This window comes from Fibrobacter sp. UBA4297 (assembly GCF_002394865.1).
In the GTDB taxonomy this organism is placed as follows: Bacteria; Fibrobacterota; Fibrobacteria; order Fibrobacterales; family Fibrobacteraceae; genus Fibrobacter.
This window is the reverse complement of record NZ_DGUZ01000019.1, coordinates 57672-105987: the sequence shown is the minus strand read 5'-3', so window position 1 is coordinate 105987 and position 48316 is coordinate 57672. Positions and strand designations below refer to the sequence as shown.

The following is a 48316-nucleotide window of genomic DNA, read 5'->3' as shown; positions in this document are numbered from 1 at the left end:
TACGACTGGACTCCGCCCTTTGTCTACGAGATGGGCGCGAAGAAAATCCAGATTGACTTGCGCGGGACGGAATACCATGCGTACGCTCCCGTCTGGGACGATTCCATCTACATCTGGGCGGCGAAGGAATTCGCGAAGGCCCTGGCCGAAAAATACGATGGCGATCCGCGCATTGAATACATCGATGTCCGCACCTTTGGCGAATGGGGCGAATGGCACACCTCGCACATGTTGGGGAGCGTGATGCCCGCCGACTCGGTGCTGAAGGACATGCTGGACTATTATGCGTCCGTGTTCAAGAAGACCCAGCTGGTGCTGCCCTCCAACAGTTTTGGCGATGTCTATACGCATGCACTCGACCTCGGCATTACCAAGCGCGACGACGGGTTCATTGGCATTCCCGGCAGGCCCGATACCTTGCTGCGGGCGTACAATGCGAACCTCCCGACCATCGCCGAGAACATCGCCGGTTACAAGACGATGCTGGCCAATGACGACCTGATTCCCGGAGGCACCCAGAAGTGGACTGCGGAACGCTGGGTGGATGCGATTACCACGGCGCACTTGACCTACTACGTACTGGACCAGGATAACGACTGCGGTTACTATTTCTACAAGGATAACAAGGCGCTGGCCGATTCCATGAGCAAGGTCATCGGGTACAACTTTACCGTGACGCGCGCGGAGTTGCTGATTACCGCGGGGGGTGATAATGCAGCGTCAACCGCAGGAAAATCCGCCGGAACCGCTACGGGCAATGTTGCGACGAACACTTTGAATATCACCGTCAAGAACACCGGCGTGGCGCCCTGCTTCTTCGATGTGTATTTGGTGGCAGAATTCGTGGACAGTACGGGCAAGGCGCTTGCGCAGATTGGTGAGACCGTCCGCATTCCCAAGGGAACTTTCAAGGACGGCGCTTTGCAGGAATTTTCGTTCAGCGGTGTGGTTCCGGCGGGCGAGGCAAAACTCGCAACGCAGCCCGGTGTTTCAGTAGCCCTTTCCCTCTACGAAAGCGATGAAGCTTACAAGACCGGCAAGAATCCCACCGTCCGCTTCGACAACGACGGCCTCCAAGAAAATAATAAGCTACTGCTGCATAAATAGTTTTTTAAACGCATTACGGCGTGGAGTGATTTTTTTGTATTTTCTCGCTATGAATAATATTGCTAAATCTCATTTGTTCTTGCTTGCATTTGTTCTCCTGACGATGCTTTGGTCTGTTATCGGAGTCGAAGATACTTACCTCACGTGGATTCTTGAAGCGGCTCCTGCGATTGTCGGGCTGTTGGTTCTTGTGTTTACATACCGAAAATTTCAGTTGCCCACGTTCCTTTATGTGGTGATTGCGTTCCACATGGCGGTGCTTTTGCTGGGGGCGCATTATTCGTATGCGAAGGTTCCGCTTGGATTCTGGATGCAGGATTGGTTCGGTTTTACACGCAACAACTACGATAAAATTGGGCACTTGATGCAGGGCGTTACTCCTGCACTTGTGATGATTGATCTTTTGCGCCGCACGACTCCTATCAAGACGGCTGGCTGGACGGGATTTTTGTCGGTGTGTGTGGCAGAGGCTATTTCTGCGCTTTATGAAATTATTGAGTGGCTGGCATCGCTCAGCAACCCGACGGATACGGAAGCGTTTTTAGGAACGCAGGGCTACATTTGGGATACGCAGACGGATATGTTCATGTGCCTTATCGGGGCGACTATTTCTGTTTTAATTTGTTTGAATGTTAAAAAGTTCTACAAATCAGAAGTTTAAGAAACAGATTTAAATTATGGTTGGATTTTGGGTTAAAGCTTTAGGTAAAAAGATGGCGGCGTTTTGCGCGCTAGCCTTTGCGTTGCTTTTTGCCGCATGTGGCGACGACTACTTTGACACTACTTCGGTGAATCCTGTAGGTGGCGAAAGTTGCGCTGCCGTTGAAGAATCGAGTTCTTCGGATTATGCGTCGTCCTCGTCTGTTGTGATATCGAGTTCTTCTGCGGATGGATTAGTTTCGATTTCAACGACTGTTATGGAGGATACGCTTGAAATTTTTGCATTCGGGGGTGTGAATCTTAACGTTGTTGCGGATTCGTTCCTGACAAAGTTTGATTATGGCGATGTCGTGACGGTGATGATTGCGGGATACGATACGGTGGATGTTCCTGTAGTAGCTGGATACGGATATGTTTTCCCTGGTGAATTCTTTTTGTATGTCTCTGAGGGGTTGAACTATATCAAGCTTGAGGCTCGTTACGGCAAAATGGCTGAGGTCGTTGGTCTCGGGCGCGATTTGAAATTCCCGATAGATGTTGTTGTGCAGATGAAGGAAAAGGGTGGCTATGTGGACCATCTTGAAAATTTGAAGTCGCTTTCAATTGCGAATTATCCGGAGGCTTATCCTGATTTGTCTATTGAGGAGTTTGCGAATTTTAGAATGGTGCGTACAACCGGGATGGGCGAGGGAGTGCTTTATCGTTCTTCAAGCCCGATTGATCCTGCGATTTATCGCAATGCAATTGCGGATTCATTGGCGGCGGTGGCTGGCGTTAAGACTTTTGTGAACCTTGCAGATGAATTGCAATATGCCGAAGAATACAATGGCTATGTTGAATCTTATTATGCAAAGCAAAATGTGGTCTATCTTAATGTGGAACCTGCTTTTGCGAATTCGCCGTTCAAGGAAGGGCTTGTCAAAGGCTTGCGCTATATGATAGAGCATGAAGGCCCGTATCTAGTGCATTGCACGTATGGTATGGATCGAACCGGATTTACGATAGCGGTGCTCGAAGCGCTGATGGGGGCGACCGCTGATGAAATCAAGGCCGATTACGCCACGACTCACAAGAATTTTTACAACGTGGTCGATGGTAAACATGTTGATTTAACAACAAAGCAGGTTGAGCTGCTTCAGGCGATTATTGTAAGACTTATGCAGAATTCGTTCAAAACGGCTGTTGTTGATATCTCTGATTTCGAAAATGCAGATTTAGCGTCCGCAACAGAAAAGTATTTGTTTGCGCTTGGTATGGAAAAGAGCGAAATCGAAGCGCTGAAATCGCGACTGAAGTAGATAATTTTGTTATTTATAGTGTATGGCAAAAAACTTTAGCAAATTTCTTGGCAAAATCGCTTTGATGACCGCAGCTGCGTTGTGGGCTGGGTGCAGTGATTCTGATAAAAAGACTGATATCGTGCAGTTAGCGAAGAGTTCTCCTTCTGTGGATACTCTGTCGTCCGAAAATGAACTTGTAGAATCGTCTGCTTCGGATAGCGTTGCTGTGATAGAACCTGCCAAGGATTCCTTGTTGAAAAAGGTTGCTCGCGTTGCCAAGATGAAGCCTGAAATCGGTATGATTCGGGCTTTGTACGGTGTTATCGAAGAAGATATGGGAAGAGCTGTTGCCCTTTATGGAGTTCGGCCTCCACGTGAGATTATTTCTCCTGATGACCCTCATGAAGTTAGCCGGCCGTCTCGTTCTGTTCCTCGTTGCCTTGTCAAAGAATTGACGGATGAGAATGTTGTCGCAGGGAAGGAAAACGACCTTGATGTTAAATATTTTCTGAAAGTATTCCGTCAGCGTTCGCCGGGCATACGCCATATCTGCAATAAGAATCTTTATAAAAATGTAAAGTATCGCGCTAAACGTACTAAGGAATTTGAAGGAAAGACTGTTTTTGAAATGAAGATTTCTCCGAGTGGAAACGTTGAAAACGTCGAGATTAAATCAACAAATGATCAGTTTAGCGAAGAAATCAGAAAATCAATAGCTCGTTGGATTTTCCCGAAAACGCAAAGAGGCGGGACGTTTACATTCCCTGTTAATCTGTACGAAGTTATCCTTTCGGCTGCATCAAGTGCTTCTGAACAGCCTTTGTCGCCGACAGAATAATTTTGTATAATACAGAATATGTCTGGGTTCTTTAGAAAAAAAATTCATAAAATTACGCTGTTGCTCACAGCTGTATTTTGGGCTAATTGCGGTGCTGCTGAAAAAACGCAGGATACGTCCGCAGTTTTAGATTCAAGCAAGTTAGAAACGTCTGATTCCACAAAAAAAGAAAAAATTTTAGAGGTCTCGGATTGGCTTGATCATGCCCAAGAATTTTATTATGGTGTTAGTGCGGATAATTATGAACTAGGGGATCCGTGGGATGATTGCCTTGAATATGCGGCTCGAGAATTAATCCAAATTTTAGATGATAAACAAAGATTGAAAAAATAATGGAATTATTTAATTGATAAATTCCGCAAAATCCTTGATATGGCCTGCGGTGTAGCGGGGCTCCAGCGGGAGCAAGTTTTCGGTTTTGCCGAAGCCTTCGAAAAGCGTGATGCAGTCGATGCCTGCGTTCTTTGCTGCTAGAACGTCGGGAGTGTCGTCTCCAATCATGATTGCTTTTTCGGGAGCAATTCCAGTTTGGCGGAGAATCTCGTAAATGCCGGCGGGGCTTGGCTTGCGTTCGGGGGTGGTGTCACCGCAGAGGTAAGTGGCGAAAGAATTTTCGAGACCGAATTTTTTGAGAATCTTTTGTGCGGGGGCGACCGGCTTGTTTGTGAGCATTGCCGCGCATCTCGTCCCGGCGCTTGTTGCGAATCGTTGCAGTAGTTCTACAACTCCTTCGTACGGTTCCGTATTTTCTATGCAATGCTCCCAATAGAAATCTGAATAAACTTTATGGATTTTCTTGATTTTCTCTTCGCTGTAGTTCTCGCGGGCTAGCGTTTCTGCGACTTTTTCCATGTCGCGGGTGCTTGTGACGGGAATGAAATTTGCAGCGACAGCTCGGCGGATCAAGTTCATGGAACCGTTTCCGATGAATGTGCGCACGTCGTCGTTTGAATGCGTGTGCAGGCCGAATTGCGTCATCGCGTAGTTTACGGCTGGTGCCAAATCGCCAAGCGTATTGAATAGCGTGCCGTCCAAGTCAAAGATGAACAGTTCTTTTTGTGCGATGAGTGCCTTGATTTCGTCGATTGGTGTCATGGCGCCAAATTTAGAAATTTTATATATTCAAGCTATGCATTTCCATCGGTTTTGTATCTTGGCTGTACTTGCGTTTTTGTGCGCATTAATGTTGGCGTGTAGTTGTGCGTCTACAGATAATTGCGCCGAGGAATGGTACGGACCGACAGACCCTGACTCGATGAATCAGAAAAATGCAAAGTGTCTAGATCAAGAAAAATACGATTCTTGCCTCAGCAGGTATGTGAATGCGCTGAATCCCGATGTCGAAGCGCAATGCCATGAAGAAGCGTTGTATGTGTGCAAGGACCGTTTGAAACGCAAATGACTAATAACCAACAACTATTTACTATATTCATTTTATGATGTCTAGAATTTTTAAATCTGTTTTTGCGGCGGCTCTCGCTTTTTCGGCGACTGTCATGGCTGAAGATATTATCCGCTTTGTGCCGGACCCGTACCCGATTGGTTATGCAGACCAGGGCGATGTGCGCCATATTGTCATCAAGGGTGCAAATATTACAAATAAAGAAATTGTCCTTGAAACCGTGATGGGCCAGGGCATTGGCATGTCGAACTTCAAGTACCCGACGAAAATTGCGCCGAATGCTCCGGTGACGATTGAATTCGATATGGATTTTGCGGGCATGGACGGCCAAATCAACCCGGTCGTGGTGATGGTCGATAATCAGGGCAAGTCGTATGCAGCACAGCTCGACGGCTATGTGAAAAATCCGATTTTCTTTGGCGAAAAGCTCTTTGATACGGGCTATTATGCCGCAAACGAAAAGCGTGAATGGACGTTCTACGTTTGGGGTACGGACAAGAAGACGCGCCCGGACTTGGCGCTTGATGAAAATGCCCAGAAGGAATTTAAGCTCAAGACCAAGAACGTGATGCTCAATGTCGATGACATGGGCAAGATCAAGGAAGGTGGCAAGGTGCCTGGCATCAAGGTCACGCTTTCGACCGCTGGACTTACACGCACGGGCTGGGAACTCAAGCAAAAGAGCATCCGCAAGATTGTGGGCTTCAAGAGCAAAAAATTCCCGAAGGCAACGCCCGAAGTGCTGATTATTGGCTACTGGAAGGACTAGTGATATTTTAGAAAGGACTAGAACTGCCGGAATGGGCTAATTATTGCTTTTTTCGGCAGCTTGCCTTGAAAAAATACCGTGGTTTAACTAACTTTGGCATACTCTTGTAAGAGACCTCGGGATGTAGCTCAGCCTGGTAGAGCGCTTGAATGGGGTTCAAGAGGTCGCTGATTCGAATTCAGTCATCCCGATTAAAAAGACTCGTCATTGACGAGTCTTTTTTGCGTTATAGCTTGCGAGCTTTGAGCGCGCATCTTGTAAAATATGTGCCGTTTGGATTGCGGGCATTTAATGCGCGCGTTTTGTGAATTACAGCCCGTGTTCGAGTGAGTAATCCGAAATCTTGATGAGTGTGTCGAGCGTAGCGTGCATTTTTGCAGTGCGTTCGGCTTCTGTTTTGGCGAGGTCGTGTTCCTGTCGCATGTCGCTATCATTAAAGAGATAGACTTCGTCGTTACTTGCGGTCTTGGAAACAACGCGGTAGTTGTCGAGACCGAGCGCGGAGTAGCCCGAGTAAGCGCCTAGCGAGAGCCCTGCGCGTTCCTTTTTAACGCTCGTGCTGTCTGCATTGAGAATGGTTTTTGTGTCGCGCAGCAAGTTGTGTCCCATGAAAATGTTCGGGACGGCGTAGCCAGCGAGTTCAAGTACGGTGGGCGCGATGTCGATTTGTGCGGCTGTCGTCGTGTCTCGTGTCGCGTCGAGTCCTTTGCCGTGGATAATGAACGGAATCCAGCTGATGTTCGAGAATCCGCCGCCGTTCATGGTCGAAACGCCGTTTTCACCCAAAGGGAATCCATGGTCTGCCATGATGATGACGTAGGTGTTCTTGTACCATTCTTCGTTTTGGATGGCGCGGATGAATCGGGCGAGCTGCCTGTCGGCGTAATTCATCGTGACGTTGATGCGTTCTTGCAACGGGCGCGCTTTTTCTTCATCGGTCATGCCGGCGGCAAAATTGAACGGATAATGGTTCGAACGCGTCATAAGCGTGGCGAGGAACGGCTTACCAACTTTGGAAAGCGTGTCGCGTACAAATTCTGCAGCGTGGTCCATAAAGGTAGAATCGTCTTCTCGTTCGCGGTTGTAATGTTCGGCGGTGTACCATTTGGCCATCCAGACGCCGAGGTTATCCCAGGCGGGGTCTGCGGCAGACATGTAATGCGTGCTGTAGCCATTCTCGGTCAGCACAGAGACAAAACTTGGGAGTGTCACATGCGCAAGATCGGTGGCTTGGGCAAGTCTAGAGTGGTGTGGGATGCCGAGGTGCGTTGAAAGGACTCCTCCGGTGGTCGGAACGCCGCTGGTGTGCATGCGCATCCACACGTGTGAATTGGCGGCGAGCGAATCAAGGAACGGCGTGGGCGAGGGCTGAATCTGCGGATTCATGTAGCCTGTATTGAGCCCGCGATGCGATTCCATAAGCACGAGGATAAAGTTCGGCTTCATTTCGCGCTGGGCGGCGAGCTTTTCGTTGTTCTGGAGTTCTGCGGTTGGAACTCGGTAAAGCGGAAGACCATGGCCTTCTTTAGCGTCCGAGAATTTCCAGAGGCTATCGCCTTCAACGCGCTGCCACAAATTCTGGTAGGAGGTTCGGTAGGTGGCAAGCTCTTTTCCTGTAAGACCTGCAACTTTTTTAGTGACAAATAAATCGTTATAGACGAGTGATACAACAGGACGGAGCTTTGCCATGCGGGCGTTTCCAGTCCAGATAAAATAAACGAATAAGTACGAGGCAATGTAGAAAATGACCATTGCGATGACGGACTTTTTCATGCGCAGTCCGTCAGGCGTGCGGTAATGCTTGTACAGCAGTTTGTATAGACCGTAGGTGAGCGGGAGCATCAGCACGAGTACGACGAACTGCAAGTATGGAACGGACAAGTCGTTTGCCACGTAGTCATAGAACATGGCGATGGACGAAGTGTCTTTATACGTGTCCATAAGCCCAAAGCTTAAATGTCCGCCGAGGAAACGCATTACTTCGTTATCGAGGAGCGTAAAGAGCAAGATGACGCTATGGAAAACCGTGTATGCAATTGTCGTGACCTTTGCGACTTTTTGAATTGCGGATGTCGCGCTTCTCGAATTTACGCATCTCGAACTTGCGATTTTTGTTGCAATCCCGCCGAGCACCATAAATACCACGAGCGCATTGCAAATCCACATGAAGTCGATGCAAACCGCGTGGAAAATGAACCAGTCCGGCTTTGAAACAAACGGGAATCCGTAAGGGTTGCTGCGGAACAAGAGCATCACGCGCAACAGAATGTGCGTCACCCAGAATGCGAGCGAGATTAAAACCAAATTCTTGGACGGCTCTAAGAACTTGGCAATTTTCTGTATAAAATTTTTCATTTTTTATTTCCAAAAATTTCTTTGTACAACGCGAGTTGGCGCTTGAAGCAATCGTTCCAGCTGAATTTTTCAGCGTATTTACGAGCTTTAATCTTCTTGTCGGTGAGATCGGAATGGTAGAGCTCGACAATCGCATCTGCCAATGCTTCGGGCGTGCGTTCTTTGAGAATTGTGCCTGCACCCGATTCTGTGACGTGTTCGAATGCGGCTCCGGCGGCAGCTCCGACGAGAGCGTTTCCGCTTGCCATGCTTTCTAGAATTGAAAGTCCAAAAGTTTCCCAGCCAGAGAGTGCAAGTCCCATGTCGACACTTGCGTAATAGCGAGCCATCTCGTCGATGGAATTCACAAAGCCGATATAGCTGACGTGCTTGTATTTTGCGGCCGCTTCTTGCACGAGCGGGAGACTTGGACCTGTGCCTGCAAAGACGATGGCGGGCTCGTGTCCGAGTTTTTGCGTCAAAATGTCGTAAGCGCCAAGAACAAGGTCAATGCCTTTTTCGTTGCAATGCCTGTGCGGGAAGAATATCGTAAGGCGGTTCGGGTCGCCGTCCTTGAGTTCATTCACGAGCGCTTCGTCGCGGCGGCTTGGCGAGAAGGTGTCAATATCGCAACCGAGCGGAATCCAACGCGGGTCGGGGAGTCCATTCTTTTTGAGGCGTGCCATCGCTTCTTTCGATGACGCTTGTACGCAATCAAAGCCTTTAAATTCTTGTTTGGCGTACCAGAATGCGATTTTGCGGGAAAAAACGCCTACGCCCGCTCCAAATTTTTTGGCGATGGGGCGTCCCACGTAAGTCACGGGGAAGTCGGCGTGCCAAAAGCTGAACAGTGCCGCATTGGGAACAACTTTTTTTGCAATGCTGCGCACGGCGGATGGCAAAATGTAAGGCGAACCCACTTCAATTACGTCCGGCTTGTACTTCTCAAGAATCGGTCGAATTTGTTTGGACTTCCACATGAAGCGGTATTCCCAGTTGCCAGGGAATCGGAATGCTTCTACATGTTCGATAATCAAGCCATCGCTTCGTGTTTCGGTATAAGTGCTTGCCGAGGGCATCACGAAAACGGAAAGGACTTCGTTTTGGCGTTCGTAAAACGCCATTTTCTGCAAATGGTAACGGCGGACTCCGCCTCCTGACGGACTCCAGAAGTTATTGAAATCGACAATGGTAAACATTAAGCTTCTTGCATGCGGCTAGATTGTGGGTCAATCAAAATCTTGTCTTCGTACACGCGGCTCGTGCCCATGCGCTTGGAATCCACCGAGAGGTTCAGAGTACCGTCCTTTTCGGTTAGCCAGTAAATGGCATCGGAATCGCGGAGGTATGCGCGCGGGCCAAGGAGTCCCATGTTGGAATCAATGAGCTCGCCACCGAGGAATATCGGAATGTCGAGAGCCTTGTACAAGTCAAGCATAATCGACGAACGCTTCTCGTGAATGTCCGGGAGTTCCGGGCGGTCGGTAATCTTCATGTGGTCAATACCGTCAATCACGAGAATCAAGTCCGGATGGTCCTTGAGTTCCTGGCTAAGTGTCTTGAGCAAGTCATTAAAGTCAAGAGAAGGCATGTCGTCCCAGATTTCGAGACGGTTGTTGCGCACATAGTTCATTAAATCGCGTGTGGCATCTGTAATCTTTTGGTTTATTTCGTTGTCTGTATTCTGCTTGCGGACGTTCAGCACGGATTGCCCGGTGAGCATGGAAACGAAACGGTCAAAGATTTGGCGGCGCGGTGTTTCGTAAGCGACGTAAATGACCTTGAGGTTCGGGTTGCTTTCGATGAGGTCCAGCGTGAGACTCGAGAGCAGCAAAGTCTTTAGGCCGAACGGCTGTGATGAAACAAAGAAACATCCCGACTGTACACCGTCGATTTCCTTGGTGAGCAAGGGGAACGTGTTCAGCTTGTAGCCTACGCTCTGGTCGGGCGGGCATGCCATTGCGGTATCGAAATTTTCCTTGATGTCCTGCAGTAGCATGGAGCGGCGGTGCGAGTGTATTGTATCGACCTCGGTGTTTGCGATGAGGTCAAGCAACTGGTCGGCGCCGTTCTTGCGGACAAATGTGTCGACACTATCGCCTTTCGGGAGCACGATGGACTTGAGGCTCATGTGCATCTGTTCGGCAAGCTTCAGGTATTTCTGGATTTTGAGTTCCTGATTCCGGCGGTCTTCTTCACGGCGCAAAATGACCGTGAACGATTCGGCTCCGCATGCCTTGAGTTTGTACAGGTGGTTGATGTTCAGTTCCTGGAACATCGTGGAGACAACACCCGGGATGCCGGCGAGGTCCGCCGTGAGCGCATCAAAGAAACCTTGCACGATAATCGGGTTCTCGCTATCGGCCTGGATGTTGAACGGAATGACGGTCGGGCCGGAGGCGTACGTGATATAGGTATGGCTCTTTTCGTTGTCGTCGATGAGGCGACCGTAAACGGAATGGATATATCCCTTGGAATTGCGGGCCGGAATGGTAATTCGCGGTTCATGGTACGCTTCGAGGTTGTCGAGGTAAAAACTGATCTGGTGGCGTTCGATGCCGGAGAGCATGCAGTAGCTGATGAACGGTTCCGGGTCGCCGCTGTAGTAACCGAGACCGTAAAGTTGGGCTTGGCCAATGCTCCAGCCGCGGGCTTCGAGGAACTTTGCCGAAGACGGACTCTTGCAGGCGGCCCAGTGGCAGTAACGTACAAAGCATTCGAGCACCTTGGACTTTTCGCCGCCGACTTCCTTGACCCACGGGTGTTCGCTATCCTGATTGTTTGCGAGATCCTTGTCGAGTGCGCCGAGGAATTCAAAGGCTTCGGAACGGGCGGTCTGTTCGTCCATGCCGTTGAAACGGCTCTTCATCAAAAAATCGACCAAGTCGCCTTCGGCTCCGCATTGGAGACAGCGGTAGCGCCAGTAACCTAGCGCATCGTAGAAAAACAGCGATGTTTCTTCTGGAGCATGGAATGGACAGCAGGCGATAAGGTTACGCCCCCAACGGCTCAGGGGAATTCCCAACTGCCTCGGGTGAGCTTTAGTTCTCATATACTCTGCATGTTCTTGATCAATCAGCATTGCGGCCTCCTATAGAGAAATCTAATAAACTCCGCCCCCGTAGATGCGTTTTTTTTGAAAAAAAGGCAATTCTTTAGTCTTTCATGCATACTTAGTGATAAAAATCAGGTCTTATTTAGGAAGGATATTATTAAAGGTGTAAGTGTGATATTGAATTAAATAGGAAGAGTATACTTCGTTGAACGAATAAAAGCGTCGGCCAAGGATGGGGAGGGTGCAGGGAGGGGCCCGTGCGGCCTTCGCAACTCCGAGCTGGGGCCCCGCCCGCATGAAGTTCATTCTTGAATTTTTCATAAGCTTTTGGCGATAAGCCCATCTTTATCTATTTTTTGAAATATGGTTATTCTTGGTATTGACCCGGGATCGATTACGACCGGGTACGCATTTTTAAAAAAGACTGGCAACCAGATTCAGGTGCTGGAATATGGCACGTTTCATGCGAATGCCTCTAAAAACCTCGAGGACAGGCTTGTGCATATCGTAACGGAACTGGAAAAACGCCTGGACCATTACCACCCGGATGCGCTTGCGATGGAAGGCGTGTTCTTTGCCAAGAATGTGAAAAGTGCGCTCGTGCTCGGGCATATCCGTGGGGCGATTCTTGTGGCGTGCCACCGTCGCGGAATGACGTACGAGGAATACCCGCCAAAAGTCGTGAAGCAGGCCGTGACAGGCAATGGTGCGGCCTCGAAGGAACATGTGGCGAATATGATTTTTGCGCATTTGGGAATTGTAGGGGGTGACCTTCCGCTCGATGCTTCGGATGCGCTTGCGATTGCGTGGACTCATGCGAACCCGGCTCCGTTGGCGCAGTCGCTTTTGGGTAAAAAGTCGAAGCCCAAGAAGAAAACGACGGTGCAACAGTGGAAAGACTTGATTGAAAAAATGGGAGGGACGATTCAATGACGGACTTGTTGTCTCTGGATTTGTTGCCCTACGGTCTTGGAACGCCTGACTTGGTGGAATTCCAGCCGGGATACTTTGTAGACCGCGAAATTGTGGATGACTTGCGTGCTTTGTCAAACGAAGCCAAGGCGAACGGTTTTGAACTGCGCATTGAATCGGCGTACCGCTCGTTCGAAAAGCAACTTTCGATTTGGAACCGCAAGGCTCGTGGCGAACTCAAGCTCTTGAATGAAAAGGGCGAGCCGATGGAACGCCCGAAAGACGAAGAAGAGCTGATGTATGCGATTCTCACATGGTCGGCATTGCCGGGGGCGAGCCGTCACCATCTGGGGACGGACATCGACGTGGTCGATGGAGCGGCGTGCCCGGAGGGCTACGAGGTTCAGCTTACGCCTGCGGAGTGCAGTGGCATGTTTGCGAAGTTCCATGCGTTTTTGACTTCCCGTATGGAGGCTGGTTCTTCGTTTGGCTTTAGTCGTGTGTTCATTCCCGGACGCGGGAAAATCAAGCCTGAAGGCTGGCACATTGCGCACTTGCCGACATCGCGTAAGCACTTGGAACATTTCTCGCTGGATACGCTGCGGAGCATCTATGAGCGCTCGGACATGGAATGCAAACGCGCTGTACTAGCGAATCTCCCGCAGCTCGCGGAGGAATATATTTATCCTTACTTTATTTAGAACTTAGCTCGCTTCGCTCTTAGAACTTAGATCTTAGAACATAACTCTTCTCTCTAAGCTCTGCCAACTAAGTTCTGCCAACTATTTACTATGAACTATTCTCCAGATTCTCGTGGTATTATCCGGTTGCCTTCTCTTGAATATGGACGCTCTGTGCTGGGCGCTCCGCTGCTGTACTACCCGTGCAAGAACGAATGCAAGTTGCTTGTAATGGCGGGGATTCATGGCGAAGAATCAGAGACGACGTTCCTCCTGAGCCGTGTGCTCCGTGCTTTTGACGAGTCTTTTGATTCTGTTGCATTTATTTTGTGCGCCAATCCGGATGGTGTCGCTCTTGGAACGCGCGGGAACGCCAATGGCGTGGACTTGAACCGCAATTTCAAGACGCAGAACTTCTCGACAGAAAAGGTCGGTTCGCGCTCGATTCTCGAAGCACCTCGCGATACGCTTTTGTCGCCGGGCGCATTTGCAGAAAGCGAACCGGAAACGCAAACGCTTGTTGCGTTAATTGAAAAGCTGAAGCCTGCAAGCGTACTTGCGATGCATGCCCCAATGGGCTGCGTTGATGCCCCGCAAAAGACAACGCTTGTCGAAGGCGTGATGGAGGCATTTAACTTGCCTTGGTTGCCGGACATTGGGTACAAGACGCCGGGGAGCTTCGGGACGTGGTGCGGTGAACGCAACCTGGAATGCGTGACGCTTGAACTCCCGCGCATGTCGCTCGAACAGCTGTTTGACCGCTATGGTCGTTCGTTCGCAGAATTCTTGGAACGCTTTGTATCGCGTTAGAACGCAAAAAATGCCCGCTCGCGGCGGGCATGACTCTTTTCTAATAACCAATGACTAATGACTAACCACTAACCACTAACCACCGCTTACTGCTTACTCTTCATCGCTTCTTCAATAATCTGCTTGCGGTAGGCGAGGCCCACACCGAAACCGATCAGCATATAGCTTGCTCCGAGAATGAGCAGGTATTCAAGAATGAACGGAACCTTCGGGTTATAGAAGAGGAGGCCGGCAACGTAGGTGAGTAAAATCAAGACAATCTGGAAAATGTTGAATGCCTTGTTCTTGCGTGGCTGGAGCTTCGGGAGGAACAGCGGGCTTACCATCAAGAAACCCGTGGCGACAAACACGATGATCGGAAGCCAGAAGAGGAAGGTATTCGAGTCTGCAAAAACGCCCTTGGTCATGAGGAACACGATGAGAGTTGCGTTGACCATGCCGGCGAAAGTAGAGGGAAGGCCGGAGAAGTGATGATGATACGTGTCAGAATCGCAAGCATTATACTTGGCAAGGCGCATGGCGGCGCAGAGCACGTAAATGGCAAGTGCGATGGTCATCAGGAGACCGTGGTTCTGGAACCAGTCCGGTGCATAAATCTTGTAGGTGAAGAAAAAGCAGAATGCCGGTGCAAGGCCGAAAGCTACCAAGTCGGCGAGGCTGTCGAACTGGGCTCCGAATTCGGAACTGGCGTTCACGAGGCGTGCGGCAAAGCCGTCAAGCTTGTCGAAAAGAGCACTCAGCATGACAAAGTATGCACCCATGCGGATTTGGTCTGCCGTACTAAACGAACCAAAAGCTCCGGTTGTCCAGCAAATGGAAAATACACCGAGCAAAAAGTTCAGGCTTGTGAAAGTATTAGGCAAAACAAAACGTAATTTTCCCACGATATACTCCTTGAATTGGTCTGCTAAAGATAATTTTTTTACGGAGAAAAAGAAACTTCTTTATTGATTATCCTGCGGTTGGACAGGTTTAATTTCCCACAATGCGCTCACTCCTGCCGCAACAACGAGGTTGCCTGGTGGAGCGTACGGATTTTCGGCTGTCGGAAAATTCGTCCAGTGTTTGGTTGAAAACTGGTAGAAGGTCGCCGGTCTGTACATTACTGGGATTACAGGCATGGTTTGCATGAATCGTCTGTTCAGACCCCTGTAAGCGTCTACTAGAGAATCTTCGTCCGTTATGGTCGGGATGTCTAATAGAAGCTGGTTTATTTCGCTGTCCTGGAAGCGTCCCTGATTTGCAAATGCGTCTTCGCCAATGGGCTTGATAGTGGTGCTGCTTAGCATTTGGTAGAATCTGTTCCATGGGTTCGCGATGGAGTGTTCCGAGGGCGGCGTCTTCATGGATAGGTCAAATGTACCTCTGCGCATGTTTGAGTCCCAGGCCCCGTAGTCCACGATGCTTGGCGTTGCTGTAATGCCGATTTCTGCAAACGATTCCACGACAACATTGATGGCTTCTATCCAGTCGTTCCAGCCTTGCGGGCATTCGATGGTAATACTTCGGACTGGTTTCTTCTTCTTGTCGAGGAGCTTGCCTTCTTCGTTCCAGGAGTAGCCTGCTTCCGAGAGTATTTCGCGAGCTTTTTCTGTATTGTAGCTGTAGCCGAACTCGTCGGCGTCCTCTTTATTGAAGAATTTTTTCTCTATGCCAAACGGGAGGATAAATCCGGGCTGCATGGTCGGGGTGTAGTTCGAAACAGCGCGTGCCTTGATTTTCTCGAAGTCTATGGCGTGTGCGAGAGCGCGGCGGAAACTTACGTTGTTGAAAGGTTCTTTTTGTGTCGCGATTACGAGAACGGTAATTGTGGATGGAAGCTGGTAGGGCTCTTCGCGGCTCCAGGCGCGGATGCTGTCCTTTGTTTTTTCCCAAATTCTAGGCAAATAGATGGAGGACACGTCCAGGTTGCCTTTGACCATTGCATTGTTGAAGTTGTCGTTCCCGTTATAGATGGGGTGGATGATGTATTTTGGAGCGGGCTTTTTGCCATTGTATTTGCTTGTGCGCCAGTAGTTTTCGGTGCGTTCCAATACGATTTGGTCTGGTGCATAGTTCTTTAAAATATAAGGTCCTGAAGCTACTGGCTTGTTCTCGTTCTTGAATTCGAGAATCTTCTCCATGTTGTAGCTCTTGCCGGTTTTAGCGGACTTGAGCAATGGCTCGAATACGGACTTGGGGAGTATTGAGGTCTCGGCAATGGCGTTCAGGACCATGAGCGGATTCCTATTCGCGGCGAGATGGAACGTGATGTGGTTTTCGCTGTCGGCGGAAAGCGACTTGATGTGTTTCCAGTTGTTGCGGTGCGCCGTCGGGAGAATGGAGTCAATCTTGAATGTGTAAATGACGTCTTCTGGAGTAACGGGTTCTCCGTTGTTCCATTTAGCCTGTATGTCCAGATGTACGGTGATGGTCGAGTCTGTCTGGGTATATGAATCCGCAAGCATCGGGTCCAGTTTTCCTGTGAGCTGGTTGTATGCTAGCAGAGATTCGTACATCAGGCGGATATTGCCGTCAGAAGGAAAGTTTGGGTCCAGGTCAAGCGGATTAAATGTCGTGGGCGGTGCCCAGTCAAAACCGCCGATATAGAGAGTCTCGTTACGCGGGTAGTCAGATATCGAAGTTTTTGGCGTCTTGGAAACATCGTCTTTGCAACCTGATACCATAGACGCAACAGCCATGGTGAGGATGCTCAAAAGGGTGAGTTTCTTGAAATGGACGCTCATGATTTCTTTGCCAAAAAATGATTGGATAAATTTAGTGAGTTTTTCTAAAAATGACCACTAAAATTTAGTTTACCAATAGCAAAAGGGGGACTTTTATAGCGGAAAACTGTAGAGAACGCGTTTTGGGGAAGCGCTAAATAGGGTATGGTTTAAGATAAACGGGGTCCCTGCGCCACCGGGCGTGTTAAATGTTTTTACCACTTTGCCGGTCTTGATTGAAATGGCGATGAGTTCGTCACCTTGGTCTATCCAAGCCTTGCCATCGTAGATAAATGGTTTTGAGAATGTAGATTTTTTCCCTTGGAATTTCCAGAGCGGCGTGCCGATGTTTGAATAGAGTAGAATTGACTGGCCCGAAAGCGAAATGATTATTTTATTTTCGCCTTGATCTCTGAAAACTTGCATCGAGATGATTGGACTTTCCGTAAGCACTTGTATCGGGCTAAAGTCCTTGCGCTTTGTGTTCTGCAGGAATAGTTTGTTTGTGCTTGTGGCAAGTGCAAGTGTAGAGTCTATCCCGTCCATGGCGATGATGTTGTCTGGCACTTTGTTTGTCGTATAATCGATGGTTAGCCCGTTGTCGTCGTTGATGCGCATCAGTTCGCCATCGAGATTGCAAAGCTGTAGACTGCGCGTAAGCTTTACGATATGGAACGGCATGGAATACACTTTACGAGACCAGACGGTGGTATTGTTTGCGCGTGAAATCTTGAGCAAAAATCCATTCCATGTGGAAGCGTAAATGTAGTCGTTTGTTAAAGTGAAGTTGAACGCTTTTCCGGGGAGTAGCAAGGGTTTGTTGAATGAGTCCTTGTTCATGTCGTAGATGGTCATCTGGTAGCCGGTCGAGATGACAATTGAATTTTCATCGGACTGGATGACTGGGGCGTTTCCGATTTTTCCGATGTACTTGCTCCAGCGCTGCTTGCCGTTTTCGGTGTTGATGCAGATAAGCTGTTCTGTGGCGGGGTCCACCGTATACAGGTTCTTTTTGGAACCCAGGAGCTGCGGGTACATAGTCTTGGGCGATACGATAAGCTGGCTTGCAAAGTTTGCGCCAATGACCCTGCTATAATATTTCAAGACGATGCGCGCAATTTGCGGGCTACCTGTTGAAAGCCTTACCGCTTCGGCCCATGCCTTTTGGCGGTCCTTCTCTGAAACGTTTTGTTGTTCTAAGTTGAACGCCTTGAGAAAGTGCGCTTCGGCATTGCCCGGTTCATTCTTGATGATGGAATCGAGAATTGGGTTTATGTTGTCCCAAAGTTTACGCTTTGCCATGTGAACCGCTTGTGAGGCAAGCTTACTGGAGTATAGCGGGCGCTGACCGTAATAGTGGGCGTCAATGGCGTAAATTCTCTTGTTGTCAAAGGGAACGTAGATGAACCGTCTTTTGACAATCGGTCGCATCATGGGCGATTTCGCCAAGTTGAATCCCCAAAGCGGGCGGAGCAATGTATCGACGGTGATGACTGAACCTTCGTTCGAAAAAAGTCCGAGTGTGCCCTGGGCTAATGTGTAGATGTTTGACGCATTGGCGCGGACGCTCGCAAGAATTTTTCCGGTATCGTTTTCGTAAAGGCTTATTTTCCCGGACGCTTCGAGCGCGACGATGTTGTTGTCAAAGGCCTGGATGCTTTCTATGTTTCCGACTGCAGTCTTCCAGAGGGGCGTTTGGGGATTCTGCAATGTATAGCAGAAAAGCTCGTTTCCAGAGACAAGGAAGACTTTGTTCTTGAATATGAATATCTTTTGAATAGCATCGTATTGGGCGATAATCTGGCTTTCCGTAGCTGAGCTTGCCGATACGAAGTGAAGCGCATTGTCGGTGCAGTTGAAAATAAAGTTGTCGTTAATCATCTGGTCATTTTGCAACTGGCACGACGAGTAATCTGTGTCCCCCTTGCTGATGGATCCTTTGCGGTCTAGAATGTAGAAGTCCTTTTTGGAGACCGCTATTGCAATTCCGTTTATGGCAGTGAACTGCGAAACGTCCTTGATTTCAAAAGAGGTTACTTGATTGGGAGCGTTATGGGGCTTGTAAAAAACGGAATCGCGTGCGGAATTTTGGTACCACATCCCATCGGATCCGATGTGTAGCAGATGATCGCTTTCGTTTAATTTTGAGGCGATTTCTATAACCATCCCGCTTTCGATTTTGGCGATGTGCCCATTTTCGAAAAGGATATTGGCTGTTTTACCGTCAAAGAACTTGCGGATTGGGCTACGGAGTGGGATGACTTTTTGTAGAAGCCTTTCTGGTGCAAAGTTGGTGGCCGCGTCACGTTTGGCAAGCCAGTAGGCTTTGCTTGTCGTCTTGGTGAAAGCCTGGCTTCGGCTGTAGAAATGGTTCGCCTGAGCCTTGTTGCTTGCTAGTTCGTAGATTTTCCCGAGATAGAAAAACGCAGATTCCTTGTCATCGTCATCGCCATGACGCGAGATTTTTTCGAGCAGTCGAATGGATTCGTCAACTTCGCCCTTCATTTCGAAGAGGTAAATCGCTTCTTGGAGTTGCGAGGCCATCTTGCTTGCCAAAGCTTGGCTTGAAAACAGCGAACAGAGGGCGAGGATTGCAAGAACCCACGCCTTGAAAACGTTTTCTTTTCGCCAAAGGTTAAGCATCGAACTTGTAGCCTGCTCCACGGATTGAAAGGATGATTTTCGGATTCGCCTGGTCGTCCTCGAGTTTACGTCTCAGATTCACGATATGGTTGTCAATCGTTCGCGTGGAGGGCATGTTGTCGGGCGTGTATCCCCAAAGGTCTTGCAGCAAGTCTTCGCGCAAGACGACTTCGCCGCGGCGCTGCCAGAAGTACTTGAGAATCTGGAATTCTCTTGTGGAAAGTTCAAGCGGAACACCTGCCTTTGTGGCGACGAATTTTTTGAAGTCCAAATGAATGTCGGCAAAATCAATGGCATCGACGGAGGCAAGCTGCTTTGTCGGGCTTGCTTGCGACTGCAAGTCAATACGGCGGAGGAACGCTTTTACGCGTGCCAAAAGTTCCAGAATCGAGAACGGCTTTGTCACGTAGTCGTCGGCGCCCATGTCAAGTCCTGCGACTTTGCTCGTTTCTTCGGTTTTTGCCGTGAGCATGATGATGATGCATTCCGGGTGCTTCTTGCGAATGAGGCGGCAGACTTCAAAACCGCTCTTCTTCGGAAGCATCACGTCCAGCAAAATCAGGTGCGGTTGGAACGAGTCTGTCTTGGCGATTGCTTCTTCGCCGTCACAAGCCGTTTCGACTTCATAGTTTTCGAGCTCAAAGTTGTCCTGGAGCCCTAGCCGGATGATTTCTTCGTCTTCAACAATGAGAATTCTGTGTTGCTGCATAATCATTCTGCCTTTTTGAATCTTACGGTAAAGGTGGAGCCTTTGCCGGGTTTGCTGGTGAGAGAAATGGTCGCCTTGTGGGTCTCGGCTACGCGTTTTACAATGGCAAGACCTAGGCCGGAACCTTTTGTGCTGCGCGTCATCTCGTCACCGACTCTATAAAAATCATTAAATATATTTTTTTGCTCTGACGATGGAATGCCTATACCCGTATCTGCCACGGAGAAAACGATTCTATCTTCGTCTGGAGAAACGGTTATCGTGATGTCGCCTGGAGCGTTTGTGTATTTAATTGCGTTTTCGATAAGGTTTTGTACTAAGCTGTAAAGAGCGGTGTAATCGCCAATGACGAATAGGTTCGGCTCAATTTTTGTATGGAACATCAGGCCTTTTTCGACGCCAATGTCTTCTACGTTATCAAAGACCTTCTGCACGCAGGCCGAAAAGTCGAGCTTTTCCCAGTGGAAACCGCCCTTGCCGTGTTCCATGCGCGTGTAGTTCAAAATGGCGCCAATGAGGTTTTCAAGGCGGGTTGCTTCTTTGCCGATAAGTCCTGAATATTCCTGCACTTTTTCGACTTTCTGTACGCGTCCGCGGGCCATCATTTCGGCAAACATCTTGATGGAGGTGAGCGGTGTCTTGAGCTCATGCGAAACGCTCGAAAGGAAGTTTGCCTTCATGGCGAGTAGCTTGTGTTCTTGCGTAAGGAATCTAAACATCACGACGGAACCGAGCAGCACGGTAATGAGCGAGAAAGACAAAAGCCCGTACATGAGGAACATGCGCTTGCGTGTCTCGTTCTTGATTTCGCTTAAGCCCTTTTCGTACAAGGTTAAGTTCCAGGCGATAACTTTGTCCAAAGTCACTTGCGCGAGTACGGCGGAACTGTCTGAAACATGGCCTAGAATAAGTGCTTTGTCTGAACCTTCGGTGATGGAGTAAGGAATCCCCTTCCAGCCTTGAGCGGATGTTTTGAGCTTGGAGCGCATGCGCTCGCGGTATTCATCGATGTTTACCTTGGCAAGCACCACCTGGTCGCCCGAGAGAATCGGGTAGCTCATCTTGATGAACGTCGACTTGTTGTCGCTCATGATGTCGATGCCGCTCTTAGACGTTGTTTCCCTGTTCAATAGCGATTGGACGATATCCTTGTTGTTGAAGAATATGTCCATGTAGCCAAGTTGTCGGTTGAAGTTCTCGCGCAGGTTCCAGAACGCTTCGCGCTTTTCCTGGCTTAAGTTTTCAAAGGAGAGGATTTGTGTGAATGCCGTTTCGAAAAAGAACTTTGCCGAAGGGAGGTTCTCGATGTTTTCGCTTTGCAAAAACTGGTTTAAGACCGCAATTGTGTAGTCTTCGGCTTCTTTGTGCTTCTTTTGCGCTACAAGAATTTCAAAGTGCAAAAGGTTCACCGAACGCGTAAGGTCCGAGTGGAGGTAGCCCTGCTGGTGCGGGTGCTCTTCGAGAATGTTCAAAAGGCGAAGTGCTTCGTCGTAGTCCTTGGTCTTGTAGGCTATGCGTATGAGTCCAAGGATATTCTGGATCTGGTCGTCGATGGATTCAAACGAAAAACGCAGTTGGCGGGCCGACTTGGAGAGGCTTACCGGCTGCGGCATGGCGGATGTGACATCTTCGCGGAACAGCATCCTTTCGAACTGGCTTGCGATGCTGTTGGAATAGTCCGATGTTTTCGAGAAATGCTTTGACGAAATGTCGGGGTAGATGAGAGTCCCGTTGTTGTACAGGAACATTGCCTCGATGCCGTTCACCGTCTTGAACTGTGTAGCGTTTCCGAAGTCGAGCAGGCTGTGCGGTTGTTCGTAAAGGTACAGCGATGCTGACTTGACTTCCTGGAATATCTTGCTCTGTTCCTTGCTGATTGTCGATTCGCACTGTTCGCGGAATGTAGCAACGCTTTCGTTATAGTTCTTTTGCGCAAGGAACGCCTCGTTCTGGATGTTTCTCACACTCAAGAACGAAAGAATTGCCGTCGGTAAGACAATTCCTCCTGCGAAAAAGGAAAGAAAGAGTAAATTGCTACGAGATATCCTCATTGGCGTCCATCCTTAAAATGGAATATGCGCCGACAGTTCAGGAAAATTGAGTATCAGGACACTCCCAGCCATGAGTATGGCTAGAATTGAAATAGCGATGCCTATTATAATTAATAAGTTCTTTGTCACTGAGCCAAGTTTGCCTGATGAGTTATGGATACCTTGTTTCCAACTTCAATGCGACGGCTGTTCGAATAGACTTCGCGAACAAGAACCGTGGATTCGTTATCGGAAGCTCTGGAGATGATGCCGCGTCCAAGAAGTCTCGGAGGGAGGCCTGCATCGGACTTGTCTTCTTCCCAAATTGCGATGGCATCCCCGGTATTGTACCCTTGCTTTGCACCTTTGTCCACCATTATGTAGGCGTATGCGCCGATGATGAGCATCGGGTCCATCGTGTAGCGGATCATAGCCATTTCTTCAAGCTTTGCTTCAGGAACGGCTGTGTAGCCAGTTACGTTCAGAACATTGAGCGGTTGTTTTAGACGCGCCTTGGCATGGTCCATCTTGATTTCCCTAAAGCTTTGGACAATCTTCGCTCTAGAAAGCGTGTCGCCAATAGCGGTAATCTTTGCATATCCCGTGAGTCTTACCAATGCATAGTTGTCAAAGCTCTTGCCTTTTTGCGTTGGCACTTCAATTGCGCGTGCATCCAGAATTTCGACGAGGTCGCCTTTCTTGAGGCTTGCATCTGTCTTACGGCCAATGCCTACGATAACTTCGGATTCTGGGATATGGATAATCGGTTCTTTCTTTTCTCCGGAGCGGATGGAGAAGAAACGCTGGTCCTTCTTGATGGAATCGAGCGTGTAGATTTCGGGGGCAAGAATCTGGTAGTAGCCGTTGAAAATCTTCGGAGCTGGGCGCTTTTTATAAAGGTAGGTGTCCGCAGCCTTTTTCTTCTTGTGCTTCTTGTCCTTGTCGCGGAGGTTTCCGAGCATGTTCTCGAAATCGCCGTTGCGGGCGTCACGTTCGTCACAGCCGACGGAGGTGATGCCCTTGGGCAAGTTGGAATCGGCGACAGCCGCTTCGCACGGTCTCGTTTTCGGGAGGCGGTAACCTTCATTGACTCCATCGCCTAAATAGATGGAGTCTCCCGGGTAAATCCAGTGCGGGTCTTCGATGTGCCTGTTATTTTCCCACAGGTCCGGCCAAGCGAACGGATCGTTTAAAAATTCGGCACTCAAGTCCCAGAGGGTATCGCCTTTTTTTACCACATAGGCAGATGCAATCAGAGCCGAAAGACCAAGACAGATCGAAGCACATTTTAAAAATCGCATACTATTCCCTAAGCAAAAATTTTGGTATTTGTTAAATAATTTAATCTTTTCTTTGCTTAAAAGTGGGCGTTTTTTGCACAAAATGCGGAATATCCGACGAATTCGAGCGCATGGGGCGTTCTTTCGGACGCTGGATATTGCGGGAACGATGTGCAAGGGCGGGGTTTTGACCCAAAATGCCAACTCTATCCGGCACGAACAAGAAGAGAATTTCAAAAGTGCCGCGGCCCGGTTCCATGTAGAGCGGGATGTTCTTGCGGAGCATGTAGCCCTCGTTACGGAAAGCCTTGATGGCCTTGGAGGCTGTTTCGAGGTTCCCGGTCTGGAGGAGGATGCGTTCGGGGCGAGAACCGGCGAGCGTGAGAATCATTTCCGAGGTGAGATTGTCGTTTATGCCCAGGTTCAGGTAGAACGTCCAGCGGCCTTCGGCGTTATCGCTCTTCGAGAAGAATTTCGAGACGAAGTTGGCGTCCAGGTGGCTGCGGTGGAAGCGCATGTTCTGCGTAACAAGGTTACGGATGTTCAGCTTGGAAGACTGCATGGCCACTTCGCGGCAGTCGAGCGATTCGACTTGCTTGAAGAATGGGGCGAGCGATGCCGAAACGTAAGAGGATCCGGAGCAGAATTCAAAGAAACGGTCTTCGCGATTCGGGTGGATGGCGTCCTTGATGCGTACGGGGAGGTTTAACCATGCATCCTTGATGCGCGGCGTCCAGTCGAGAACGTGCATGCTAAAGCCGGTTGAGGCAATTGGCATAAAGCTGCTGCCGAAGGAGCATTTGGATTCGACCTTCATGCCCTGTGCATCGGCGGGGTCGAAGAGACGGTCCGGTAAGCACTGGATCTGGTGGCAACTGATAACTTCGGGGCAGTTGCGTTCGATAAAGTCGACGAATGTCTTGTAGCCGTGTGCCGAAATCTTGCCTTTGACATTCACTTGTACGAGAAGCGCAAAGCGGCCGTCGCCTGTGGCGCGGAACCAGATTTGGCGCAATGCCTTTTTGAAGATGCGCAAATGTTCCTTGTGGAGCTGCTCCAGGACGCGCTTCACGAGCTCAATCGGCTTCATGTCGCGGGACGGTGCGTCAATGACCAGGTTTTCCTGGGCGCCGTGGTATTCCTTGATAATTCTCCAGTCGGAATTCTCAGGAGTTGCATCAGCGGTGAACCAGGCTTGCAACTTTCCCGGAATGCGGTCGTTTTCCATCCATGCGGCAACTTGGGTCTTGATGTCGTCGAACGAAAGAATTTTACGGACAACTGGCTTTTCGGCCTTTGCCTTCTTTTCTTCGAGTTCATCGTCCTTGCGGACATCGGATTTTCTGGAAGCGTGGAACTTGCCTCCGGCGAGGGGTTTGCCGATTCTGTTGCCCATGGTGTTACGGGCAATGCTGCCTTCGGAGCGGCGTGGAAAGCGATTGTTCTGTTTGTACATCTTTATAATCGTGTTGAATGTTTAAACTACAAATCTAGGATAAATCCAGGAGCATTCGCGGGCGAGAGTCTTCGGGAATTCGCGGAACGAGCCCTTAATTTGGTACGTGTTTAGGCTACCTTCAACCGGCGTGAGTGAAATGACACTGTCGGCACGCGATTCAAGGTAGGGGTATTCGCCAATGTTTGTGGACGTGACAACGGCGCAACCCGTGAGAGCGATAATCGAATCGACCATCTGCATCAGAATCTGGTGCGGGGAACCGCTGAGTCTTGAAGATTTCGGGTTGTGCAAAACGGCTGAAATCGGGTCTATTACGACGACCTTGTAATCGTGATTTTCGAGCTTCTTGGCGCCTTGAATGCGCTTTGCAATGAGCTGTGCGATTTCAAGCGGAGTAAGCGCTGAGCCGCGGAGATTCAGGAAACCGAATTTGAGCGTGTTGGGTTCAAGGTTGCGTTTTTCGCCAAGCAAAAAGAGACGGTTCAAGAACACGGACTTGGTGAGTTCCAAGTTGATGTACAGAACGTCGTTTTCGTTTGTCGTGTTGCCGAGCCAGTCTTCGCCGTGGCAGATGGAAAGTGCCATGTCCATAAGTGCAAGAGACTTTCCGCTTTTCGGCGGAGCTGTGAACAAGAAAAATTCACCCGCGCGGAGTACGTTCTCGATAATGCAGGGGTCTTTTTTCGGGGCTTCTTCGCTATCGCTAGCAAGTTCTACAAGCGGCTTTCCGTCAAGTGAGTATTCCGCCCATTCGCGCCATTCCGTGAAGTTCTTGGCACCTTGTTCCAAAGCGATGAGGTACTGCTGCTTGCCGTTGCGGAGCACGCCTGGCATGCGGACCATCTGGTTTGGATTGCGGTTGCCGTCATCGACTTTGAAACCCTGCGATTCAAGCGTCTGGAAAAGGAAGTCAACACGTTCCTTGTATTCTTCCTGGTCGTGCGCTTCGATCTTGATCCAGGCCTGCACGGAGTTTGCGCCCGTGTTTACAAGGGCGGCGCAGGGGAGATTCAAGGCCTTGTAGTAAGCGAGCTGCTTCGCGAGCGTCATCTTTGGGTTGTCTACGACAACGTAACGGTAATGCCAGCTTTCGTCGGTAGCGTCGGCGCCGCCTTTCACTGCGTTAATCGTGAGGAGCGCTCCGTCCGGACCGTCGAGCTGCTTCATGATTTTCTTGAGCGCTTCGTCTTGCGCGATAATCTTCGAGACGATTTCGCGAGAACCCGATGGCGTGTTCGAAATCTTGAATTCAACAGTCTCGTCGGGTTTGAACGTAGCCGCCAAGAGCTTTGCAAAGTCTTTGCGCCAGTCTGGAGCGGGCCATGGAATCGAGAGCGCTTCAGGGTCAATCTTGAAGTTCTGCAACAGCTCAAGAGACTGGTTGTCGAGACCGAGTGCAATCATCTGTTGCATCATCGTTGCCGAAAGCGGTGAGATGACTGTTGGACCCATCGTAGCGTAGCCCGGAGCCATGCCCGGCTGTGCCTGGGCGGCTTGAGCCTGTGGAGCTTGTGCGGGTTGCGCTGCTGCTTGAGCAGCTGCCTTTTGTTCGGCTTCGCGTTCGGTACGGCGCTTTTCTTCGGAGAAGGCGTTGCGCAAAATCTTCTCGACATCATCTGCCGAGAGCCCCTCGTCGCGAGCTTTGCCACCGAGCTGGAATGTGGCGTCCATGAACGTCCAGCCTTCGTCAAGCGCTGCAACGCCTGCTTGGAACAAAGCCTTCTTCAGTTCATTCTGGTCGGCGAATTTGCTCTTTACGAAGTCGTTAAGAATTTTCTTTCCGTTTTCCATGGACTCCTCCAATTCTCTCGAGTGGTTTGGTGAGTTTCAGTTTACTTCAGCGGGTCGCTGTTTGGGTCGAGCTTGCCGGTCTTTACGTATTCCTGAATGTCTTTAGAAATGCGCATTGAGCAGAACTTCGGACCGCACATCGAGCAGAAGTGCGAGGACTTCGCGCCATTGCCCGGGAGCGTTTCGTCGTGGAATTCTACGGCGCGTTCCGGGTCGAGCGAAAGCGCGAACTGGTCGTTCCAGCGGAAGCTGAAACGGGCGCGCGAAAGCGCGTCATCGCGGAAGTGTGCTGCAAAGTGGCCCTTGGCAAGGTCAGCTGCATGGGCGGCGAGCTTGTACGTCACCACGCCTTCACGCACGTCATTCTTGTCTGGGAGGCCCAAGTGTTCCTTCGGCGTCACGTAGCAGAGCATGGCGGTACCGAACCAGCCTATCATTGCAGCACCGATAGCAGACGTGATGTGGTCGTAACCCGGAGCAATATCTGTGGTGAGAGGGCCAAGCGTGTAGAACGGTGCGTTGTGGCACATTTCAATCTGGCGGTCCATGTTTTCGCGAATCTTGTGCATCGGCACGTGACCCGGACCTTCAATGATGACCTGAACGCCCTTCTTCCATGCGATTTCGGTGAGTTCGCCGAGCGTATCGAGTTCGGAGAACTGTGCCATGTCGTTTGCATCTGCAATGGAACCCGGACGCAGCCCATCGCCCAAAGAAACGCAAACGTCGTACTTAGCGAGAATGTCGCAGATTTCGTCGAAGTGCGTGTAGAGGAAGTTCTCTTGCTTGTGGACCATGCACCAGCGGGCGATGATAGAACCGCCACGGCTCACGATGCCTGTCGTGCGTTCGAGTGCAAACGGAATGTACTTGAGTAAAAGTCCTGCGTGGATCGTAAAGTAGTCGACGCCCTGTTCGGCCTGTTCAATAAGCGTATCGCGGAACACTTCCCACGTGAGGTCGTCAGCGATGCCGTTCACCTTTTCGAGTGCCTGGTACATCGGCACCGTTCCTATAGGTACTGGGCTGTTGCGCAAAATCCATTCGCGCGTTTCGTGGATGTCCTTGCCGGTCGAGAGGTCCATCACCGTATCTGCACCCCAGCGCACGGACCAAACCATCTTTTCGACTTCCTGTTCAATAGAAGAAGCGACAGAAGAGTTTCCGATGTTGGAGTTGATTTTCGTGAGGAAGTTACGTCCGATAATCATCGGTTCGCATTCCGGGTGGTTCACGTTGGCAGGGATGATGGCGCGGCCTTCGGCGAGTTCCTTGCGCACGAATTCCGGCGTGATGGCATCACCGTTGCTGCCAAAAATTTCGTCCATCTTCTGGTTTTCGCGGATGGCAACGTATTCCATTTCGCGAGTGATGACGCCTTCGCGGGCGTACTGCATCTGAGTCTTGTGGGCGCCGTCTTTTTCCAAGCGTTCGCGGATCCACGGTTCACGAATGCGTTCAAGTCCTTTCTTTACATCAATTGTCTTGTCGGGGTCGCCATAAGCGCCACTCGTATCGTAAACAGGGAGCACTGGGCATTTCGGGTCGTCGAGCGAAATTTCGCGCATGGCGACTTTCAAATCCGGGAAAATCTTACCGGGGACATAAATCTTGCGAGACTGCGGAAAAGGCTTGAAAAAGCCGTTGGATTCAGACATATTCGTTCCTTTTGTTCAATTACGAACCAAGTTCAAGGGGTATAATCTCAGCCCGCGTATTGTGTGCAGGCACCCCGCTTATAATATAGATAATTAAGTAGGAAATAGGCGGTAGACAGTAGGAAGTAGACAGTAGGAAGTGGTTAGTGGCTAGTGGTTAGGGAGGAAAGCTGTCATCCTCCATTAGGAGGAGCCTTACAGGGTCTTGTTGTAGTTAGAGACTTTTTTTGACGAAAAATGCAATTTTATTTTCGTGCAATAATTAGATTTTTTAGGTATTTTTTTGAAAAATGCAAAGGAGAATTTTATGTCGGAAAAAAAAATGAATAACCAGAGGGCTATCTATGCACTTTCTGACTTGAGAATGTACGCGAGTTCGCATTCCTTGGATGCGATTGATTACGCTATTGAAGTTTTGCAAAAATTGGAAAATGCAGGAATTAAAAATCCGCTCAAATCCTTAAAACCAGAGGAAAAGTAATTTATGGAACAGGCCACAAATACAATAATGGCTTATGGAACTTTCTGGGCTCTCGTGCCGGCTCTTGTCGCGATTATTCTCGCCCTTGTCAGTAAAGAAGTTTACTCGTCGCTTTTTGTGGGCGTCATTGTCGGTGGACTTCTTCTTTGCCAAGGAACAGGCTCGGGATTCTTCGATGCCGTTTTCAAGAATGGCTTGATTGCGAAAGTTGCAGACCCTTATAACGTGGGCATTCTCATATTCCTTGTTATGTTGGGTGCAATGGTCGCTCTCATGAATAGGGCGGGTGGTTCAGCCGCATTTGGCAACTGGGCTAAAACGCATATCAAGTCAAAAGTCGGTGCGCAAATTGCGACGATTTGCTTTGGAATCCTGATTTTTATCGATGACTATTTCAACTGCCTTACTGTCGGTAGCGTGATGCGCCCGGTAACAGACCGCTTCAAGGTGAGCCATGAAAAACTCGCGTATTTGATTGACTCTACCGCGGCTCCGATTTGCATTATCGCACCCATCAGCTCCTGGGCTGCTGCAGTTTCGGGATTCGTGGAAGGCGAGGATGGCCTTACGCTTTTCATCAAGGCAATTCCGTTTAACTTTTATGCTCTTTTGACAATTCTTACGTTGTTCTTGGTTGTCATTTGGAACGTGAATATCGGTCCGATGAAAAAGCATGAAATGCATACAAACGCTGTTGGCGGGAATTTGGAAGACTTGAATTTTACATCAACGAAAGGCAGAGTTTTGGATCTTGTGATGCCGATTGCATCTTTGATTGTGTTCTGTGTGCTGGGCATGATTTATACGGGTGGCTATTTTGCGTCAGGCGATGCGGCTAAGGGCTTTGTCGATGCTTTTGCTTCTAGTGATGCGTCTGTCGGTCTTGCAATTGGCTCGTTTGGCGCGTTTGTCTTTACCGTTTGTTTCTATATGAGTCGTCGCGTATTGCGCTTCGGTCACTGCATGGCTTGCTTGCCGGATGGCTTTAAGGCGATGGTTCCTGCAATTTTGATTTTGGCTTTGGCTTGGACGCTTAAGGGCACGACGGATGCGCTTGGTGCAAAGGAATTTGTGGCAGGCCTAGTGAAGGGCAGTGCCGCAGGATTCATGAACTTTATGCCTGCGATTATCTTTGTGATTGCGGCATTCCTCGCTTTTGCAACGGGAACTTCTTGGGGCACGTTCGGTATCCTTATCCCGATTGTCGTGGCGGCTTTTGGCGGTGTGGATTACAGCCTTATGGTTATCTCGATTTCGGCTTGCATGGCGGGTGCCGTTTGCGGAGACCACAGCTCTCCGATTTCGGATACGACGATTATGGCAAGTGCGGGTGCAGAATGCAATCACGTGAATCACGTCAATACGCAAATCCCGTATGTGCTTATTGTGGCTGCGATTTCATTTGTCACCTACATTATCGCAGGCTTTACCCGTAGCGCAATACTTTCGCTATTGTTCGGTTTTGTGCTGACCTTCGGTACGCTCGTGATGATCAAAAAGCGTGCCAAGAAAGAAGACTAATGCCGTTTCCGCGTCATCCTGAACGCAGTGAAGACAACTCAGAAGGCGAGTGTTGCAAAAATGAGTATACTCATTTTTATAACCGAGCCGAAGAGTTGGGGCTTTGCCCCATCCAGTAAAGTCTTGTAAAAACGAATGGCTATCTGCGTTTTATATTGACTTGCGCAAGGATGACGGCAGTGAACATTAGCACGCATCCGATTGCTTCTTGAAGGGTGAATCGCTCACCGAGCATCACCCATCCAGAAATCACGGAAAATACAGATTCAAGGCTCATCAATAGCGATGCTATGGTGGGCCTTAATTTGTTTTGCGCGATAATTTGCAATGTGAACGCCACACCGCTCGAAAGGATGGCCGCGTACAAAAGCGGAATCCACGGCTTGAATTGCGAATAGACGTCTATCACCGAGCCAAACCCCGCAAAATTTCCTTTCAAGTCCACGAAAAACATCGGGAAAATGGAAAGCGACGCCACCACTAGAAACTGTATTGCCGAAAGTCTCACATTGTCCATGTAAGGGCCGTACTTTCCGACGACGAGAATGTGTGCCGCAAAGGCGAGCGCGCAAAGCAACAGAATAATATCGGATGGCTGGATGGTAAAATCTTCTTTGATGCAGAGCAGGTATAGCCCTACGACTGTAATGGCGACGCAGAGCCAAATCTTTGGGGAAATCTTCTTGCCAAAAAATGTGCTTAGAATCGGAACGAAAATAATGTAGCACGCGGTCAGGAACCCAGCCTTCCCGGCTGAACATCCGAGAAAAAGCCCTGTCTGTTGCAAGTTCATTGCAAAGAAAAGCGTAAGCCCGCAGAAAAGTCCTGCTTTCCAGAGAGCTCTGTTTTCTTCTTTAGTTTTCGGTTTTCTAGGACTTTTGTTGAATTTGTCCAATACCTTCGCCAGTCCGAAAAGGACTCCTGTGGCGATGAAATTTCGCATGCACACGAAAGCGAACGGGCCGACGTCGTTCCCTTCGATTTGAGCGACAAATGTGGAACCCCACAGAAATGCCGCCAGTACCATTAAAAAACTATATCCAATATTTGCCATTCTAGCGTAAAAATAGAAATGCTTGTCAAAGATTGTTCAGTCTAAGCCCTAAGTTCAATAACCTTATATTGCCACTATTTCCTCACGTCTCACGTCTCTCGTCTATTTTCTATTTTCTAAATTTCCCTCGTAAAATTTTAAAAGGACCCTGTTATGGAAATCCCCGAATCTTCGAATTTTATTCAGGACATTATCGTTAACGACCTCCAGACCGGCAAGCGCGATCACGTGTTGACGCGTTTCCCGCCCGAACCGAACGGCTACATTCACATTGGCCACGCCAAGTCCATCTGCTTGAACTTCGGCACTGCCAAGAAGTTCGGCGGCTTTACGAACCTCCGCTTCGACGACACGAACCCGACCAAGGAAGATGTGGAATACGTCGATTCCATCCGCGAAGACGTGAAGTGGCTCGGCTTTGAATGGAAAGAAGAATTTTTCGCAAGCGACTACTACGACCAGATTTACGCCTTTGCCGAAAAGATGATTGAAATGGGCAAGGCTTACGTCGAAGATTTGACTCGCGACGAAATGCAGGAATACCGCGGCAACGATGCTGGCAAGCCCTCCCGCCCGAGCCCCTACCGCGACCGCAGCGTCGAAGAGAACATGAAGCTCTTCCACGAAATGCGCGACGGCAAGTACGCCGACGGTGAAAAGTGCCTCCGTGCCAAGGTTGACCTCGCAAGCCCGAACATGAACATGCGCGACCCGGTCATCTACCGCATCAAGCATTGCACGCACCATCGCACTGGCGACAAGTGGTGCATCTACCCGATGTACGACTTTGCCCACCCGATCAGCGACTGGATCGAAGGCATCACGCACTCCATCTGCACGCTCGAGTTCGAAGCCCACCGTCCGCTTTATGACTGGTTCCTCATTGAACTTGGTTTGCAGAACCGTCCGCAGCAGATTGAATTTGCTCGCTTGAACCTCACGTACACGATGATGAGTAAGAGGAAGCTCCTCGAACTTGTGCAGACAAAGGCTGTGCTTGGCTGGAACGACCCGCGTATGCCGACCGTTTGCGGTTTCCGCCGCCGTGGCTTTACCCCGAGTTCCATCCGCGAGTTCTGCAGCCGCATCGGTGTTTCCAAGGCCGACTCCATGGTCGATGTGAACCTCCTTTACTTCTGCATCCGCGAAGAATTGAACCAGACCGCTAACCGCGTGATGGCCGTGATTGATCCGGTCAAGCTCGTGATTGACAACTGGGAAGCGGGCAAGGTCGAAATGATCGAAGTCGAGAACAACCCGAATGACCCGAACGCAGGAACCCGCAAGGTGCCGTTCAGCGGTGAACTCTACATCGAAGCTGACGACTTTATGGAAGAACCGCCGAAGAAGTACTTCCGCTTGAAGCCGGAAGGCGAAGTCCGCCTCAAGGGCGCTTACTTTGTCACTTGCAAGAGCGTCGAAAAGGATGCAGACGGCAAGGTCAAGGTAATCCACTGCGTCTATGACCCGCAGAGCAAGGGTGGCGAATCTCCGGATGGCCGCAAGGTCAAGGGCACGATCCACTGGGTCTCTGCTGCACACGCTGTGGATGCCGAAGTGCGCCTCATCGATAACTTGTTCACGCTCGAAGATCCGTCTCAGGTTCCGGAAGGCGAAGACTGGCACGATTACCTGAACCCGAATTCCATGGTCATTAAGCAAGCGAAGGTGGAACCCGCTCTTGCCGACGCGAAGCTCGAAGACCGCTTCCAGTTTATGCGTCAGGGCTACTTCTGCCTCGATAGCGAAGACTCCAAGCCGGGTCACCTCGTATTCAACAGAACTGTGGGATTGAAAGATTCTTTCAACCCGACAAAGTAATTAAATAGTAGGAAGTAGACAGTAGGCGGTAGGAAGGAATTGTAATTAGAACATTTCTATTACATTCCTAACCACTAATCACTAACCACTTATTACTGAATCTTATTACCTCGGCTTAACCGTCGGGGTCTTTTGTTTTATTGTGATTATTTTGTATTTTGTTTTAGTAGACTAAACTAAGAAGGAATGGGATCTATGAAAAGTAAAATTCTGATTTTAATATGTGCGCTTGTGGCGCTTTCGTTTGCCAAAGATGAAAATCCTTTGCAAGAGGCGATGGAAATCATTAAAGAGTCAAAAACTCTTTACTCGTTAAAGTATTTGGATAAACCAATTCCAGTGCCTGATCGAAGCCGGCTGATAAACTACCCGGTCTACCGTGAGAAAAATGGCGATAGCTATGATGTGAAAGCGATTAAGGCTACGGGCGAGGCTAAAAAATTACTCGACAAGGCTGAAAATTATTTTGGGTCCCATCAGTATGCCAAGGCACGTGATGCCTATACGCTGGCTTTGCAAGAGGATCCGAAATTGTATAGCGCTATAACCTATATTGGTCAGACTTACGGGATCGAAGAAAATTGGGACAAGGCTGAACTTTGGTATAAAAAGGCGATTGAGGCAAACTATGTAGATTTTCTCGCACACTGGTTGCTTGCCGATGTCTATAAAATCAAGGGCCAAAAGGAAAAAGCTCTTGATGAAATTTCTATTGCAAAAGTCCTGAATCGCAATAACCCGCGATTGGAAGCGTTGCGCAAGGAAATTTACGGATTAAATGGCTTGAATATTAAGAATTGGACTTTTAACCCGCAGGTAAGGATGTCCAGGGATTCTGTTACGGGGAATGTGAATATTGTTGCCGACTCGATTTGGTCGTATTATGCATTTGTTCAAGCGGCATGGTTTTATGAACCCGTGTATAAGGCGAAGGCAAAAAAGTATTCAATGCCTCAAGCAATGTATAGGGAATGCTTGATGGGGTTCCTTCCGTTTATAGGCGATAAGGCTCTTGTAGATTCCGTTGACGTACTGAAAAGACTCGTTAAGGTTATTGAAGCGGATAAGTTGGATGAATTCGTTTTTTACGATATGCTCCTTCTGGATTATCCGACAGCATCGTTCCAGTTGGATAAAAAGCAAATCGAGGGCCTCAAGGATTACTTGATTTGGGCAAATCAAAAGTAGTTTTTGGATAATCTTGAAACCAAGGGGTGGTCGGCGGCATCTAATAAGATGTATTTTAAGGATAAGGAGGTTCCTATGTTTAAAAAGACGTTAAAATACGTTTTGCCATTGGTGTTTCTTTTGGCAGGATTGGCGAACGCCCAGACGCGCTATACGCCTTCGGAACTGGATACGCTCGTTTCGACGATTGCGCTTTATCCGGACCCGCTCTTGGTGCACGTATTGGATGCGACAACGCATGGCGAAGACCTTCCGAGTGCATCTGCGTTTGCAACTGCAAATCGCCATTTGAAGGGTGATGATTTGGCGGCTGCAATTGAACGAGCCGAGCTCGATTACGATGAGTCGGTGATTGCGCTTATCCCGTTCCCGGATGTCCTCCGCAAGCTTGCAAAATATGCGACGTGGGCAAACCAGCTCGGCGAAGCGGTCGAAATGCAAAAAGCCGATGTGATGGATGCTGTGCAGAGAATGCGCAAGGTCGCCCACAAGAATGGCTATTTGAATAGTGATGATAAAATTGCTGTGAAGGTTGATGACAACGTGTCGATTCAGCCGGTTCGCGAAGAATATGTGTACGTTCCGGAATACGACCCGCGTGTTGTCTATTACGTTGTTTCGGACGGTAGTTTCCGCTTGCGTTATGTGAATGGCGTTTGGACTGGGGCCGGTCTCGTTTACTGGGGCTGGGATCCGTTCTATTACGATTGGGTGCATCGCCGCCCGCATTACCGCCATCCGCATCGCTATGCACCGCCTCCGCGTCACCGTCGCTTTCATGAATCGGCGCGCCCACCGCGCCATAATAGGCCGCATTACGACAGACCCGCGCCGAGGCGCTTTGATAATCCGCCGCCGCGTCCGCGTTCGTCGTGGGATGGGCGACCGTCGGCACCGCCTCCTGCGCCTCCGGCACCACAGGCACCGAATGGCTTGAGAAGAATGGCGCCCTCCGCTCAGGCTCCTTCGAACAATGCTCGACCGACGCCTCCGCCTCCATCGAATTATAGGCGGCCGACACCGCCTCCGCCGCAGGCTTCTAGCTCAAATGACGATGAAAACAACCGCTGGAATTCTCGTCGTTCAGAACACCATCACGGTCCGCGCAATGCGCCCCCTCCGCCACCATCGCGTAGAAGGTAAGGGCTTCTGCGCACCTTTGTCATTCCTCTTCGAGGCATGACATGTTCGCCTCGGATATAGAAACATGCAAGCATGTTTCTGCATCACTCGGCTCCTTTGTCATTCCCGCCACCGAGCGGGAATCTCCTTTTTTAGGGTTACTTGCGCTTTTTCACGACAGAGCATATTGGGCATTCTTCATCTTTGTGCCCGCGCGCTTTGCAGTAGTTGCGCCCAAAATAAATGATTTGCAAATGACGCTTTTCCCATTCGCTTTCGGGAAAAGCTTTTTTTAAATCTGCTTCGGTCTTTTCGACGCTCGAACCGTCGCTTAATCCCCAGCGTTCGGCGAGGCGGTGGATATGCGTATCGACCGGGAATGCCGGGAGCTTAAAGATGTGGCTCATGATGACGCTCGCCGTCTTGTGGCCGACTCCAGGGAGGCTTTCAAGTTCCTCGAACGTGTGCGGGACTTCGCCCTTGAACTTTTCGACGAGCGCTTGCGAGAGCTTGAAAATGTTCACGCTCTTGGTGTTAAAGAAACCGCATGGCTTGATAATTTCGGCAATGCGGTCAACGCCGAGCTTAATCATTTTGGCTGGCGTGTCTGCTTCTTTAAAGAGAACCGCGGTCACCTGATTCACGCGGATGTCTGTGCACTGGGCGCTTAAAACGACAGCCACGAGGAGCGTGAATGGGCTTGTAAAATCTAGCGGAATGGGCGGATTCGGGTACAGCTCGTCCAGCTTATCGCCGATAAATTTGATTTTCGCTGCTCTGTTCATTTGCACGGATCTCGCTCTTCTAGGCTATAAACTAGTGACTGCGGCGAAGCCTCGTTAAATGTCGCGAGTGAAGTCCTGTTGCATGTTGAAGCTTGGCATTTCGTCGTGTGGGTGGCCTACCTGGACGGCTGGCACGCCAGCATACGTCGTATGAGCGGGGACATCGTGAAGCACTACAGCACCTGCACCAATTTTTGCGCCATCGCCAATGTGGATGTTGCCAAGCAACTGCGCATGGGCGCCGAGCATCACGCCGTTACCGACTTTCGGGTGACGGTCGCCAATTTCGTTACCGGTACCGCCCAAAGTCACTCCATGCAAAAAGCTTACGTTGTTCCCGACTGTCGCTGTTTCGCCAATTACGATGTTTGTGGCATGGTCAATCAAAAGCCCGTGGCCAATTTTTGCTGCCGGGTGGATGTCCATGCCGAACTTGCGGCTGATGATGTTCTGGAGCATCTTTGCCGGGAAATGCCTATGTTCTTCCCACAGAACGTGGGCTACGCGGTAAGCCTGCAATCCCTGGAAGCCCTTGAACAAAAGGAGCGGTTCCAAGTGGCTTGTGCAGGCCGGGTCGCGGAGAACGGTTGCTCGCAAGTCCTTTGTCGCGCAAAGGAGCAGGTTGGGATACTTTTCGTACATGGCACTGAACATTTTCTCGAGTTCAGCACGGTCGATGACTTCACCGGCGAGCTGACAGGCGAGGGTCACGCAGAGCATATCCGCAAAGTTCTTGCGGTTAAGGACTTGCTCTTCGAGCATTAACTTTGAAAGCGGCTCGGTATTGACGAGTTCTTGCGCTTCCTTGCGGAGTAACTGTTCCATTTCTTCTGGTGTCATGATGACGCCAAATATAAAAAATGTTGAAGGCTTCGCCTTAGAGTAGATTTTGAATCAAAATGAAAATTATGCGGGCGGGGCCCCAGCTCGGAGTTGACGCCTACGGCGTCAGCGGCTTCACTCGGTTATGTCGGTCTGCAAGCAGCCCGTCGCAACACTCGTTTTGCACGCTACTGCGAAGGAATGGCCTTGGCCGACGCTTTTTTCAAAACTTTTTTAAATCGGAAGTTTTAATTATATTTTTAATACAATTTTGAAGGTGATGAACCATAAAAAATAGTCCTTTTTCTAAATTTGTTGGAAAATAAGGATTATTTATGTCAAAAGAAGTTTTTGCAGCTCCTAAGCCGCGCAATTCCAATCTAGAGTTGTTTCGCATCATCGTGATGCTATTGATTGTCGCTCACCATTACGTGGTTAACTCAGGATTGATGCCAATTATGGCGGAAAATCCGACATCGGTAAAGTCAATGTTTCTTTATTTGTTTGGGTGGGCTGGTAAGACAGGCATTGACTGTTTTGTGTTGATTACCGGCTACTTTATGTGCAAGTCGGACATCAGCCTAAAAAAGTTCCTAAAACTATTTGGAGCGTACTACTTTTATAAGCTTCTTTTTTTCGGCATTTTCGTCGTAACGGGTTATGTGGAACTTTCTCCTAAATTTGTTATCAAGTCTTTGATGCCGATAAAATCTATAAAAGATGGATTTGTCAGCTGTTTCCTAGTTTTCTTCTGCTTCATTCCGTTCCTGAATATTTTAATCAAAGGCATGACCAAACGACAACATCAGTTGCTCTTGGGGCTTTGCTTGCTTGTGTACAGCGTTTTCCCACAATTGTTAATCAATGTTACGTTTAATTATGTGGGTTGGTTTATGGTGATTTATCTCATTGGGTCTTACTTTAGGCTTTATCCGCCACAGTGGTCGCAAAACACCAAACGTACGGGTTGGTTGGCTTTGGGCTTTATTACATTGTCCCTAGCCAGCGTGTGGGGGGGGTACAAATGTGCAGTATAATAAATAAGAATTTAAGCTATTTCTTTGTGGCCGACTCAAACAAGCCGCTTGCAGTCGCTACGGCCGTCTGTGCATTTTTATTTTTCAAGAATTTGAAAATGGGTTACAGTAAGATAATCAATACTATTGCTGCTTCCGCATTTGGTGTTTTGTTGATTCATGCAAACAGCGATACGATGCGTCAATGGCTATGGCGTGATACACTCAATAACGCAGGGCATTATGCAGGGAATATATACCTGCATGCTGTAGCCAGTGTTCTTGCTGTTTATGCAATATGCACCTTGATTGATTTCGTGAGAATTCAGCTTTTAGAGAAACCTGTATTCAAAAAACTTGATTCAAAATTATAACTCTAGTAGCGCTTTGGCGGGAATCCAAAACCAGTCGGGGCGAAATTCTAGCTCGTAGCATGCTTCGTAGATAGCTTTCGCGAGAATGTAGGGCTTGGATTCCTTCTCGATTTCTTCGGTGGAAATCCCGGAAACCTTGGAATATCCTGTGACAAAAGCTTTTTGAGCTTCGGTTGGGTCGGTCTTGGCGACGGCGCCTGCGTAGGCAAAACTGCGCAACATTCCGGCGATATCGACTGCGGGGGAGCGGATGGTGCGCCTATAGTCGAGGCTTCGCGTGGGTTCCCCTTCAAAGTCAATAATTTCGAAATGCTTGGTGCCGTTGGCGCTTTGCGTAATCAGAACTTGCCCGAGGTGATAGTCCCCGTGGATGCGCTGTTTTTTGATGGTCTTGTCGCTGAATGTCTCGCGGAGCAAGTCGCTGTAGCGGAGCCGTAGTTCCGGGAGCTTTTCTCGCAGTTGCGGGGTGTGTTCGGTGTCGGATGTCGCTTGCAAAAGTTGCGCCAGCCGGTCAAATGGCGGCTCTATGCTACTGTACTTGGGACCGCTTAATCGCTTGAGGCTTTCGTGCATTTGCGCCGTGGACATTCCGAGCTGGAAAGCGTCCGTGCTATTCATGTTATTGCAGAATTCGCTCCAGGCGTCAAGTGCGTTCGGGAAATGCTCTTCTAAAATGCCCCATGTGTAAACTTCACCGCCTTTGGCCTTGTAGTTGCAGACGGCGTAAAGTCTCGGAACGCGGCTGCTGTCCGCCTTGTTCATAGCTTCAAGAATTTCGGCTTCGGGGTGTAAACCCGGTTCTAGCCTGCGGTAAAGCTTGAAGAAAAACTTGCCGGGAGCGCAAAATGCAGAATTGCTTTGTTCCTTAGAAACGGGCTTGATACTCGTGAGAGCCGCTCTCGAAAACGGCGCTGTAATCCGAAACGAGAAAAATCCGGAGTCACCTGCGAAAACAGACTGCTGAGAGCCATCGAGGAATGCGTCTTCGAGAATTTTACCGACCGCATTTTCGTCATCGATGACAGTGTAAATATCGCTTTCGCCATCGTCAAACGAAACCTTGATAAGCCTGATGCGCGTGTTGCCGGCTTCTGTGGAGTCGAGCGTGTCAGCGCGTAAGATGGTTCTGTTTTTCCCCATGAACCAACGTTGTTTGCTAAAATACTTGATAAGGTTCATAATATAAACTTGTCATTCCCGCGAAGGCGGGAATCTCCCTACACGTTTTGTTTTGAATATATATTTTTTGACTAGAAAATATTTTTTTAATAATAAACCGTTAGACCAAAATAATATATAATATAAAACGTAGGAGATGGAAGGGTGGATTCTCCTTGGAAAAACAAAGAAAGTGTCTTCGATTATGGTCGATGTTTGGTCGATACGGATTAGGAGAGGGCACTTTCTTTTCTTTTTTGCCCGTTATTTTCCCGTATTTTGGAGAGGTGCGAAATAGCCTTGCGTGCGCAATGCTGCTAGGATTTTTAGCTGTTGCGGCACGGGTTCGCGCGGGAGCCCTTCAATGACGAAGGGGGGAATCTGCTTGATGGGTTTGAATGCTTCTGGAACATCGCTGTAATCACAGAGCTGCCATGCGGCAAGCAGTTTTTCAATGAATTCCGTCCATGGAAAACTGTCGGACGGATGCATGGTAAATCTTGCGGGCTTGAGGTTGTCCCTCGCATCGAGCAAGAGGCTCCCGTCTTTATAACAAGCAATAACGGCGGCCTTACGAGAAGCTCCGTCGGTTGCTTGTTGGGCGGGTATGTTCAGAATGAGCTGCAAGCCTATGCCGTTGCGAGGAGTTCACGCTGGAGAAGGCTGTACTCGTGTTCCGAAATAGAGGTGATTTTTAAAATCAGCTCGCGTTTGAGCCCTGCTTTGATGAGCTCTTTTGCTTCGTCAATTTTACTTGTTGTTGCCATATTAAGCCTCTTTTCTTAAAAGACGTAATATAAAAATAATCTTTCTGTGATGAAAATGCCAATACTGGAAAGAAAATTTTTTGGCAAATATATAAAAAATGTGCGCCGTAACACATTGATGATCAATGAATTAGACTTGACGAATTGTCCAAGAAGTGGCTTTGCTGCGGCCGTTTTTGTGTGATTGGGTTCACTCGGTTTTTACTGTTTAGCCCTGTTCTTGCGCCAGTTCTATAAAAATTCTGGAGGGACGATGCCTTCGAGAACGGGGAAGGTTTTGCGGTAGTCTCGTTCCGCTTGGATGTCCAGTTCGGCATAAATGACGACTTCGTTTTGGGTCGGACCTTCGGCGAGAATGTCTCCGTTCGGCGAAATGATGAGAGATGTGCCTGCAAGCGGGAGCTTTTGGTTGGGGTTCTCGCTGACGGCGTTCACGGCGGCGATATAGACCTGATTTTCGATTGCTCGTGCTTTGAGGAGCGTTTCCCAATGGGCTCGTCTCTTGGCGGGCCACGCCGCCTGGATCGTGATGAGGTTTGCTCCTTGTTTGGTTGCTTCACGGAAGATTTCGGGGAACCGCAGGTCGTAGCAGATAAACGAAGCTATGGTCCAATTATTAAATTTAAATAAATTAATTTCTTCGCCCGCTTTAAAGTTTTTCTTTTCGGGAAAGAACAGGTTCATCTTGTCGTATCCGCAGAATTCCTTGGCTTCGTGTGGCTTGTAGATGCTTATGTGGTTATAAAATCCGTGGCTTGCGCGGGTGATGCCTGCTCCCATGATGGTGCAGTTCGTTTCGTCTGCGATTTCGGAGAGTGTTTGTGTTGTTGCTCCTGACTCGTTTGAACTAAAGTCTTCGGCGGCATCGTCCAGATCGGCAGGGACATACCCTGTGGCAAACATCTCGGGAAGGAGCACGAGGCTCCTTGCAACGGGCTTTGCTTTGAAAATCATCTTCTTTGCACGTGCGAGATTTACGGTTTTGTTGCCTTTGGCGCTATCGAACTGGACTAAATAAACTTTAAGCATGCGTATAATATAAGATGTTGAGAGCTCGCTTGAATTTTCCTTGCATAAAATATCTATTTTGAAAGTATGAATTCTCGCCTTTTTTTCTCTTTTGTCTTGTTTCTTGTTGTAGGGGTTCTTGCTGCGTCTCCGACAACGGTTATCGGTGTCGTCCTCGAAGCTGATTCAGACTTGCCTGTCAAGGATGTCGCAATTACATACCAGTCCGGTAAACGAATCGGGGAAACGGATTCCCGAGGTCGATTTGAACTGACCGTTGATTCTAAAAATGCAACGCTTGTGTTTAAAAAGGACGGCTTTGATAGCGTCTTTGTGGATTTGCAAGACTTTGCTGACTTGATGGATATGGTCATTACGCTCAGCACGAATGTGACAAACCTCGGGTCGAGCACGATTATCGGTGGTGGCGAACCCGTCAAGTGGGAAGTGGAACGCACGGTCAAGCTTGAAAAACTCGAAGATGCGGCTGGCATGCGTTTTGATATTACGGATCACCTGAGCCAGATGCCTGGTATTTCGGGCCAGAAAGATTTCAGTAGCGCTCTTTATTATGAAGGTTCCCGTGCTGGCGATGTAGCTTATCACTTGGGACGCCTGCGCATTCCTAACATGCGACATCTGGATTTAGGATTCCCTGGAAACCTGTCCGTTATCAATCCGCATACTTTGAGCGGAATAGAAATTCATGACCATTATGGACAAGGGCCTTTGGGACAGGGCCTGGCAACGTCTATTCAGTATATCCCAGAGCAGACGAGTGGTGAATGGGGCTTGAGAGGTTCTGCTACAATTGCCCAACGTGAAGTCCTGGTGGACGCCCCGTTCTTTTTTTGGGACAGTTTCCGTTTTGCGTTCCGTACGCTAGACGACGGCATCCTCAAGATTCTTGGCGAAAAGTTCTTTACGGAATTACGTAAGCGCGACGACAAGTCGGATGACGGCAAGGTAAAGTCGTCGAATCCGTTTGACCTGACTGCGTTTGACATCTATGCGCAGTTGAACGGTTCTGATTCTTTAGGAAATGCAACTTGGGCTTTGAGGACTTTGTACAGTTCTGATGAATACAGAATTCGTCAGGATACCTCGAAACTTTATAGTAGCGTCAATTCAATTGACATTGCCGAAGGTAGCCAAAGCTACTTGGTGATTGGTGGTGAATACGCTTCAAAGTTTGGAACGAGTTTTCATGCTGGATTTGTCCGCGAGAGCTTGAGTGATACGATTCGCGATACGACTGGATTCCGGTCTGGAAAATTTGTAGATGAATCCGCAAGGACTTTCATTGATGGTTACAGCCAAACGCACACGACTTTGAGTGCTGGTGCAGATAAGCGATTTAATGCCGATATTCTTGGCGCCGATTTGCGCGGTGCTCTTTTGTATGAACATCATTTTGTTGAACGCAGTAATCCAATTTCTGGCGGTGAAGAAAGCCGTGATTATCAGACGGGAGTCTTGTCCGGTGCTGCAACACTTGATTGGAAGAACGATTACTCGGAGCACATGCTCTCGCTCGGTGCCATTGCTGATGTCCATGACCATCACGCTTTGCCGACGGTCTCGTTTGATATGGACCGCAATTTGTCTAAAAAGGACTCCGCCTATTGGAGACTCTTTGGCAATGCTGCCTATCGAGCAGACTGGAAACACTATTATGATGATGGAGACCTGACGGGGCGCTTGGAATCCGGAACGTCGCTCAAGGCAGGCTTTGGATATCGTTCCAAGTACTTAGCGATGCAGTTGGCTGGCTTTGGGCGTTTTTACTTTGACCCTCTGCTCCCGTTGCCGAAGGCATTTGCAAATTACGATGATGTGACTCCTGTGGATTATGCTTGGGTATCTGGTGCAACAGGTTCTCTGGAATGGAAAACATCGCACCATTTTTCCATGGCGATGAATGCAAGTTCTGTTTATGGTGAGTACGAGTTGACGAACGGGAAGTCGTTGCCGTGGGAAGCGAACTCCCGCTTTGATATGGTGTCGCACTTTAGATTCTATCCGCGCAAGGATTCCATCGTCTCTGTTATCTTGACGCACCATGCTGCATGGCACAGACCGCTTTACTACTATGCAATTAAGCCTGCGACCAATGAAAGTAACGGAACTCGCGAACTCAGGGATTATAACAAGTTTACGAATTTGTACAGGACTGACATTCGCGTGAACCTGGATTTGACGAAGTCGAAGTTCTTCTTTAAGCACGCCAGATTCTATTTGGAAGTCGATAACATTTTTGCGAAACTTGATGTTGAAGCTCTTAGATTCCTGGGTTCCCAGAACTGGCGTGAACGTTCATGGGTGGCGAAGGATAAGGACAAGAATACCGCTAATGGATATGATTTGGTGCCGTTCATTGCGAAGGGCATGGGGCTCAATATCGACTTTGGTGTAGAAATCCAGTTGGGAATATAATTAGTAGGCGGTAGGAAGTAGACAGTAGGAAGTTGCGCAAGTTGCCATTGCGAGCCTTTGGCGCTTTCAGGGCGCTGCGCTTTGAGCACATACCTGCATTTTCATATGATTCGATTCTTGTTATTTGTTTTCTTCGCTGTTGCTTTGGCTTTTTCTCACGAAACTGATTCTTTGTTTGTACCGCCGAAGCCCGCAAAACCTTTGCGCTATTGCACTTCGGCAAAGCAATGGGTGGATTACGCCAGTCACGATTCTAATTTGGTCGAAATTACGTATATGCGCGGACTCCGCATGGATTTGCGCTATGCCACTTTTAATAACGTAACTGGTCATGACATGTATTGCGGAATCCAGCGCGCTTTTGTGCACAGAGATGCGTTGCCGAAGCTAAGGCGGGCGCTTTCGCTTCTTGCCAAAGAGCTGCCGGGATATTCACTTGTGATTTTTGATGCGGCTCGTCCGATGTATGCGCAATCGGTTCTGAAAAGTTCTGTGGCGGGGACGCCCTACAGTCATTTCGTTTCGTCGGGCAAGACGGGTGGTCTCCACAATTATGGGCTTGCGCTAGATTTGGGAATTGCCGATAGCACTGGTAATTTGCTCGATATGGGCGCTGACTTTGATTCGTTTGAACGTTGTGCGGGTGTAGTGGGCGAGGCTGATGCTTTAAAGTCCGGGCGCCTCACGCAACAGCAAATCGATAATCGCAATTTGTTGCGCCATATCATGAAGCGTGCGGGGTGGGTGATGCTCCCTAGCGAATGGTGGCATTTTAATGCATTCACGCGTGCCTATACCAAGGAACACTACCCGCTGTTCCCGATGTGAGTTAAGAACTCTAAGTTACGAGTTTCTAGAAAATTTTATGTCAATATTTTCTAATGATCAATGACTACTAACTAGTAACTATAATCTCGTATTTACGGTAATGACTTTATACTTGCACGTTTTAAGCGGTCGTTGAGTGCCATGCCGACGCCTGTGTTCGGGATGGGGTCTACGAGAATCAGGTCGTATTCGGATTTGTCAAGGTCGTGCATAAAGGCATAAAGCTTGGATGTTGCTTCGACCATGTCGCCTGTTGCTGACAAATTTACAGTTGCAGGAACAGGGCCTTGCTGTGTACCGAATGCTATGCGAACGGTATGCTCCGGCAGTTTGTAGCCTGCTGGAACTTCACCGTAGTAAAGCGGGACTTGCGGGCGGTAATGCGTGTCGCATTGGCCGGGGGCGAGCATCGGCTGCCCCGGCTTGGATGTAGATTCCTTGATTTTTACTTCACCGAGGATGGCCTTGAACATCTCTAGCGTGATGGCGCCTGGACGCATCACAGTCGGTTCACCGACGAGCGAGATGATGGAACTTTCGACACCGACGGAACAGGGGCCGCCATCGACAATGCCTGCGATGCGGTCGGCGAGCTGGGCGGCAACGTGTTCAGCGGTCGTGGGGCTCACGTGCTTAAAGAGGTTTGCACTTGGAGCGGCAAGCGGGAGTCCGGATTCCTTGATGATTGCCTGTGCAATCGGATGGCTTGGGAAGCGCACGGCCACGGAGGGAAGGGCGCTTGTGCAAAGGTCGGGGATGCAATCCTTCTTGGGGAGGATGATGGTCATCGGGCCTGGCCAATAGGCTTCGGCGAGTCTGTAGGCGCTATCGGGGATGTCCTTCGCGATGTCGGTGAGTTGTGCAATGTCTGCGATATGGACAATCAGCGGGTCGAACGTTGGGCGTTCTTTAGCGGCGAAAATCTTGGCGAGAGCTTTGGGCTCGAAAGCGTTACCGGCGAGCCCGTAAACCGTTTCTGTCGGGATGGCGACGACTTCGCCTTCCTTGAGGAGGCGGGCTGCTTCGCTTACACTTGTCCATGGCGGGAATTTCATGAAATAAAAAATAGAAAATGCAGAAGGATTTAGTCTGTTTGTCATTCCCGGCTTGACCGGGAATCTTCATTCTCTAGCGTATAAAAAGGAGATGCCCGCTCGTCCCCGTCAAGCGAGGACAGGTAGGCGGGCATGACAAGGTCTTTTAAGTGAACTTGGCAAGGTCGTGGAGACCTTCTCTGATCGCTTAAGCTTCGGTCGTTGCGGCTGCCGGAGCTTCTTCCTTCTTTTCGTCCTTGCGGCCGAAGGCGAACACCTGGTCGCAAGCAGAATTGAAGCGTTTCCAGATCTTTTCGGAGTGTTCACGAGGGACGGCTCCGACTTCCTTCCACAAACGGCGGAAATGCTTGACCTTGTTCATCGAGGCAACGACCGTTTGATCATTCAAGTCGGTGAGCAAGTCTTCGGCCTGTTCGCAGAGGAGAATCTTCTTTTGGAGATTGTTCTGGCGAGCCTGTTCCTGAATGTCGAGCTGGTCACGACGACGGGTGAAGAAGTCGTCGCAGACATCGCGGAATGCCTTGCGGAGTTCATCATCGTCACTGCCGCAAGAACCGAGCGTGACCCATTCCTTCTGGATGTCGCGAACGGCATCGGCGAGCTGGTTGGAGCCTGCGCTTTCGGCAAACTGGCGGACCTTTTCGATCATTTCCTGCTTTTTCTTCTTGATATCTGCAATCTTGGCCTGGAGTTCCGGGTCAGATTCAGCCATCTTGGCGACAATCTTATTGACGATAGCGTTGAAGCGTTCGTTGATGCTTTCGACGGCGTCCTTCGGGACCATGCCAATCGTCTTCCATTCGGCATCAATGGCCTTGTAAGCATCGATGACTTCCGGAGTGATGTTGGCGATGTCGAGAGCTTCGAGCTTTTCGCAGAGGGCCTGCTTCTGTTCGAGATTCTTCTGTTTGGCAGCATCCATTTCTTCAAAGTGGCCGCGCTTCTTTTCGAAGAAGGAATCGCAAGCGGTACGGAAGCGCGTCCAGATTTCGTCGGACTTGCTCTTCGGCACTGGACCTGTAGCTTTCCAAGCGTCCTGCAACTGCTTGAGCTTGGTGGAGGTGGCGTTCCAATCGGTCGAATCCTTGATGGCTTCGGCTTCGATACAGAGAGCGACCTTCTTTTCGTAGTTGGCTTCGCGGCTTTCGTCTTCGTGCTTCACATTTTCCTTGTGTTGGGCGTAGAAGGCGTTCACAGCGTCCTTGAAACGCTTATTGAGGGCTGCAAAAGCTTCTTTCGGGACCATGCCGATGTTCTTCCAGTTTTCCTGGATTTCCTGCACTGCCTTGAACTTGTCCTTCCAGAAAATTTCAGCGTTAGCAACGAGGTCTTCGACCTTCTGGCAGAGGGCTTCCTTGTCGACGAGGTTCTTTTGGCGTTCGGCGTTCTGTTCTTCGATGAACGGTGCGCAGTTTTCCTTGACCTTGTCTACGAGAGCTTGGAATCGGTCGCGGTAGTCTTGGAACTTGGCTGCAGAAATCGGGCCGATTTCACGCCACTTGCTGCAGAGTTCGCGGAACTTGGCAAGCACAGCCTGGCTCGGAGTTTCTTTGGAGAGCGCGTCCATTTCTTCGATGATGGTGTCGCGGTCCTTTTCGTTGTGCCAGTTTTCCCACTGCTGCATTTCCTGGAAACGCGAGGTGGCAATCTTGTATTCCTGCCAGAGGTCGTGGTACTTGAACTTGTTCTCGCCGACGATTTCCTTCCATTCCTGATAAGTGTCGCGGAGAATCTTGTGGATTTCGCGGAATTCCTGGTTTTCGTCGATGTTCTGGATGCGTTCGATGAGACCGCGGAGCTTCTTGGAATTTTCTTCGATGACCTTCTGGGCCTTTTCGTTGAACGCGCCGATAAGTTCGCTTAACTTGGTGCGGAGAGCGTTATAAGCCTGGAGAATCGGGTCATCGCCTTCGAGGAGCGAAAGCTTTTCCCATTCGCGGACGATGGCATGCAAGTGCTTGCCCGTGTTTTCATCGATTTCCGTTTCGGAGAGTGCCTGGAGACGTTCGAGAAGGCTCTTGCGGATGGCTATTTCTTCTTCGCTTGCGTTTTCAGATTCTGCGGACGGAATTTCAATCTTCTTTGCTTCCTGGGACTTGAAGTAGGCATTGTTGAAGCGCTTGATCAAAGCGGCGTCCATGACGGACTTGCCTTCGTTCCATTCCTGGATGATGGCGCTTACGCGGTCAGCGTTTTCTTCGGTCGTGCCTGCTTCGACAAAACCTTCGAGTTCAGTAAGCGCTTCCGTGAGGCGTGCAATTTTTGCCTGCTTTTCGGCTTCGGCATTTTCGGCAGCCTTCTTTGCAGCGTTTGCTTCGTCGTAGAACTTGTTGAAGCTTTCGTAAATTTCATTGAGTGTTGCAGCAGATTCGCCCATGCCGAGGGCGTTTGCTTCGTTCATCAAATCGTCGAACTGTGGCTTGGTGGCAAAAGCGTCCTTTTGGGCGGCGAGGAAGTGTGCCTGCTTGATGAGGGCTTCGCGCTTGCTCTGCAAGAGTTCGGCGGCCTTTCTGCCATTGTCTTCGGCTTCTTTCTTTGCACGAACTTTATCCGAAATCTTCTTGCGGACGGAAGTGTGCTTGGAACTCTTGATGAGGTCTGCCTGCAACGATTCAGACGTTACGCGGTCTGCGGCTTGCAGTGCGATTTCTTCGCTTGCATCGCGTGCTGCAATCTGGGCGAGCAAGGACTGCTTGGTGCACTGCTTGACAAGTTCTCTCTTCAAAGTTACGTTGTTTGTTGCTTTGAGGACATCTTC

Annotated in this window: 41 protein-coding genes and 1 tRNA gene (1 of these 42 running past the window's edge); 20 read left to right on the top strand and 22 right to left on the bottom strand. The window is 49.4% G+C overall.

The annotated features are described in order from the left end of the window. The 5 genes from B3A20_RS11190 to B3A20_RS11170 all read left to right on the top strand — a co-directional run. Nucleotides 1–1107, top strand: a 1107-nt coding sequence (locus B3A20_RS11190; RefSeq protein ID WP_290764780.1) for a hypothetical protein, incomplete at its 5' end; no start/stop codon positions are given. A gap of 49 nt (nt 1108–1156) precedes the next feature. Then, entirely contained in the window at nt 1157–1768 is a 612-nt protein-coding gene (locus B3A20_RS11185; protein ID WP_290764778.1) for a DUF2238 domain-containing protein, read from the top strand. 16 nt (nt 1769–1784) lie between these two features. Beyond that, on the top strand, nt 1785–3065 hold the full coding sequence (locus tag B3A20_RS11180) for a tyrosine-protein phosphatase (protein ID WP_290764776.1): 1281 nt from the start codon (nt 1785–1787) through the stop codon (nt 3063–3065). Nucleotides 3066–3087: 22 nt separating this feature from the next. Next, a complete protein-coding gene (locus B3A20_RS11175; protein WP_290764773.1) occupies nt 3088–3885 on the top strand; it encodes a hypothetical protein in 798 nt (265 codons plus the stop codon). An 18-nt stretch (nt 3886–3903) separates the two neighbouring features. Then, the gene (locus B3A20_RS11170; protein WP_290764771.1) at nt 3904–4218 is read left to right on the top strand and encodes a hypothetical protein; all 315 of its coding nucleotides are present in this window, start codon (nt 3904–3906) and stop codon (nt 4216–4218) included. A 9-nt stretch (nt 4219–4227) separates the two neighbouring features. On the opposite strand, the gene B3A20_RS11165 is transcribed toward B3A20_RS11170, so the two are convergent. Beyond that, entirely contained in the window at nt 4228–4980 is a 753-nt protein-coding gene (locus B3A20_RS11165; protein ID WP_290764769.1) for an HAD family hydrolase, read from the bottom strand. A 160-nt stretch (nt 4981–5140) separates the two neighbouring features. Between B3A20_RS11165 and B3A20_RS11160 the strand changes: the two genes are divergently transcribed. From B3A20_RS11160 to B3A20_RS11150, 3 genes are all read left to right on the top strand, one after another. Then, nucleotides 5141–5287 (top strand): hypothetical protein, encoded by a 147-nt coding sequence (locus B3A20_RS11160; RefSeq protein WP_290764767.1) that lies wholly within the window; start codon nt 5141–5143, stop codon nt 5285–5287. Nucleotides 5288–5381: 94 nt separating this feature from the next. Next, complete coding sequence (locus B3A20_RS11155) at nt 5382–6056, top strand: hypothetical protein (RefSeq protein WP_290764765.1); 675 nt, start codon at nt 5382–5384, stop codon at nt 6054–6056. Between the two features lie 117 nt (nt 6057–6173). Beyond that, nucleotides 6174–6247 (top strand) — tRNA-Pro (locus tag B3A20_RS11150). A gap of 118 nt (nt 6248–6365) precedes the next feature. On the opposite strand, the gene B3A20_RS11145 is transcribed toward B3A20_RS11150, so the two are convergent. The 3 genes from B3A20_RS11145 to B3A20_RS11135 are packed head-to-tail and all read right to left on the bottom strand — an operon-like array spanning nt 6366 to nt 11442. Beyond that, nucleotides 6366–8411, bottom strand: coding sequence for an LTA synthase family protein (locus B3A20_RS11145; protein WP_290764763.1), 2046 nt, complete (start codon nt 8409–8411; stop codon nt 6366–6368). Further along, a complete protein-coding gene (locus B3A20_RS11140) occupies nt 8408–9589 on the bottom strand; it encodes a glycosyltransferase (protein ID WP_290764760.1) in 1182 nt (393 codons plus the stop codon). Before B3A20_RS11140 ends, B3A20_RS11145 begins: the two co-directional genes overlap by 4 nt. Beyond that, complete coding sequence (locus tag B3A20_RS11135; RefSeq protein ID WP_290764758.1) at nt 9589–11442, bottom strand: CHC2 zinc finger domain-containing protein; 1854 nt, start codon at nt 11440–11442, stop codon at nt 9589–9591. The genes B3A20_RS11140 and B3A20_RS11135 overlap by 1 nt, the downstream gene beginning before the upstream one ends. 366 nt (nt 11443–11808) lie before the next feature. Between B3A20_RS11135 and ruvC the strand changes: the two genes are divergently transcribed. The 3 genes from ruvC (at nt 11809) to mpaA (ending at nt 13847) form a co-directional block, all read left to right on the top strand. Further along, nucleotides 11809–12378, top strand: coding sequence for a crossover junction endodeoxyribonuclease RuvC (ruvC, locus tag B3A20_RS11130; RefSeq protein ID WP_290764756.1), 570 nt, complete (start codon nt 11809–11811; stop codon nt 12376–12378). Continuing rightward, on the top strand, nt 12375–13058 hold the full coding sequence (locus tag B3A20_RS11125) for a M15 family metallopeptidase (protein WP_290764754.1): 684 nt from the start codon (nt 12375–12377) through the stop codon (nt 13056–13058). Before ruvC ends, B3A20_RS11125 begins: the two co-directional genes overlap by 4 nt. 90 nt (nt 13059–13148) lie before the next feature. Next, entirely contained in the window at nt 13149–13847 is a 699-nt protein-coding gene (mpaA, locus tag B3A20_RS11120; RefSeq protein ID WP_290764752.1) for a murein tripeptide amidase MpaA, read from the top strand. 86 nt (nt 13848–13933) lie between these two features. Here the strand turns inward: mpaA and B3A20_RS11115 are convergent, their stop codons facing one another. The 9 genes from B3A20_RS11115 to thiC all read right to left on the bottom strand — a co-directional run bounded on the left by B3A20_RS11115 (nt 13934) and on the right by thiC (nt 28122). Further along, on the bottom strand, nt 13934–14731 hold the full coding sequence (locus B3A20_RS11115) for a CDP-alcohol phosphatidyltransferase family protein (protein ID WP_290764751.1): 798 nt from the start codon (nt 14729–14731) through the stop codon (nt 13934–13936). Nucleotides 14732–14791: 60 nt separating this feature from the next. Then, nucleotides 14792–16573, bottom strand: coding sequence for an ABC transporter substrate-binding protein (locus B3A20_RS11110; RefSeq protein WP_290764748.1), 1782 nt, complete (start codon nt 16571–16573; stop codon nt 14792–14794). 93 nt (nt 16574–16666) lie between these two features. Continuing rightward, nucleotides 16667–19195, bottom strand: a complete 2529-nt coding sequence (locus B3A20_RS11105) for a hypothetical protein (RefSeq protein WP_290764746.1) — start codon at nt 19193–19195, stop codon at nt 16667–16669. Beyond that, nucleotides 19188–19904 carry a response regulator transcription factor gene (locus B3A20_RS11100; protein ID WP_349680077.1) on the bottom strand — a complete coding sequence of 239 codons (717 nt, stop codon included), beginning with the start codon at nt 19902–19904 and terminating at the stop codon, nt 19188–19190. The genes B3A20_RS11105 and B3A20_RS11100 overlap by 8 nt, the downstream gene beginning before the upstream one ends. A gap of 2 nt (nt 19905–19906) precedes the next feature. Next, nucleotides 19907–21868 carry a sensor histidine kinase gene (locus tag B3A20_RS11095; protein WP_290764742.1) on the bottom strand — a complete coding sequence of 654 codons (1962 nt, stop codon included), beginning with the start codon at nt 21866–21868 and terminating at the stop codon, nt 19907–19909. A gap of 212 nt (nt 21869–22080) precedes the next feature. Next, nucleotides 22081–23235 carry a LysM peptidoglycan-binding domain-containing protein gene (locus B3A20_RS11090; RefSeq protein WP_290764740.1) on the bottom strand — a complete coding sequence of 385 codons (1155 nt, stop codon included), beginning with the start codon at nt 23233–23235 and terminating at the stop codon, nt 22081–22083. Between the two features lie 40 nt (nt 23236–23275). After that, a complete protein-coding gene (locus B3A20_RS11085) occupies nt 23276–24670 on the bottom strand; it encodes a hypothetical protein (protein WP_290764738.1) in 1395 nt (464 codons plus the stop codon). Between the two features lie 21 nt (nt 24671–24691). Beyond that, nucleotides 24692–26464 carry an AAA family ATPase gene (locus B3A20_RS11080; RefSeq protein ID WP_290764735.1) on the bottom strand — a complete coding sequence of 591 codons (1773 nt, stop codon included), beginning with the start codon at nt 26462–26464 and terminating at the stop codon, nt 24692–24694. A gap of 41 nt (nt 26465–26505) precedes the next feature. Continuing rightward, nucleotides 26506–28122 carry a phosphomethylpyrimidine synthase ThiC gene (thiC, locus tag B3A20_RS11075; RefSeq protein WP_290764733.1) on the bottom strand — a complete coding sequence of 539 codons (1617 nt, stop codon included), beginning with the start codon at nt 28120–28122 and terminating at the stop codon, nt 26506–26508. A 307-nt stretch (nt 28123–28429) separates the two neighbouring features. Between thiC and B3A20_RS11070 the strand changes: the two genes are divergently transcribed. Next, nucleotides 28430–28603 (top strand): hypothetical protein, encoded by a 174-nt coding sequence (locus B3A20_RS11070; protein WP_290764731.1) that lies wholly within the window; start codon nt 28430–28432, stop codon nt 28601–28603. A 3-nt stretch (nt 28604–28606) separates the two neighbouring features. Then, complete coding sequence (locus B3A20_RS11065) at nt 28607–30124, top strand: Na+/H+ antiporter NhaC family protein (RefSeq protein WP_290764729.1); 1518 nt, start codon at nt 28607–28609, stop codon at nt 30122–30124. Nucleotides 30125–30263: 139 nt separating this feature from the next. On the opposite strand, the gene B3A20_RS11060 is transcribed toward B3A20_RS11065, so the two are convergent. After that, a complete protein-coding gene (locus tag B3A20_RS11060; RefSeq protein ID WP_290764728.1) occupies nt 30264–31151 on the bottom strand; it encodes a DMT family transporter in 888 nt (295 codons plus the stop codon). A gap of 180 nt (nt 31152–31331) precedes the next feature. Here B3A20_RS11060 and B3A20_RS11055 point away from each other — a divergent pair, with 180 nt between their 5' ends. From B3A20_RS11055 to B3A20_RS11045, 3 genes are all read left to right on the top strand, one after another. Next, nucleotides 31332–32999, top strand: coding sequence for a glutamine--tRNA ligase/YqeY domain fusion protein (locus tag B3A20_RS11055; protein WP_290764727.1), 1668 nt, complete (start codon nt 31332–31334; stop codon nt 32997–32999). A 195-nt stretch (nt 33000–33194) separates the two neighbouring features. Further along, complete coding sequence (locus tag B3A20_RS11050) at nt 33195–34187, top strand: tetratricopeptide repeat protein (protein ID WP_290764726.1); 993 nt, start codon at nt 33195–33197, stop codon at nt 34185–34187. Between the two features lie 75 nt (nt 34188–34262). Continuing rightward, a complete protein-coding gene (locus tag B3A20_RS11045; RefSeq protein WP_290764724.1) occupies nt 34263–35330 on the top strand; it encodes a DUF3300 domain-containing protein in 1068 nt (355 codons plus the stop codon). Nucleotides 35331–35467: 137 nt separating this feature from the next. Here the strand turns inward: B3A20_RS11045 and nth are convergent, their stop codons facing one another. Further along, on the bottom strand, nt 35468–36094 hold the full coding sequence (gene nth / locus B3A20_RS11040; RefSeq protein WP_290764722.1) for an endonuclease III: 627 nt from the start codon (nt 36092–36094) through the stop codon (nt 35468–35470). Between the two features lie 54 nt (nt 36095–36148). Beyond that, a complete protein-coding gene (cysE, locus tag B3A20_RS11035; RefSeq protein WP_290764719.1) occupies nt 36149–36934 on the bottom strand; it encodes a serine O-acetyltransferase in 786 nt (261 codons plus the stop codon). A gap of 317 nt (nt 36935–37251) precedes the next feature. Between cysE and B3A20_RS11030 the strand changes: the two genes are divergently transcribed. Continuing rightward, a complete protein-coding gene (locus tag B3A20_RS11030; RefSeq protein WP_290764717.1) occupies nt 37252–37953 on the top strand; it encodes an acyltransferase family protein in 702 nt (233 codons plus the stop codon). Nucleotides 37954–38051: 98 nt separating this feature from the next. Then, complete coding sequence (locus B3A20_RS11025) at nt 38052–38306, top strand: hypothetical protein (RefSeq protein ID WP_290764716.1); 255 nt, start codon at nt 38052–38054, stop codon at nt 38304–38306. Here B3A20_RS11025 and B3A20_RS11020 read toward each other — a convergent pair. The 4 genes from B3A20_RS11020 to B3A20_RS11005 all read right to left on the bottom strand — a co-directional run bounded on the left by B3A20_RS11020 (nt 38301) and on the right by B3A20_RS11005 (nt 41260). Next, nucleotides 38301–39485, bottom strand: coding sequence for a phosphotransferase (locus tag B3A20_RS11020; protein WP_290764714.1), 1185 nt, complete (start codon nt 39483–39485; stop codon nt 38301–38303). The genes B3A20_RS11025 and B3A20_RS11020 overlap by 6 nt on opposite strands. 243 nt (nt 39486–39728) lie before the next feature. Continuing rightward, nucleotides 39729–40091, bottom strand: a complete 363-nt coding sequence (locus B3A20_RS11015) for a hypothetical protein (protein WP_290764712.1) — start codon at nt 40089–40091, stop codon at nt 39729–39731. A 2-nt stretch (nt 40092–40093) separates the two neighbouring features. After that, on the bottom strand, nt 40094–40231 hold the full coding sequence (locus B3A20_RS11010; protein ID WP_173462673.1) for a hypothetical protein: 138 nt from the start codon (nt 40229–40231) through the stop codon (nt 40094–40096). A gap of 231 nt (nt 40232–40462) precedes the next feature. Then, nucleotides 40463–41260, bottom strand: coding sequence for a nitrilase-related carbon-nitrogen hydrolase (locus B3A20_RS11005; RefSeq protein ID WP_290764708.1), 798 nt, complete (start codon nt 41258–41260; stop codon nt 40463–40465). Nucleotides 41261–41326: 66 nt separating this feature from the next. On the opposite strand from B3A20_RS11005, the gene B3A20_RS11000 reads away from it, so the two are divergent. After that, entirely contained in the window at nt 41327–43675 is a 2349-nt protein-coding gene (locus tag B3A20_RS11000; protein ID WP_290764705.1) for a hypothetical protein, read from the top strand. Nucleotides 43676–43780: 105 nt separating this feature from the next. After that, nucleotides 43781–44503, top strand: a complete 723-nt coding sequence (locus tag B3A20_RS10995) for a M15 family metallopeptidase (RefSeq protein ID WP_290764703.1) — start codon at nt 43781–43783, stop codon at nt 44501–44503. Nucleotides 44504–44595: 92 nt separating this feature from the next. On the opposite strand, the gene B3A20_RS10990 is transcribed toward B3A20_RS10995, so the two are convergent. Beyond that, nucleotides 44596–45558, bottom strand: coding sequence for an L-threonylcarbamoyladenylate synthase (locus B3A20_RS10990; protein ID WP_290764700.1), 963 nt, complete (start codon nt 45556–45558; stop codon nt 44596–44598). Between the two features lie 187 nt (nt 45559–45745). Next, on the bottom strand, nt 45746–48316 hold the 3' portion of the coding sequence (locus tag B3A20_RS10985; protein ID WP_290764697.1) for a DUF349 domain-containing protein. The gene runs 342 nt beyond the window's last position; 2571 of the gene's 2913 nt are visible here — the last part of the coding sequence; the start codon falls outside the window, past its right edge; the stop codon is at nt 45746–45748.

Coding starts and splice junctions, on each gene's coding strand:
- B3A20_RS11050 (WP_290764726.1), top strand. CDS start 33,195: ATGAAAAGTAAAATTCTGATTTTAATATGTGCGCTTGTGGCGCTTTCG.
- B3A20_RS11085 (WP_290764738.1), bottom strand. CDS start 24,670: ATGTACAAACAGAACAATCGCTTTCCACGCCGCTCCGAAGGCAGCATT.
- B3A20_RS11145 (WP_290764763.1), bottom strand. CDS start 8,411: ATGAAAAATTTTATACAGAAAATTGCCAAGTTCTTAGAGCCGTCCAAG.
- B3A20_RS11070 (WP_290764731.1), top strand. CDS start 28,430: ATGTCGGAAAAAAAAATGAATAACCAGAGGGCTATCTATGCACTTTCT.
- B3A20_RS11020 (WP_290764714.1), bottom strand. CDS start 39,485: ATGAACCTTATCAAGTATTTTAGCAAACAACGTTGGTTCATGGGGAAA.
- nth (WP_290764722.1), bottom strand. CDS start 36,094: ATGAACAGAGCAGCGAAAATCAAATTTATCGGCGATAAGCTGGACGAG.
- B3A20_RS11170 (WP_290764771.1), top strand. CDS start 3,904: ATGTCTGGGTTCTTTAGAAAAAAAATTCATAAAATTACGCTGTTGCTC.
- B3A20_RS11055 (WP_290764727.1), top strand. CDS start 31,332: ATGGAAATCCCCGAATCTTCGAATTTTATTCAGGACATTATCGTTAAC.
- B3A20_RS11155 (WP_290764765.1), top strand. CDS start 5,382: ATGGCTGAAGATATTATCCGCTTTGTGCCGGACCCGTACCCGATTGGT.
- B3A20_RS11175 (WP_290764773.1), top strand. CDS start 3,088: ATGGCAAAAAACTTTAGCAAATTTCTTGGCAAAATCGCTTTGATGACC.
- B3A20_RS11160 (WP_290764767.1), top strand. CDS start 5,141: ATGAATCAGAAAAATGCAAAGTGTCTAGATCAAGAAAAATACGATTCT.
- B3A20_RS11080 (WP_290764735.1), bottom strand. CDS start 26,464: ATGGAAAACGGAAAGAAAATTCTTAACGACTTCGTAAAGAGCAAATTC.
- B3A20_RS11045 (WP_290764724.1), top strand. CDS start 34,263: ATGTTTAAAAAGACGTTAAAATACGTTTTGCCATTGGTGTTTCTTTTG.
- B3A20_RS11060 (WP_290764728.1), bottom strand. CDS start 31,151: ATGGTACTGGCGGCATTTCTGTGGGGTTCCACATTTGTCGCTCAAATC.
- B3A20_RS11025 (WP_290764716.1), top strand. CDS start 38,052: ATGGGTTACAGTAAGATAATCAATACTATTGCTGCTTCCGCATTTGGT.
- B3A20_RS11185 (WP_290764778.1), top strand. CDS start 1,157: ATGAATAATATTGCTAAATCTCATTTGTTCTTGCTTGCATTTGTTCTC.
- B3A20_RS11010 (WP_173462673.1), bottom strand. CDS start 40,231: ATGGCAACAACAAGTAAAATTGACGAAGCAAAAGAGCTCATCAAAGCA.
- mpaA (WP_290764752.1), top strand. CDS start 13,149: ATGAACTATTCTCCAGATTCTCGTGGTATTATCCGGTTGCCTTCTCTT.
- B3A20_RS11030 (WP_290764717.1), top strand. CDS start 37,252: ATGTCAAAAGAAGTTTTTGCAGCTCCTAAGCCGCGCAATTCCAATCTA.
- B3A20_RS11000 (WP_290764705.1), top strand. CDS start 41,327: ATGAATTCTCGCCTTTTTTTCTCTTTTGTCTTGTTTCTTGTTGTAGGG.
- thiC (WP_290764733.1), bottom strand. CDS start 28,122: ATGTCTGAATCCAACGGCTTTTTCAAGCCTTTTCCGCAGTCTCGCAAG.
- B3A20_RS11135 (WP_290764758.1), bottom strand. CDS start 11,442: ATGAGAACTAAAGCTCACCCGAGGCAGTTGGGAATTCCCCTGAGCCGT.
- ruvC (WP_290764756.1), top strand. CDS start 11,809: ATGGTTATTCTTGGTATTGACCCGGGATCGATTACGACCGGGTACGCA.
- B3A20_RS11125 (WP_290764754.1), top strand. CDS start 12,375: ATGACGGACTTGTTGTCTCTGGATTTGTTGCCCTACGGTCTTGGAACG.
- B3A20_RS10990 (WP_290764700.1), bottom strand. CDS start 45,558: ATGAAATTCCCGCCATGGACAAGTGTAAGCGAAGCAGCCCGCCTCCTC.
- cysE (WP_290764719.1), bottom strand. CDS start 36,934: ATGACACCAGAAGAAATGGAACAGTTACTCCGCAAGGAAGCGCAAGAA.
- B3A20_RS11065 (WP_290764729.1), top strand. CDS start 28,607: ATGGAACAGGCCACAAATACAATAATGGCTTATGGAACTTTCTGGGCT.
- B3A20_RS11180 (WP_290764776.1), top strand. CDS start 1,785: ATGGTTGGATTTTGGGTTAAAGCTTTAGGTAAAAAGATGGCGGCGTTT.
- B3A20_RS11165 (WP_290764769.1), bottom strand. CDS start 4,980: ATGACACCAATCGACGAAATCAAGGCACTCATCGCACAAAAAGAACTG.
- B3A20_RS10995 (WP_290764703.1), top strand. CDS start 43,781: ATGATTCGATTCTTGTTATTTGTTTTCTTCGCTGTTGCTTTGGCTTTT.
- B3A20_RS11005 (WP_290764708.1), bottom strand. CDS start 41,260: ATGCTTAAAGTTTATTTAGTCCAGTTCGATAGCGCCAAAGGCAACAAA.
- B3A20_RS11105 (WP_290764746.1), bottom strand. CDS start 19,195: ATGCTTAACCTTTGGCGAAAAGAAAACGTTTTCAAGGCGTGGGTTCTT.
- B3A20_RS11090 (WP_290764740.1), bottom strand. CDS start 23,235: ATGCGATTTTTAAAATGTGCTTCGATCTGTCTTGGTCTTTCGGCTCTG.
- B3A20_RS11110 (WP_290764748.1), bottom strand. CDS start 16,573: ATGAGCGTCCATTTCAAGAAACTCACCCTTTTGAGCATCCTCACCATG.
- B3A20_RS11140 (WP_290764760.1), bottom strand. CDS start 9,589: ATGTTTACCATTGTCGATTTCAATAACTTCTGGAGTCCGTCAGGAGGC.
- B3A20_RS11100 (WP_349680077.1), bottom strand. CDS start 19,904: ATGCAGCAACACAGAATTCTCATTGTTGAAGACGAAGAAATCATCCGG.